This is a genomic window from Pseudomonas sp. SC3(2021) (assembly GCF_019856535.1).
GTDB classification, from domain to species: Bacteria; Pseudomonadota; Gammaproteobacteria; order Pseudomonadales; family Pseudomonadaceae; genus Aquipseudomonas; species Aquipseudomonas monsensis.
Window position 1 is genome coordinate 2674733 of sequence record NZ_CP082236.1, and the last position, 57671, is coordinate 2732403.

The window sequence follows — 57671 nt, forward strand, 5'->3', positions numbered from 1 at the left end:
AACTGACCAGCGACAGGCGATTGCGCTGGGCCTGTTGCCAGGCTTGCTGGGCGCTTGTCTCCGTCAACAGTTGCGCCTGCACCAGTTGCTTGGCCAGACCGCTCAGAGCGATGTCATTCATGGGGATCCCGCACGCTTGCCGTTCATGACTTATAGCCTAGTCAAGTGACAGCGCCAAACACGGCCGGCGCAGGTGACAAAAAGTGTCAGATAGTGCGGTTGCAGGCTGTAGGAAATGGCGTTGCAGGCGCTTCGCGTCGAATGAGCGGGGCTTTGCAGGCATTGGCATGGCCTATGCTCCGTCCCTTGCAGATCATGAGAATTCGACTCATGCATGGAGCGTGTCTATGAAAAAACAACAAGGTTTCACTCTGATCGAGTTGCTGATCGTGGTAGCGATCATCGGGATTCTGGCGACCATCGCCTTGCCGCAGTACACCAAGTATCAGGCGCGGTCGAAGGTGACGGCGGGGCTGGCGGAAATCAGTGCGTTGAAGGTGCCTTTCGAGGACACCATCAATCAGGGGACTGACCCTACACTGACACTCGTTGCGGGTGCCGCGACCGTTACGACCTCCAATTGCGCCGTCACTGCGTCGGGCACCGCGTCCACTGGTGCGGGGACAATCGTCTGCACGATCAAAAACGCGCCAGGCCCTGTGCTGGATAAAACCATCACACTCACTCGCTCCTCCGGCACCGGTGCGGGCGTATGGTCTTGCGGTACGACCGTTGCACCGGACTATTCGCCAAAAGGCTGTACTGCCAGCGGTACCTGAGTTGTCGATGGACTGCCAAATGCCCCGCAAAGCGGGGCATTTTTCTTGGTGCAGCACTTCTCAAAAGTTTCAATAATTTCAGCGTCTTAGGAACTTTTCAGAAAACCGCAACTTGCATGCGATTTATCGGTGAGTCATGCAAATTGCATGAATCCGGAAAATCGTAGAATCGGCAACTTATTGATTTATATGGCTTTTTATCATTTGCAAAAGTTGGCACAGCGTTCGCAACTACCTTGGTAACCCTGCTGACAAGACAACCAGCAGACTTTCCAGAAAAACAGGAGTTACTCGTATGAAGAAGTTCGCTATCACTGCCGCTGCTGCTACCGCGCTGACCCTGACCATGGCTTCCGGTGCATTCGCACAATCCACTCAGGCTACCCAGGCTCCAATGACTCTGGCTGCCGGTGAAGTCACCCAGGCTAAAGAAGCTACTTCTGACACTTGGATCACTACCAAAGTCAAAGCTGACCTGGTCACCGAAAAAGGCATTCCAGGTACTGACATCAAAGTAGAAACCAACAAAGGCGTTGTATCGCTGTCGTCGACTACTGCTGTCACTGAATCGCAGAAAGACGTTGCTGTTGCGATCGCCAAGAAAATCAAAGGCGTCAAAGCGGTCTCCGCTGACGGCCTGAAAGCCGAGTAAGGCATGACTTCTCGCCTGAACCGGGAGAAGACGCGACAGACGGGCCGAGTAATACGTCTGCCGCAACTTTAGAGTTCATGCGAACGGTCACACGGATGTGACCATTGCGGGCCCCGGCACTTGTGTCGGGGCCTGTTCTATTTCAGGGGCACCACAAAACAGCTGTAGGCGTGAGCAGGCTCACTCCTGCAAGGGTAATCGGTGCGGCTCAGTTACCGCGCTTGCTGTTGATCTGCCGCAGGCGATTGCCTTCAAAGCGCAGGTACTGGTACATGCCGTTGCTCGGGCCGTAGGTCCATTCTTCGACCTGAAACTCTTCGCGGCGATTGGCGCTGCGCTTGTAGCCGAGGGCATCGCGGCTGATCGGCTCGCCACACTTCTGCAGCACTTCGCTGGCGCGGTCGCCGAGGCTGACCAGCTGGCTGCCGCAGCGCAAAGTGTCGGACGCCGAGGCATGGCCCGCAGCGAACGTCAGTAGCAAAGCGGGTAGCCACTTGATGTTCATCATTCGGCATCCAGGTGCATTTGCGTCACGACCCGGCCATCGCTTTCGGCTTCGCCCAGGTTGGCGTCGATGAAGTAAACGCGGTCGTCCGCCAGTTGGCCTTTGTCAACGAGGTAATCCTTGATACTGCTGGCGCGGTCCTGGCCCAGTTGACGCAGCAGTACATCACTTGCGCCCCAGAACGTGATCAAGCCTGCACGCATCTTCGCCGTGCGTTCTTCCTTGCCCAAATCCTTCCATTCGGCAGGCGGCTGGGTTTTCAGACGCGTGCGGTAGATGCCTTCGAGCAACGGACCTTTCTCGCCGTCCGGTACTTGCAGGAGCGACGCCTGAGCCGGCACCTTGTCGCCGCGGCGCTGGAGCATCTTGTAGTAGTTGTACTGGTATTCGCGTTCCAGCCGTTGCTCGGCAAGCAGCGGGCCGTCGCTGCTTTTGGCGGCGGTGCCTTCGATTTCCAGGCGCAGGGCCGGGCGTTCCTTGAGCGCCTTGGCCAACTTCTCCAGTGCAGCTTCGGCATCCTTGCTCAGTTCACTGGAGCCCGGCGCGAAGGACACGGTGCCGAGGTCTTCGGAACTGCCACCGCTGATCAGCCCGCCAATCATCTTGAACGGCGCCGCAGCGGCTTTGACAATCAGATTGCGCAAGGTCTGCCAGACAATCGGCATCACGCTGAACTGTGGATTGTTCAGGTCGCCGGTCACCGGCAGTTCGATGGAAATCTTGCCATCGACGTCCTTGAGCAAGGCGATCGCCAGTTTCAACGGCAGGCTCACGGCATCCGGACTGTCGACTTTTTCACCCAGTTGTAGCTGTTCGACCACCACTTTGTTCTCGGCCTTGAGCTGGCCCTTGGTGATCAGGTAATGCAGGTCGAGGTTGAGCCGGCCCTTGCGGATGCGGTAGCCGGCGAACTTGCCGGAGTAGGGCGTCAGGGTGGTCAGCTCGACCCGTTTGAAGCTGGTGGCGATGTCGAGGCTGGCCATCGGGTCGAACGGGTTGACCGCCCCTTTGATGGTGACCGGTGCATAGCGGTCGACCTTGCCTTTGATGTCGACGCTGGCCGGTTTGGCCTGGCGACTGTCGATGGTGCCGATCTGGCCATTGAGCTGTTGAATCGCGGTGGCGAAATTCGGCGTCAGGCTGAAGTCGGCGAAGTTGGCTGAACCGTCATTGATGGCGATACCGCCGATGTGAATGCCCAGCGGTTTGCCGTTGCCGGCCGGTTTGGCAGCGGTGCCTTTCGTCCCGCTGTCGGGGGGCTGCGGGATCAGCAGGTCGTCGATGTTGGTCGTGCGATCGTCGTTGATCATGAACCGCGCATAGGGCTGGAACAGGTTGACCTTGTCGATCGACAGGTTGTCGCCGTGTTGATAGTTCAGGCCTTCGACCACCACTTGTTGCCACTTGAGGAAGTCGCGGGTTTTCAGAGTGTCGAGGGTGTGCAACTGATCTATCTGCGCACGTCCGGTCACGCTGAGGGCCAGCGGCTCGGTGCTCTTGAGGTTGACCTTCAGATCACTGCCGAGCATGCCGCTGCGCAGTTCGAGGCGAATGAATGGATTGATGTAGGACTGGGCGACGCGCAGGTCGATGTCCTGGGTTTTGACATTGAGCTGCGCGGTGACCGGGGCGAGATTGACGGTGCCGTCGGCCGTGATCTTGCCTTGTTTGCCCAGGCCGCTGTCGAGTTTGAGCTTGAAGGGCGAACCGTTGAGGCTGTCGAAATCCTGCAGATCGACATTCAGCGGCGTGACATCCAGGGCCACCGCCGGCTTTGCTGAACGGTCGGCGAGGTGGACCGTGTAGTTACGCAATTGCACGTCTTTGAGCAGCACTTGCCAGGGCTTGCTCGGTGCCGGTGTTGCTTTCGGCGAGTCGGCGGCTGCCGGGGTATTGGCAGGTTCCGCTGCCGCTTTGGCAGCTGGCCTGGAGGGTTGGCTGGCGAACAGTTTCTGCCAGTCCAGTTGACCGTCGGCTTCGAGCGCGGCCCAGGTTTCCAGTTTGTTGCTGCGGATTTTGCCGACCACCACTTGCTGCCTGGCCAGGTCGATCGAGGTTTCGCTGACATCGAGGCGTTCAAGTCTTGCCAGCGGGCGTCCGTCCGGTGCCTTGATCGCGAACGGCGCAATGCTCACTGTTACGTCGTTCAGCAGCAGTTCGGTTTCTTTCGACAGATTGAGTTTGTACGTGGTGCTGAGGCTGAGCACACCGTCTTCGAGCACCAGCGGTACGGCGTCACGCACATAGGGCCAGAAGGCTTTCATCTTGCCGTCGGTGATTTTCAGTGTCCCTTCGGAGGTGAACGGGATCAGGCTGAAGTTGCCCTTCCAGTCGATCTGCCCACCCGCCGGGCCGACCGCTACGAGCGTCATGTCGGCATTGTCTTCGGGCAGGGTGCTGAGGTTCTTCAGTTCGAAGTCGAGCTTGTCGTAGAGGAACTCGATCGGCTCGCTCGGCCGGGCGTCCTCGAAATGCACATTGCCGCCGGCCAGCTGGATGCGGTCGATGCGCAGCGGGAACGGCTTGGCGTTTGGGTCGGCCGGGGTCGGTTCGCTGGCGGGGAGTTTGAACAGGCCCAGCAGGTTCAGCTGACCGTCTTTGGCGAAGAGGATTTCGGTCTTGGGTTTGTCCAGTTCGATGTCGGCCAGGTGCAGCGCTTTGGTCCACAGGCTGTCGAGTTGCAGGTTGGCGTAGAGCCGCTCGAAACCAACCTGTTCCTTGCCCGGCTCACCGATGACCAGGCCCCACACTGTCACTTCAAGGCTGAACGGATTGAGTTCGATGCGCTGGATATGCGCAGGCAGCGTGGCGTAGTGGGCCAGTTGCTGGTTGGCCACGCGCAGGGCGATGCCCGGCAAAATCAGAAACCCCAGCAAGCTGTAGAGGGCCAGAGCGGTCAACAAGGCGCCAATCGCGCGAATCAATCCTTTGGGCATGTGCGGCTTCATCTGTCTGAATCGGAGTGCCTTGGAGTATGGCACGCGATTCCGGTTCCGAAGTACATCCGAGGGCGCAGGATTGTTCAGATTGTTCTGTAGGATTAAATCCCATGAAGGGAGCGAGCCTGCTCCCTCATTGGACAGTTGTTAACCGCAGGGAAGGGTTACAACTGCAGGATCAGGGTTTTCAGCGGCGGTTGCTGGTCCATTGACGGGAAGTCGGCGCCCGGGGTCATGACGCTCCATTCGCGTACCGGGCGTCCGGCTTTCTCGGCACAGCGCAGCACTTGCTCGCGCCAGTCGGCCATGCTGACTTTCGCCAGGTTGTTGCAGCAGATCAGCACGCCGTTGTCGGCGGTGGTCAACAGGGCCGGCTTGAGCAGGCTCTGATAGTCGCGCAGCAGGTCGACGGTGCCGAACGCACTCTTGGCCCACGCCGGCGGATCGAGCAGCACCAGATCGTACTGACGCTGTTCGAGGCGCTGGTAGCTCGGTAGTTTCTGTCCGCGTCGCTGGCTGACCGGCAGACCGGCGAGCTGGCGGATCGCCGGGAAGTAGTCGGACTGGATGAACTCCATCTGCGGCAACTGCGGATTGAGCAGACCGTTTTCGCGGCCGACCGCCAGATTGCCTTCGGCGAAATCCAGATTGCACACCTCACGCGCGCCACCGGCGGCGGCACTCAGGCCAACGCCGCAGGTGTAGGCGAACAGGTTGAGCACGCTTTTGCCCCTGGCGTGATCCTTGACCCAGCCGCGGGTGTTGCGCAGGTCGAGGAACAGCAGCGGGTCCTGCCCGGCATGCCGCCCGCGGACACGGTAGTTCAGGCCCCATTCGTGGCCGACCAGATCGGCCAGCGCGGCGTCGTCGGCACGATAGACCGGGTCTTCGCGATCAATCCGCGAATTGCCCCGGGAGCGGTCGTTGTAGACCAGCAGGGTTTCCAGGCCCAGGGCCTGGTTGACCAAGGCGTGCAGTTGCAGCAGGTCGTCACGTTCCAGCGTCTGGTGAAAGCTCTGCACCAGCAGTTGCGGGCCGTAGCGGTCGATGGTCAAGCCGCCGGCGCCCTCCTGGCTGCCGTGGAACAGCCGATAGCAATCGGTGCCCTGGTCATGCAGCTCAGTGAGCAAGTCTTGACGTTGGTCGAGGGCGGCGCGCAGCGCCTGATTCAAGGAAGACATGCGGGCGCCTTGCTGGAGGGAATTGGGGCGCGGGAGTTTAGCAGTTACTGGGCTTCAAGCTCCAAGCTTCAAGCCTCAAGCTCAAATCTTGCAGCTTGCAGCTCCGGGCATCAGGTCAGAATTCCCATGCGCCGCTGTGCCCGTTGTACTGAACCATTGCGCATCGCCCAGCGCAGCATCGGTGCGCTGCGTCTGACGCTGGCGCGAATCAGTTGCCGTTGCACCGAGCTCTGGCGGACGTCGAGCATGTCGCTGGCCCAGTCCGGCAGCAGGTCGATGCCGGCCTTCATCATCAGATCGCCAAAGGGCCGCGCCAACAGGCTGGGGGCCGGTGCCGCGAGCAGCAGGCGCAGCACTTCACGACTGCGCTCGTCGCACAGTAATTGTGGGCGCATGCCTTGCAGGTAATCGGCCACGGCCTGTCGGGACTTCGGTACGTCGCGGGCGCCCAGGCGTTCGGCGACTACAGCGATTTCCGCGTAATAACGATCCTGATCGGCCCACGACAGTTGCGGGTTGCGGTAACGCAAATGCGCGGCGAGGAAGTTGCTGACTTCCGCCACGTGCACCCACGTCAGCAAGTCCGGATCGCTCGCCGCGTAGGGCCGGCCGTCCGGCGCGGTGCCGACCACCTGCAGGTGGATGGTGCGCACTTTTTCGATCAGCCAGTCGGCGTCCCGACGCGAGCCGAACGTGGTGCCGGACACGAACTGACTGGTTCGGCGCAAACGCCCGAGCATGTCCTGGCGAAAGTTCGAGTGATCCCAGACGCCGGCCAGCGCCAGGGGATGCAAGGCTTGCAGCAACAGCGCGCTGATGCCGCCAATCAGCATGCTGCTGAAGTCGCCATGCACCTGCCAGCTGACTGAGTCGGGGCCGAACAGGCCGGGATCACCCTTGGGGTTTTCCAGGTCGAGCTGACCGAGAGACAGGCCGGTCAGGCTCATGAGTTGGTGTTCGATACGGCTGCGGATGAATTCCATGACCACTCTGTGCACAGGGATGAGCGCGGCCGGTTGACCGCGCCTGGCAGGTTACTGATTGAGGCGCTTGTCGATCAGGCCTTGCACCACACTCGGGTCGGCCAGGGTCGAGGTGTCGCCGAGGCTGTCGAGTTCGTTGCAGGCGATCTTGCGCAGGATGCGGCGCATGATCTTGCCTGAACGGGTTTTCGGCAAGGCCGGCGCCCACTGGATCAGATCCGGCTTGGCGAAGCTGCCGATTTCCTTGCTGACGTGGGCGAGCAGTTCTTTCTTCAGCTCATCGCTCGGCTCGGCACCATTCATTGGCGTGACGAAGGCGTAGATGCCCTGACCTTTGACGTCATGGGGATAACCGACCACCGCCGCCTCGGCGATGCTGTTGTGCAGCACCAGTGCGCTTTCGACTTCGGCGGTGCCGATGCGGTGCCCGGACACGTTGATCACATCGTCGATGCGCCCGGTGATCCAGTAATCGCCATCCTCGTCGCGGCGCGCGCCGTCACCGGTGAAGTAGTAACCGGGGTAGGGTTTGAAGTAGGTGTCGACCATGCGTTGCGGATCACCGTAGACGCTGCGGATCTGTGCGGGCCAGCTGGACTTGATCGCCAGCACGCCGCTGCCGGCACCCTTGATTTCCTTGCCGTGTTCATCGAGCAGCACCGGTTGCACGCCAAACATCGGTTGCGTGGCGCAGCCGGGTTTGATCCGTTGGGCGCTGACCAGGGGGCTGAGCATGATGCCGCCGGTTTCGGTCTGCCACCAGGTATCGACGATCGGGCAGCGCTGTTCGCCGACCACGTTGAAATACCATTCCCACGCTTCCGGGTTGATGGGCTCGCCGACGCTGCCGAGTAATCGGAGACTCTGGCGCGACGTTTCCTTCAACGGTTCGGCACCTTCGCGCATCAGGGCGCGCAGGGCGGTCGGCGCCGTGTAGAAGATGTTGACCTTGTGCTTGTCGATCACTTGCCAGAAGCGCGAGCTGTTCGGGTAGCTCGGCACACCTTCGAATATCAGCGTGGTCGCGCCATTGGACAGCGGGCCGTAAACGATGTAGCTGTGGCCGGTGACCCAGCCGACGTCAGCGGTGCACCAGAACACTTCGCCCTCGCGGTAGTCGAGCACGTACTTGAAGGTCATCGCTGCTTGCAGCAGGTAACCGCCGGTGGTGTGCAGCACGCCTTTGGGTTTGCCGGTGCTGCCCGAGGTGTAGAGGATGAACAGCGGATCTTCGGCGTCCATCGGCTCTGGCGGGCAGTCGTCGCTGACGTCACGCACGGCCTGGTGATACCAGAGGTCGCGGCCTTCGACCCAATCGACTTTGCCTTGCGTGCGCTCGACCACCACGACGGTGCTGACGTCGGGGCAATTTTGCAGGGCTTTGTCGACGTTCTGTTTCAATGGTACGAACTTGCCGCCGCGCACGCCTTCATCGGCGGTGATCACCGTGCGGCAGTCGGCATCGAGAATGCGGTCACGTAATGAATCCGGGGAAAATCCACCGAACACCACCGAGTGGATGGCGCCGATCCGCGCGCACGCGAGCATGGCGTAGGCGGCTTCGGGGATCATCGGCATGTAGATGCACACCCGGTCGCCTTTCTTCACGCCACGACTTTTCAGCACGTTGGCCAGGCGGCAGACATGGTGGTGCAGTTTCTTGTAGGTGATTTGCGCCGATTCGGCCGGGTCGTCGCCTTCCCAGAGAATCGCGGTCTGCTCGCCGCGTCGGGCGAGGTGGCGGTCGATGCAGTTGTAACTGACATTCAGCTGGCCGCCGGCAAACCAGGACGCTTCGCCGGTTTTCAGGTCATAGCGCTGAACGGTCTGCCACGGCGTGCTCCAGTCGAGGAAGCGCGTGGCCTGTTCGGCCCAGAAGGTCGTGGGGTGTTCAATGGATTCGCGGTACAGACGCTTGTAGTCGTCCTGACTCAACTGCGCAGCCCGGCGGACGGCATCGGCTTTGGGGAACGTGCTGATATCGAACATGACGGTTCCTTATTCTTGTTGTGCACAGGAATAAAGATGCGCCGAGAGGGCCAAGGGTTCAAGCCGCATCAGGAATCTGATGGCTGAAGGGGGCCAAAATAACTGTGGGAGCGAGCTTGCTCGCGAAGGCGTCACGCCAGCCAACAAAGGTGTCGACTGACAGATTGCATTCGCGAGCAAGCCCGCTCCCACAGGGAACAGCGTTGGCCCGAAGGCCTTGATCAGCCGCGGTGACGACCGCGGAAGTAATTGATCAGGCCTTGGGTGGAGGCGTCGTCAGCGGTGGTTTCATCGCTGCCGACCAGGCGGTTGTAAACGCCTTTGCCCAGTTCCTTGCCCAGTTCCACACCCCACTGGTCGAAGGCGTTGATACCCCAGACCACGCTCTGCACGAACACTTTGTGCTCATACATGGCGACCAGCGCGCCGAGACGACGCGGGCTGATGCGTTCGACCACGAGGGTGTTGCTCGGACGGTTGCCCGGGATCACCTTGTGCGGTGCGAGCTTGTGCACCTGCTCTTCGCTCATGCCCTTTTCGCGCAGTTCGGCTTCGGCTTCCGGCAGGGTCTTGCCGAGCATCAGCGCTTGGCTCTGCGACAGGCAGTTGGCGTACAGCCATTGATGGTGGTCGGACACCGGGTTGAAGCTGACGATCGGCACAATGAAGTCGGCCGGAATCAGTTGGGTGCCCTGGTGCAGCAACTGGTGGTAGGCGTGCTGACCGTTGCAGCCGACGCCGCCCCAGATCACCGGACCGGTATCGGTCGAGACCGAGGTGCCGTCCTGACGCACGCTCTTGCCGTTGGACTCCATGTCCAGCTGTTGCAAGTGCTTGGTGATGTTGCGCAGGTAGTGGTCGTACGGCAGGATCGCGTGGCTCTGCGCGCCCCAGAAGTTGCCGTACCACACGCCGAGCAGGGCCAGCAGCACCGGCATGTTCTGTTCGAACGGCGCGGTCTGGAAATGCTGGTCCATGGTGTAGGCACCGGACAGCAGTTCCTTGAAGTTGGACATGCCGATGGCCAGGGCGATCGGTAAGCCGATGGCCGACCACAGCGAGTAACGCCCGCCGACCCAGTCCCACATCGGGAAGATGTTTTCTTCACGGATGCCGAACGCGACCGCCGCGGCGTTGTTGCTTGATACCGCGATGAAGTGACGATACAGCTCGGCTTCCGAACCACCCTGCGCCAGATACCAGGCGCGTGCGGCCTGGGCGTTCTTCAGGGTCTCGAGGGTGTTGAAGGATTTCGACGAGACGATGAACAGCGTGGTTTCGGCGCGCAGCTTTTGCGTCAGCTCGTGGAACTCACTGCCGTCGATGTTCGCCAGGTAGTGGCAGCGCACGCCTTTCTGCGCGTAGGACAACAGCGCTTCGGAGACCAGCTCGGGGCCGAGGAACGAACCACCGATGCCGATGTTGACCACGTCGGTGATCGGCTTCTCGGTGTAACCACGCCACAGGCCATCGTGGATGCGGCCGACCAGATCGGTGATCTGGTTCAGCACCTTGTGCACTTCCGGCATCACGTTGACGCCGTTGACCGACAGCTTGTCGCCCACCGGGCGGCGCAGGGCGGTGTGCAGGGCGGGGCGGCCTTCGGAGGCGTTGACGATTTCGCCGTCGAACAGCGCTTTGATCGCGCCCTTCAGATCGACTTCATTGGCCAGGCCCACGAGCAGATTGCGGGTCTCGGCGTTGATCAAATTCTTCGAATAATCGAGAAACAGTCCGCAGCTGCTGAGGGTGAACTGGTTGAAACGCTGCGGATCGGCGTTGAAGGCTTCGCGCATGCTGAAATCCTGCATGGCTTGGCGGTGGTCTTTCAACGCTTGCCAGGCGGGCAGAGCGGTAACGTCATGAGGAGTGCGGTAGTACGCCATCGCTGCGGTTTTCCTTTTTACTTGAACGGCCTTTTGAACACTGAACAGACCGCCACACCCTGTTGAGGCGCGGGGTCAAACTGCGTCGACACGATTTATTGGCGCAGGGCGAATACAGTAAACCTCACGCCGCGATCTGTCTTGACTTTGTCTGACCTGTTTCCGGTACTTTTTTAACATCGGGGTTAGAAACCGTCCGACAAACGGAAGCGGTGCAGTGCCGATCAGGCGACCTGCACCGGAATGGCGTTGCTGGTGTGGCTCAGTTCATTGCCCGGCGCCATGTAGAGCATGCGCGGCTTGAAATGCACCAGTTCCGCTTCGCTGTAGTGCGCGTATGCGCAAATTATCACGCGGTCGCCGACCTTGGCCTTGTGCGCGGCAGCGCCGTTGACCGAGATCATCCGTGAACCCTCTTCGCCACGGATGGCGTAGGTGGTGAAACGCTCGCCGTTGTCGATGTTGTAAATCTGGATCTGCTCGTATTCCCGGATGCCGGACAAGTCCAGCCATTCGCCATCAATGGCGCATGAGCCTTCGTAATCGAGCACCGCGTGAGTGACTTCGGCGCGATGCAGCTTGGCCTTGAGCATGATGGCGTGCATGAGGGATTTCCCGGGTTGGAATCGAACGGCGGGCAGTGTGCCCGAAGGCTTTGGGGGCGGCAATATGGCTTGAAATGCAATTTTCAGGACGCTGAAAACACTGCAGGAGTGAGCTTGCTGGCGATAACGGACTGACATTCAACAATGATGCTGAATGTCAGGTCCTCATCGCGAGCAGGCTCACTCCTACAGGGGGGATTGCGGTGCTTTTCAGGCCGGGATATCGAGGTTCAGGTGCAGGTTGTCGATCAACCGTGTGGTGCCGAGGAACGCCGCTACCAGAATCACCAGATCGCGGTCTTCGGCCGTGGCCGGACGCAAACTCAGGGCGTGGCGGATTTCCAGGTAGTCCGGGCGCAGGCCAGCCGCTTCCAGCTGTTTCAACTGCGCGCTGATCAGCGCCGGGAAATCTCGCTCCCCCTGTTTGATCGACTCGGCCATCGTGCTCAGGGCGCGATAGACCGCCGGTGCCACGGCGCGCTGTTCTTCGCTGAGGAAACCGTTACGCGACGACAACGCCAGGCCGTCAGCGGCGCGAACGGTCGGCTCGCCGATGATCTGGATCGGCATATTCAGGTCATGCACCAAGGCGCGGATCACCGCCAGTTGCTGGTAATCCTTCTGGCCGAAAATCGCCAGATCCGGCTGGACCATGTTGAACAGCTTGCTGACCACCGTTGCCACACCTTCGAAGTGCCCCGGACGGCTGGCGCCGCACAGGCCTTCGGACAATTGCGGAACGCTGACCCGGGTCTGCCCGGCCATGCCGTCGGGGTACATCTCTTCAACGGTGGGGGCGAACAGCAGGTCGCAACCGGCCTCGAGCAGTTTTTCCTGATCCGCCGCGAGGGTGCGCGGGTATTTGTCGAGGTCTTCGCCGGCGCCGAACTGCAGCGGGTTGACAAAGATGCTCGCGACCACGAAATCCACGCGTTGGGTGGCTTTGGTGATCAGTGCGACGTGGCCGCTGTGCAGGTTGCCCATGGTCGGCACGAAGCCGATGCGCTTGCCTTCGCTGCGGGCGCGGGCCACGGCGGCGCGCAGTTCGCGTACGGTTTTTACGGTGTTCATGCAGAGAATCCGTGTTCGATGCCTGGGAACGTGACAGCTTTGACTTCGTTAACGTAAGCCTTCAATGCGGACTGGATGCTGTCCTGACCGTGCATGAAGTTCTTTACGAACTTCGGCACGCGGCCAGTGATCGACAGGCCGAGCATGTCGTGCAGCACCAGAACCTGGCCGTCGGTGGCGTTACCGGCACCGATGCCGATGACCGGGATTTTCACCGCCTGGCTGATTTCGGCGGCCAGTTCGCTTGGCACGCATTCGAGCAGCAACATCGCTGCACCTGCCTGTTCCAGCGAGATCGCGTCGGCACGCATCTGCCGCGCCTGGTTCTCGTTGCGGCCCTGCACTTTATAGCCGCCGAGAATGTTGACCGCTTGCGGGGTCAGGCCCATGTGCGCGCAAACCGGCACACCGCGTTCGGCCAGCAGGCGGATCGACTCGGCCAGCCACAACTGACCTTCGACCTTGACCATGTGCGCGCCGGCCTGCATCAGCATGGCGCTGTTGGTCAGGGTCTGTTCGACGGTGGCGTTGGCCATGAAGGGCAGGTCGGCCAGGATCAGGGCGTCGGTGTTGCCGCGTTTGACGCAGGCGGTGTGATAGGCCATTTCTGCGGTGGTCACGGGCAAAGTGCTGTCGTGACCCTGCAGAACCATGCCGAGGGAGTCGCCCACCAGCAGCACTTCGACACCGGCCTCGTTGCAGGCGTGGGCGAAGGTCGCGTCATAGCAGGTCAGCATGGTGATCTTTTCACCTTTCTGCTTGAGGCTCTGGAGCGTGGTCAGGGTGATGGCTGGCATGTAAAAAATCCTCGTTCAGGCGCTCTGGAAACTACTGCGAGTAACGCGCGTGATTCGTCATCTACTCAGGCGCACGGTCTTTTGTCGTGCTTATAAGGCCTGGCTTGCGCCCGTATGTGCCGGGTTGGCGGCAGCGGGACGCCTATAGTCGTGATGAGCCAACCGGAAGTCAATTGTGTGTGTTACCGCATTGTTACGAGGGGAGTGTTACCGGCGTTACTGATGCGATTCAGCGGCGCGGCGGGGCTGATTCGCGGGTTTTTTGTCCGACAATCAATCTGGATAGGACGAAGGCCTACAAAGGATTTGCGTCAAGCGTGGGAAAGGCGTTCCAGGCCGACGAACGGGCACGCTGCCAGCAGGTCGGGGAGGGTGCGGCCATCGGCCAGGCGCAGATTCTCAGGGGCCAGTTCGGCGAGGGGATAGAGCACGAACGCGCGTTCCTGAATCTGGTAATGCGGGACTTTGAGCCGTGGCTCGTCGATCAGTCGATCGCCGAATAACAGGATGTCCAGATCCAGTGTGCGCGGTCCCCAGCGTTCCAGGCGTTCGCGGCCCTGATCGTTCTCGATCGCTTGCAACGCATCAAGCAGTTCAATCGGCGCAAGCGTGCTGTCGAGTGCCGCGACCGCGTTGGTGTAACGCGGTTGGCCCGGCAGCAGCGAGTCACTCTGATAGAAGGCGGAAACGCCGGCAAGCGTGGTCTGCGGCAATTGCCCCAACGCCTCGACGGCGCTGCGCAATTGTTCGGCCGGGTCAGCGAGGTTGCTGCCCATGCCAATGTAGATGCGTTCCATGCCTTTACTCGCCTGTAGCACTCGAGGCGCCGGCACGTTTGCGCTTGGAGCCGCTGCTGCGGCGACGCTTGCGCGGAGCACCGCTGGCGTCATCGCCCTTGCCGCTGAGGTCGCGGATCATGTCGCGACGTTCGCTGTCGTTGGCATCCTGATAGTCAGTCCACCATTCGCCCAGACCGTCAGTTTCCTCGCCAGCGCTTTCACGTAGCAGGAGGAAGTCGTAACCGGCGCGGAAACGCGGGTTGTCCAGCAACAGGTCGGCGCGCTTGCCGCTGCGACGGGGCAGACGCTCCTGCATGTCCCAGATCTCGCGGATCGGCATGGTGAAGCGTTTTGGAATCGCAATGCGCTGGCACTGTTCGGCGATCAGCTCGTGAGCGGCTTCCTGCATCGCCGGAATCGGCGGCATGCCACGCTCTTGCAGGCGCAATACACGGGCTGGCAGGGCCGGCCACAACAATGCGGCGAACAGGAACGCCGGGGTCACCGGTTTGTTCTGCTTGATGCGCAGGTCGGTGTTGGTCAGCGCTTCGCTGATCAGCGTGTGGGTGTATTCCGGGTTGTATTCCAGTGCATCGGCACTGGCCGGGAACAGCGGGGCGAACAGTTGCAGATCGACCAGCATTTCGAAGGTGATCGCGCCGTGGCCGGAGAGGAACAGCTTGAGCACTTCCTCGAACAGACGTGCCGACGGAATCTCGCGCAGCATCGGTGCCAGTTCGCGGATCGGCTGCACGGTGTGCTTCTCGATACCGAAGTTGAGCTTGGCGGCGAAACGTACGGCCCGCAGCATGCGCACCGGGTCTTCCTGGTAACGCTGCTTGGGATCGCCGATCAGGCGGATCAGGTGATTGCGGATGTCGTGTACGCCGTTGGCGTAGTCGAGGATGCGCTCGCTGACCGGATCGTAATACAGGGCGTTGATGGTGAAGTCACGGCGTTGCGCGTCTTCTTCCAGGGTGCCGTAGACGTTGTCGCGCAGAATTCGCCCGCTCTCGTTGCGCGAAGACTGGTTGCTGTCTTCGTCGTCTTCGTTGACCGGGTGATTGGCGCGGAAGGTTGCGACTTCAATGATTTCGCGACCGAAATGGATATGCACCAGTTTGAAGCGACGGCCAATGATCCGCGCATTGCGGAATTCGGCACGCACTTGCTCGGGAGTGGCGCTGGTGGCGACGTCGAAATCCTTGGGCGTGATGCCCAGCAGCATGTCACGCACGCAACCGCCGACCAGATAGGCCTGATAACCAGCCCCTTGCAGGCGTTCGACGATATTCACCGCATAGCGGCTGAATTGCGTTTTCTGCAGCGAATGTTGGCCGCTGTTGAGCACTTCAGGGGTGCTACGGATGTGTTGCGTACGACGCACGGGAGTTCGGAATGACTGGAACAGCTTCTTCAGCATGGGATGCACTGTTTGAAGGAATGTTCGGCCATACCAAAGAATGACCGCATGATGGGCGCAGATTCTAGCATTTAGTCAGGGGATGGTGTAGGAGACAGCAGATTTGAGCTGTAAGCCGCAAGCTGCAAGGGTCGAGCAAGGGAAACTGGGAGGATTTTGCCGGAAGGGAGAAACTACAAGGGGAGCCGGAGCTCCCCAAGAAGTAGTTGCGTGCTCTTTTTATTATTGATTCGGGCTTTTTGTTTTTGTTGAGTGCCCTCGTCACGAAGGTTTTCCTTCGTGACCCTCCCAATCGGGAGCCAAGAGCAAACGGATTGCTTTGGTCGCTGAATTGCAGTGATCTCTCGATCCAACCAGTACAGGCTCTGTCTTAGGACAGTTTTTGTTGTTCTCGGCCTGGTCGTGGGGCAAGCCCCAAATACAACGCCTCTCCAAAAGAATCAGTTAGCTGCGCCTCTCGCCGTCTTGTTTTTATTGTGCGTGAGTCGATTCGTCTTATTTTTATTGTCTTGTGCATTGCTTGTTATTGTTCTTGTACCAAACATATAGCAGGTGCCGTGCCAACTTTTGCGAGGCCCAATAAAACAAGGGGTTAGGTCGATATAACCGTTTTGTCGGGGCGAAAAAAAGCCGGGGTTTCGTTACCGATAACCCCGGCTTCTGTTACGTGAAAGGACTGAGGTAACAGTTTTTTCACATCCTCAAGCGTTACCCGCACACTCGACAGGTAACGTTCAGCTCTCGCTGGCGACCCCGGTCTTGCGCCGTGGGATGCCCAGGCGCTGACGGCGTTCCCACAGACACTTGCGGCTGACGCCCAGTTTGCGCGCCAGTTCGGTCTCGGTCATGTGGTCCTGGTGCTCGAGGACGAAGTGCTGGAAATAGTCTTCCAGTGACAGGTCTTCGGTCGGCTCATGGCTGCTGTTGCTGGCGTTACCCGCCGTCTGCGGCGGCAGTCCGATGAACTCGTCGTCCTCCAGATCACTCAATTCGATGTCGATGCCCAGCAGGTCGGCTGAGATTTCCGGGCTTTCGCTGAGAATCACTGCGCGCTCGACAGCGTTTTCCAGCTCACGCACGTTACCCGGCCACGAATAATGCCGGATGGCCTGTTCGGCGTCGGCGGCAAATTTCAGGTCGGTGCGGTTGATGCGTGCACTTTGGCGAGCGAGGAACGCATTGGCGATTTCGTTGACGTCGGCGCCACGTTCGCGCAGGGCCGGCAGTTTCAGGGCGATTACGTGGAGACGGTAATAAAGGTCTTCACGGAACTGACCGATTTTTGCCAGGCTCTTGAGGTCCCGGTGGGTTGCCGCGATCAGGCGTACATCGACCTTTTGCGATTGCACCGAACCGACCCGGCGTATCTCGCCCTCCTGCAACACGCGCAGCAGACGGGCCTGGGCTTCCAGTGGCAGTTCACCAATTTCATCGAGGAACAACGTGCCGCCGTCCGCCGCTTCGACCAGACCGGCGCGCCCGGCGCTGGCGCCGGTGAACGCGCCTTTCTCGTGGCCGAACAGCTCCGACTCGATCAGGCTTTCCGGAATGGCGGCGCAGTTCACCGAGATCATCGGCGCCTTGGCGCGTTTCGACAGGTTGTGCAGGGCGCGGGCCACCAGTTCCTTACCGGTGCCGGATTCGCCCTGGATCAACACATTGGAATCGGTCGGCGCGACTTTGCGGATCTTGCTGTACAGATCCTGCATCGGTGGGCAGGAACCGATGATGCCGATTTCGCCGTTGCTGTTGTCGACGGCAGATTTGCCGCTGCCATTGGTCGATTTGTTGGCAACCACTGCACCGGCAGCCGGGGCCGACTGGCGATCGCGCAGGATCCGCGCGACTGCCTGGAGCATTTCATCGTGGTCGAAAGGCTTGGCGATGTAGTCCACCGCGCCCATCTTCATCGAGTCGACCGCCGAACGCAGGCTGGCGTAACTGGTCATGATCAGCACCGGGGTGCCTTCGCCGAGCTTGATCAGCTCGGTGCCCGGCGCGCCGGGCAGGCGCAGATCGCTGACGATCAGATCGAACGTAGGAATGGTGAAGCGTTCTTGTGCTTCCTGCACTGAACCGGCCTCGCTGACCTGGTACTGATTACGTTCCAGCAGGCGGCGCAAGGCGGAGCGGATAATTGTTTCGTCTTCGACGATCAAAATGTGCGGCATTGATTCGATACTCTCGACGGTCTCAGTTCACAGCGGACGTCGCTTCGACATGACGCGGTAAGGTCACCCGGATACGGGTGCCGCGTTGGCTTTGTACATCAGCCGGGCTGTCGATGGTGATTTGTCCATAATGCTCTTCAACGATGGAATAGACCAGTGCAAGGCCCAGACCGGTACCTTCACCCGGATCCTTGGTGGTGAAGAAAGGTTCGAACAGTCGGTCCATGATGTTCTTCGGAATACCACTGCCTTCGTCCTCCACGATCAGATCGACCGTGTGTTCGCCGGCTTCGCTCTTGACCCGCACGGCACTGCCCGCAGGCGAGGCGTCACGGGCGTTCGAGAGCAGATTGATCAAGACCTGGGCAAGTCGCTGCGGATCGCCTTCGACCCAGTGGTCCGGATCGCACAGGTTGTAGAACTGCACTTCGAAATTGCGCCGGTTCAGGGCCAGCAGGCCGATTGCATCCTGCGCGACTTCGGCCAGACAGACGGGCTCGTCACTGTGCTGATGGCTGCCGGCATGGGCAAAGCTCATCAACGACTGCACGATGCGCGAGACGCGTTTGGTCTGTTCGAGAATCTGTCCGCTGATCTCGGTCAGCTCGCCATCCTCTTCGCGTTCTTCGCGCAGGTTCTGCGCCAGACAGGCGATGCCGGTGATCGGATTGCCGATTTCATGAGCCACACCCGCCGCGAGTCGACCGATGCTCGCCAGGCGTTCGGAGTGCACCAGTTTGTCTTCGAGCATTTGGGTTTCGGTCAAATCTTCAACCAGTAACACCAGGCCGCTGTTACCCGGTGCCAATGGTTCGTCGATCGCTGCTTTGTGCAGGTTCAGCCAGCGGGTCTGGCCATCAAGCGCCAGGTGCTGTTTGTGCAAATGCTCGTCCGGCAGGTCGATGAAGCCTTGCAGCAGGCCTTTCCACGGCTCGCCGATGGTACTCAGGCGCGAGCCGACCACGCGCTGTGCGGCGATGCCCGTCAGCTCTTCCATGGCCTTGTTCCACATCAGGATCTCTTGGTCCTTGGCCAGCGAGCAAACGCCCATCGGCAATTCCTGCAAGGTCTGGCGGTGGTAACGGCGCAGGGCGTCGAGTTCGGCGGCCAGGCCGGTGAGGCGCGAGTGGTAATCCTCGAGGCGGCTTTCGATGAAGTGGATGTCTTCGGTCACATAGTTTTCGCCGCCGGCCTTGTACGGCAGGAAGGTTTCCACCATGTCCTGCGCGACGCTCGGCCCCATCAGGCCGGAGAGGTTGGCTTCGATACGGTCGCGCAAACGGCGCAGGGCATACGGACGGCGCTCGTCGAACGGCAGATAAAGATCGCGCAGCGCCTGTTCGACTTCTTTCTGCGCAGCCTTGGCGCCCAGCGGTTTGGCCAGTTGCGTGGCGAACTCCTGCGGCGAGGCGGCGTGCAGTTCGCGACGTTGTGGACGGCGGACGTTATCCACCGCACAGGCTTCGGCGGCGCTGGCTTCTTCGGGGCTGGCGTTGGTGAACAGCGAGATCAGGGTGAACATCAGCACGTTGGCCGCCAGCGACGCGATGGCCGCCATGTGCCAACTGGTATCGTCGAGCACGTAAATCATGTTCAGCAGCGGGATGTAGAAACCCTGCAGATTGCCGACCAGCGGCAGCAGCATGGTCACGACCCAGACCAGAATCCCCGCCAGCAGACCGGCGATAAAGCCACGACGATTGGCGGTCGGCCAGTACAGCACCGACAACACCCCAGGCAGGAATTGCAGGGTTGCGACAAACGCGACGATGCCGAGGTTGGCCAGATCCTGTTCGGCGCCGAGCATCAGGTAAAAGCCGAAACCGGCCATGATGATTGCGACGATCAGCGCGCGGCGTGTCCATTTCAGCCAGCGGTAGATATTGCCTTCGGCTGGTGGCTGGTAGAGCGGCAGCACCAAGTGGTTCAGCGCCATGCCCGATAGCGCCAGCGTCGTGACAATGATCAGGCCGCTGGCCGCCGACAGCCCGCCGACATAGGCGAGTAGCGCCAGCGGTTTGCTGTTGGCGGCGATGCCGACGCCGAGGGTGAAGTATTCCGGATTGGTGGTGGCGCCGAGCTTGAGCCCGGCCCACAGAATCAGCGGCACCGCCAGGCTCATGAGCAGCAGGAACAGTGGCAGGCCCCAACTGGCGCTGACCAGCGAGCGCGGGTTGAGGTTTTCGGTAAAGGTCATGTGATACATGTGCGGCATCACAATCGCCGAGGCGAAGAACACCAGCAGCAGCGTGCGCCACGGGCCTTCCTGCAACGGCGTGTGCAGGGCGGCGAGGGCGGTCTGGTTCTGCAGCAGCCACAGTTCCAGCTGTTGCGGGCCGTCGAATACGCCGTACAGCGCATAGAGGCCGACGCCACCGAGGGCCACCAGTTTAATCACCGATTCGAAGGCGATCGCGAACACCAGACCTTCGTGTTTTTCGCGGGTCGCGATATGCCGCGAGCCGAAGAAAATCGTGAACAGAATGATCAGCGCGCAAAACGCCAGCGCCACGCGGCTCTGGACCGGTTCGCCGGTCAGGATGCCAATGGAGTCGGCCACCGCCTGAATCTGCAGCGCCAGCAGCGGCAGCACGCCGATCAGCATGAAGATCGTGGTCAGCGCGCCGGCCCAGGTGCTGCGAAAGCGGAAGGCAAACAGATCCGCCAGCGACGACAGTTGATAGGTGCGGGTGATTTTCAGGATCGGATAAAGCAGCACCGGCGCCAGCAGAAACGCGCCGGACACCCCGAGATAGCTGGAGAGAAAACCGTAGCCGTACTGATAGGCCAGACCGACCGTGCCGTAAAACGCCCACGCACTGGCGTAGACCCCCAGCGACAGGGTGTACGTCAGCGGGTGGCGAATGATCGCCCGCGGGATCATGCCCCGTTCACTGATCCAGGCCACGCCGAACAGCACCGCCAGGTACGCGGCGCTGATCAGGATCATCTGGGTCAGGCTAAAGCTCATCGGCATCTTTTTGGCTCTGCAGGATGAAGGTCACGACAATCAGGATCAGCCAGAGCAGATAAGGGCGATACCAGGCGCCCGTAGCGTCGATCCACCAATCCATGATGGCGGGAGAAAACAGATAGATCCCGACGACCAAAAGCAGGACCAAGCGATAGATGTACATCCCGGCCTCTCTTTTTTATGCGCGTGCCCGAAAACGTGCGGCGATGGTAACGGATGGCGGCGCGACTGCAAGTGTCGTCATGACAGTTGCGCTTCGGGCAACGTCAGTGTGCGCGGGATCTTCGCGGCATCCCAGTGGGCGCGGCCCCAGTCGAGCAATTCCCGTGGCGTGGCATAGGCCAGTTCGGCGCCGGGGGTTTGCCCGAGTGCGCGCAGGGCGCGCAACAGTAACGGCGTGGCTTGATCGGCCTCAAGCGGCGGCGAGCGGTAGGACTTACCGAGCTTGTTGCCGTCCGGTTGGGTGATCAGGGGCAAGTGCAGGTAACGCGGCTGGCGCAGGCCAAGCAGTTCTTGCAGGTACAACTGACGCGGCGTCGAGTCGAGCAGGTCGGCGCCCCGGACGATGTCGGTGATGCCTTGCCACGCATCATCCAGCACCACGGCCAGTTGATAAGCGTAGAGGCCGTCACGGCGGCGGATCACGAAATCGCCGACGTCGCGGCCCAGATGCTGGCGGTATTCGCCTTGCACGCGGTCAATGAAGTGGTATTCCAGCTCCGGCACGCGCAGGCGGATCGCCGCGTCTTGCTGATCGTGACCGGCATTGCGGCACAGGCCCGGATAAATGCCGTTGTACGCTTCGAGCTGTTTGCGCGAGCAGGTGCAGGCGTAAGCGAGGCCGTGATTGAACAGGCTGTTGAGGACCTCCGCGTAGGCCTCGTGGCGATCGCTCTGGCGCACCATGTCGCCGTCCCATTCAAAGCCATAACTTTCCAGCGCTTTGAGGATCGCCGCCTGCGCACCGGGTTCTTCCCGGGGCGGGTCGAGATCTTCCATGCGCACCAGCCAGCGGCCATTGACCGAGCGTGCATCGAGAAAAGACGCGAGCGCGGCGACCAGCGAGCCGAAGTGCAGGTGGCCACTGGGGGTGGGGGCGAAGCGGCCGATGTAGGCGGGGGCGTTTTTGGCAGTCATGGAAACGAAGCTACTTATCAGGCTATACGCAGGTCAACCTACAAAAGCAAAAGAAAAGGCAGAAACAAAAACGGAGCGTTCGCACGCTCCGTTTTTCATTCAGGTCGGGATTATTTGCCGACCTGCTTTTCCTTGATTTCCGCCAGGGTCTTGCAGTCGATGCACAGATCCGCAGTAGGACGGGCTTCGAGGCGCTTGACGCCGATCTCGATGCCGCAGGACTCGCACCAGCCGTATTCTTCGTCCTGGATCAGTTCAAGCGTCTTGTCGATCTTCTTGATCAACTTGCGCTCGCGGTCGCGGGCGCGCAGCTCGAGGGCGAATTCTTCTTCCTGGCTGGCACGGTCGGCCGGGTCAGGGAAGTTGGCCGCTTCGTCTTTCATGTGATCAACAGTACGGTCGACTTCCTGCATCAAGTCCTGTTTCCACTTGTTCAGGATCTTGGTGAAGTGCGCGCGCATCGGGGCGCCCATGTACTCTTCGCCTGCCTTCGGAACATAAGGTTCGAAGCCGCTGATCGTCGCTTGCTGCTGTTGCTTTGCTTGGGTGGGCATGAAATGGACCGCCTCTACTCTTGTAATCCATTGCGCAGGATTGCTCCATCACCGACACCTGCCGGCCCTGCGGCTGCAAGCGGGCGAACTTACCAGATCAATTCGGCCTGCGCTACTCCCGGATGTCGAGGCCCCGGCGGGTGGCGCTTGCAAATGTTTGGCAAGCCGTGTCTGGTGGTGGTGAAGACCTGTTCAATCACTGATTTTAGTCAATCCTGGAGCGTACGCGCATATCGTTACAGTCCAGCGTTCTTGAGGCTGTGACCGCTACGGGTTCTCGCTCGTTCCGGCAGATGGGTAGAATCGTCTCTTTTTCCCCGTCGAAGGAAAACCAATGGCTCAGCCTTACAGTGCCCGCAGTCGTGCGATCGAACCGTTCCATGTCATGGCGCTGCTGGCGCGGGCCAACGAATTGCAGGCTGACGGCCACGATGTGATTCACCTGGAAATCGGCGAGCCCGACTTCACCACGGCCGAACCGATCATCCGCGCGGGGCAGGCGGCGCTGACGGCGGGCAAGACGCGTTACACCGCCGCCCGGGGCATTCCCGAGTTGCGCGAGGCGATCTCCGGTTTCTACCAGACACGCTATGGACTGAATATTGATCCACGGCGGATCCTGATCACGCCGGGCGGCTCCGGTGCGTTGCTGCTGGCCAGCGCGTTGCTGGTCGATCCCGGTAAACACTGGCTGCTGGCGGACCCCGGTTATCCGTGCAACCGGCACTTCCTGCGTCTGGTCGAAGGGGCGGCGCAGCTGGTGCCTGTCGGTCCCGATGTGCGTTACCAACTGACCCCGGATCTGGTCGAGCGGCATTGGGACCATGACAGTGTTGGCGCGCTGGTTGCCTCGCCGGCCAACCCCACCGGCACGATCCTGACCCGTGATGAACTGGCCGGGTTATCCACAGCCCTCAAGGCGCGGCACGGGCATCTGGTGGTGGACGAGATCTATCACGGCCTGACCTATGGCACTGATGCGGCCAGCGTGCTGGAAGTCGATGACGACGCGTTTGTCCTCAATAGTTTCTCCAAGTACTTCGGCATGACTGGCTGGCGCCTCGGCTGGCTGGTGGCGCCCGATGCGGCGGTCAGTGAACTGGAGAAACTTGCGCAGAACCTCTACATCAGCGCCCCGAGCATGGCCCAGCACGCCGCCTTGGCCTGTTTCGAGCCGGACACCATTGCCATTCTCGAAGAGCGCCGCGCTGAATTTGGCCGCCGCCGGGACTTCCTCCTGCCGGCGTTGCGCGAGCTGGGTTTCAACATCGCTGTTGAGCCCGAAGGTGCGTTCTATCTGTATGCCGATATCAGCCAGTTCGGCGGCGATGCCTTCGCGTTCTGCCGGCATTTTCTCGAAACCGAGCACGTTGCCTTTACCCCGGGCCTGGATTTCGGCCGGTATCAGGCCAGCCACCACGTACGTTTTGCCTACACGCAAAACCTCCCGCGCCTACAGGAAGCGGTTGAACGGATTGCCCGTGGCTTGAAGAGCTGGCAAGCCTGATGCGCTTTTATCCAGCGCTGGAAGAGGCGCGACTGATCCGTCGTTACAAGCGTTTTCTCGCCGATATCGAAACCGTTGGCGGCGAGTTGCTGACCATTCACTGCCCGAACACTGGCTCGATGCTCAATTGCCAGGTCGAGGGCGGACAGGTCTGGTTCAGTCGCTCCAACGATCCGAAGCGCAAACTGCCGGGCACCTGGGAAATCGGTGAAACTCCGCAGGGGCGGCTGTTCTGCGTGAATACGGCGCGGGCCAACGGTCTGGTCGAGGAAGCGTTGCAGGCCGGGGTGATTACCGAGCTGAACGGGTTTACCGCGTTGAAGCGTGAAGTTGCCTATGGCCAGGAAAACAGCCGCATCGATTTTCGTCTCGAATACCCGGGCGGCCCGGCTTACGTGGAAGTGAAGAGTGTCACCCTGGGCTTCGATGGCACCCGTGTGGCGGCGTTTCCCGACGCCGTGACCCAGCGCGGCGCCAAGCATTTGCGGGAGCTGGCGCATCTGGCCCGGGACGGGATTCGGGCGGTGCAGTTGTATTGCGTGAATCTCACCGCAATTGACGCGGTGCGACCGGCCGCAGAGATCGACGCTGCCTATGCCGACGCGCTGCGCGAGGCCGTGGCCTGTGGCGTTGAAGTGCTGGCCTATGGTGTGCGGTTGACCCCTGAAGAGATGATCATTGACCGGCGCCTCGACGTGTTGCTCAACGGTTAGACATCAATCCACAACCCTTGCGCGTCTTCACGGCAAGGGATCGCCGTCAGTGATTGCCCGGCGCAGGGGCCGGCGACGCATTCGCCATCCTCGATCAGAAACAGTGCGCCGTGGGTGGCGCACTGAATCAGGCTGTTGCTCGGGTCGAGAAAGCGGTCTGGCTGCCATTCCAGCCCGACGCCGCGGTGCGGGCAGCGGTTGAGGTAGACATAGGCCTGACCGCCACGGCGTACGGCGAACAGCCTTGTTCCGTCGAGATCGAAACCGCGGCTGCCGGCCTCGGCCAGTTCGGCGCCCGCGCAGAGAAACTTCATGGCTATCCTCTAAGGTCGGCTCGTGACTGGATATGTCCGAGCTTGACGTTTAAATGCAAACAATTATCAAATGGCCGCCTTCACCCGCGGGATGGCCGGCCGGTATCGAGGATACTTGGCCTGTCATCCGGATGCCCGGGAAAAACTTCGTTCAAGGAAGCTGTGTATGCGCCTGAATACCCGCGTTGCTGTGTTGTGTATGGGTCTTTTCCTCGGCCATCCGGCAGCGGCGGCCGATCTCCCACAACGCTGGGTCAGCGCTGGCGGGGCGTTGTCGGAATGGGTCAGCGCGCTCGGCGCTGAAGCGAAACTGGTCGGTGTCGACACCACCAGTCAGCATCCCGAAGCCTTGAAGGCGCTGCCGAGCATTGGCTATCAGCGCAGTCTTTCCGCCGAAGGCATTCTCAGCCTGCGCCCGGATATCCTGATCGGCACCGAAGAAATGGGCCCACCGCCGGTGCTGGCGCAGGTGAAAGCCGCCAAGGTGCAGGTGGAGTTGTTTTCAGCTCAGCCAGATCTGCCGACGCTGGAAAAGAACGTCACACATCTGGGCCGCTTGCTCGGCGCTGAACGCCAGGCGACGCAACTGCTGCAAGGTTATCAACAGCAACTCGAGACGCAGAAAGTGCGCGTGATGCAAGCGCAGGCGAAACAGAAAGCGCCCGGCGTGCTGTTGCTGCTCGGCCATGCCGGTGGCAAACCGTTGATAGCCGGCCAAGACACCGCTGCCGACTGGCTGCTGCAACAGGCCGGTGGACATAATCTGGCGACCCATTCCGGCTACAAGCCGTTTTCCGTGGAATCGCTCGCCGGTCTCGATCCTGAAGTCCTGGTGTTTGCCGACCGGGCGCTCACCGGTGAGGCGGCAAAAGCCGCGCTGTTCAAGGAAAACCCGATCCTCAATGCCAGTCGTGCGGCCAGGGCCGGGCGTGTTCTGGAGCTCGATCCAACGCTCTTGGTGGGTGGGCTCGGGCCGCGTCTGCCGGCGGCATTGCAAACCTTGTCTGACGCTTTCTACCCGGCCAAGAGCGGCCAATGACCACACTGGTCAAGCCCCGCGGCCTGTTCATTGGCCTGACGCTCCTGTGTTTGCTGGCGATCTGGCTGTCACTGGCGCTTGGCCCGGTCAGCCTGCCGCTGTTCGATACGCTGCGGGCAGCGCTGCGTTTGATTGGCGTGCCATTGGCGCCGGACGGCCTGGAGCAGGCTGAGTTGATTCTCGGGCAGATTCGTCTGCCGCGTACCTTGCTGGGACTGGCAGTGGGGGGCGTGCTGGCGCTGTCCGGTGTGGCCATGCAAGGCCTGTTTCGCAATCCGCTGGCGGACCCGGGGCTGGTCGGCGTTTCCAGTGGCGCGGCGTTGGGCGCGGCGATCGCCATTGTCGGCGGTTCTTTGTTGGGCGGCTTGCCGGAATGGTTCGGGCCGTACCTGTTGTCGGCGTGCGCATTTCTTGGCGGACTCGGGGTGACGGCGCTGGTTTACCGACTCGGTCGGCGCAACGGCCAGACCCACGTCGCGACCATGTTGCTGGCGGGTATCGCGCTGACGGCACTGGCCAGTTCGGCGGTCGGCCTGTTCACCTATCTGGCGGACGATGCGACCTTGCGTACGCTGACCTTCTGGAACCTCGGCAGCCTCAATGGCGCCAGTTATGCACGGCTCTGGCCATTGCTGATCATCACGGCCGGCGTCGCGCTGTGGCTGCCGCGTCGGGCACGGGCGCTGAATGCCTTGCTGCTGGGTGAATCCGAGGCCGGGCACTTGGGGATTGATGTCGAGCGCCTCAAGCGTGAGCTGGTGTTTTGCACGGCGCTGGGTGTCGGCGCGGCGGTGGCAGCGGCCGGGATGATCGGTTTCGTCGGGCTGGTGGTGCCGCATCTGGTGCGCTTGCTGGCGGGGCCGGATCATCGCGTGCTGTTGCCAGCCTCGGTACTGGCCGGGGCCAGCCTGCTGTTGCTGGCCGATCTGGTCGCACGGCTGGCGCTGGCGCCGGCGGAACTGCCGATCGGCATCGTCACGGCGTTTATCGGGGCACCGTTCTTCCTTTATCTGCTGCTGCGAGGACGCACCTGATGCTGCGTGCACACAATCTGCACATCCAGCGCGGCCGCCAGACCGTGCTAAGCGGCGTCACGGTGCAACTTGAACCGGGTGAAGTGCTGGGTGTGCTGGGGCCGAACGGTGCCGGTAAAAGTACCTTGCTCGGCGCCTTGTGCGGGGAGCTGAGTGCCAGCGAGGGTGAGGTTTGCCTCGACGGTGAGGCGTTGAGCAACTGGAGCGGCACGCTACGCGCGCGACGCCTGGCGGTGTTGCCGCAAGTCTCAACCCTGGATTTTGCCTTTCGTGTGGAGGAAGTGGTGGGGATGGGGCGTTTGCCCTATCAAACCGGGCGAGTGCGCGATGACGAGATTGTCGCCGCAGCGCTGGCGGCTGCGGATGCCGGGCATTTGAGCGGGCGCAGTTATCTGGCGTTGTCCGGTGGCGAGCGTCAACGCGTGCATCTGGCGCGGGTCCTGGCGCAACTCTGGCCGGGGCAGGCCGGGCAAACCTTGTTGCTGGATGAACCGACGTCGATGCTCGATCCGTTGCATCAGCACACCACGCTGCAAGCGGTACGCGACTTCGCCGATCGCGGCGCGGCGGTGCTGGTGATTCTGCATGATCTGAATCTGGCGGCGCGCTATTGTGATCGGGTGTTGTTGCTTGAAGGTGGCCGTCCAGTCGCGCTGAATACGCCGGAGCAAGTGTTGCGCCCGGATACCCTGAAAGCCGTGTTCGGTCTTGAAGTTCTGGTGCAACCGCACCCGGAGCGCGGGCATCCGCTGATCATCGCCCGCTGAGATTCTCGTCGAGGTGATTGCATGCGTGGGATGTGGTTATTGGCGCTGGTGTGGCTTGCGGGGTGTCAGCATGTTGTTGCACCGCCACCCGTCGCCGGTGACATCCGCGATCTGCACAGCGGTCAGGTGCTGACGGCGGAGCAATTGTTGGCGCGTCTTTCCAGGCCTGAGCGGGTGCTGATCGGCGAACAGCATGACAATGCCGATCATCATGCTGTGCAGTTGTGGCTGTTGCAGACGCTGGCCGAGCAGCGCCCCCAAGGCAGTCTGCTGATGGAAATGCTCACCCCGGAGCAGCAGCCCCGAATCGATCAAGTGCATCACGCGCAGAAACTGCCTGCCGATCTCCCCGGTGCATTGGCCTGGGAGGAGGGCTGGGACTGGAATCTCTATGGTCCGATCGTCCGCTTTGCTCTGACTCAACCCTCGCCACTGTTGGCGGCGAATCTTGAGCGCAGTGAAATCCACACGTTCTATCGCAACCCGCCAGTTTTGCGCGGTGAGCGCAGCAATGCTCAGCCTGTGAAAAGTGTTTTGTTGGGCCAGATCGGCGATTCCCACTGCGGCCTGCTGCCTGAATCGCAGATCCCGGCGATGCTGGCGGTGCAGCAACAGCGTGACCGGCGCATGGCCGAGCGTCTGCTGGCGGCGCCGACACCGTCATTATTGTTGGCGGGGGCGTGGCATGCGCGAAAAGATCTGGGCGTGCCGTTACATGTGCTGGACCTGGGCGCGACTCAGTCACCGACGGTGCTGATGCTGGCAGAGCAGGGCGATGACGTGACTGCGGCAATGGCCGATTTCGTCTGGTACACCCCGCCCACTGCGAAGCAGGATTACTGCGCGCAGATGCGCAAACAGTTCGGTAAATGACATTTCCACGGGCAAAAAAAGACCCGGTAAAAACCGGGTCAAATAACCGTGATTAGCCTGATGAGGAGATAATCTGAGAGTCCGAACCAAGGGCTTTTCAGAATATCGACCGATCTCGCGATCAGTTGTGATAATCATAGCGATTCTCATTACCGAGTCAACCACTGTTTCTGCATTTATTTTATTCAGCCCCAAAAATGGCCGGAATGTCCCGCAAAAGCAGGGCTTCAGCGCTAACCTTTGCTCGGTGTCAGTTGCGTGATCTGGCGATTCAACTGGCCGATGCGCCGCGCCATGCTCTCGATCAGGCTGTGGGCGATCTTCGGATTGGTGTGGCACATGCTCAAAAACTGATCACCGGGAATCAGCATCACCGTGCTCGGTTCTCGCGCAATGACCGACGCATTGCGCGGCTCGCCGGTGAACACGGCCATGGCGCCGAAGATCTCGTCCTTGGGCACTTCGCCGACTTTATGCCCGTCAACGAATGCCTCGGCGTGGCCATCTATGATCACAAACACATGATCGGCCGCATCGCCCTGGTGAATCAGCGTTTCACCGGCCTCGACCCGTTTGAAACCATTGGTGCTGCGAAACTCGCGCGGTTTCAGCTCGGCTACGGCATGGGCGAGCAGGGCCATTTGCCCCAGCAGATATTCCAGAAACTGTTCTGAACGAATGGGCTCGGCAAACAGATGCAGGAAAACATCGCTGCGCCGATAGGGCATCAAGCGCAATGGCCCGTCCGCGCACAAACGGCAATCGGCCCAGGCGTCGCCCTGCTGAAGGCCGATCAGATCACCTTCCTGCCAGTAAAACAGCAGCCGTGCGCCGACGCCGCCGTTGATCACGCCTTCGCTCAGTAGAAATACCTGATCGCCAGGTAACTGCGCCATCAGGTCAGCGGTCGCGTCTATCTGCAGAACCGGCCCGCACGGCGCCAGACCCTCCAGCCACTTCGCGGGCAAATTCTGCAAGCGATTGATCAGTGCATCGGCGTACGCCGATTGTTCCCCTAGCAGGTACATGGCGGTCAGCGCCCGTTCAGTTCTTGTGGCGCGAGGAAATCGCTTCTAGCTGTTTGTTCAAGGCATCCTTGCGTTCGGCGGGGATGTCGTTCCAGTGCACATCCATCAATGCCCCCTCGATCGCATACAACAACACCTTCGATGCGCGAAACCCACGGGTACGCACGGCCCGGTAGGCGTCCACCGCACCCAGGCGACGCAAGTCCGAGGCGCTGTGGATGCCCACGGCATGCAGCCATTGCGCCGACGTCTTGCCAAGATTTTTCAGGTGTTGCAGTTCATCATTCATCAAGCCTCCTTGCGACGGCCGAATGGTGCGTGGGCGAGCTTCTCAGGAGTGTAGCCATCAGTAGGAAAAGCGTGGTTGTTTGGTCGGATTCAACGCAAACGCTTCTAAGAAAGGGCGCTTGAACGGCCTGCGAACGCAGAAGGGGGGGAACACAATTGAATGTAGGAGTGAGCCTGCTCGCGATCGCGGACTGGCAGGCACACATGTGTTGAATGTTAGACCGCTATCGCGAGCAGGCTCACTCCTACAGGGAAGGCGTTGTGTCAGGGAATAATGAGGCGATCAGCGAGTGCGATAGCGCAACCGCGTACCGAAATTCATCGACATCAGGATTTCATCGGCACTCAGTTCCGGCGGGAAGTACGCTCCGGAAATCTGAGCGTGGGCCAGGCTTGCGCCTTCGAGCGATGAGTTGCGGAAATCGATGCCGCGCAGGTCGGCGGAACGGAAGTACGCGTCCCGGAAATCCACGCCATCGGCATTCAGTTCGCGCAGGTCGAGGCCGCGGAAGTCGCCGCCCACCATGTCGATCGGGCCGTCGTTGGGACGCTCCTTGTTAAAACCGGTGATGTCATCCTTGTGCAGCAGGGCATAAAGCGGGGTGTCGAGAAGTTTCGGCTGGCTCATGTCATATCACCTGTTGGTTTTATGACGCCAGTATAGTGCCACTATTTGACGGCCGTGAAGCGAGCGAGGGCTTCACGGCCGAAATAGTTTCTTACAGGCCTGGCAGGCGCTGACGGATCTGCGCGACCACGGTATCCAGCGTGCCGGATTCGTTGGTCTGCACGCGCTTGCTACGCAGAATCTCTTCCGGTGTCAGCGCTTCGCGGTTGGCCTGTTGGGCTTCGATCACGGCGAGGGTGGCGTCGGAAGGATCTTTTTGATCCGCCTGACGAATCGCCAGCCAGCTCTCGATCACCGCCTGCGGCGCATTGCAGTCGAGGATAAGGAACGGCGTGCCAGTGGCCTCGGCGATTTTCGCGGCGCTGTCGCGTTGTTCACGCTTGAGGTAAGTCGCGTCGATTACCACCGGGAAACCGGCGTGCAGGATGACCTCTGCGATCTCATGCAGCCGCGCGTAGGTCGCGACACTGGCATCGGCACTATAAATGCCGGCCTGCACGTCATTGGCCACGGTTTGCTCACCGAACAGACGCTTGCGCTCGACATCGGAGCGCAGACGGATCGCGCCCAGCGCTTCGACCAGACGCATGGCCACGTGGCTCTTGCCGACGGCGGAAACACCGTGGGTGATGGCCATGAAGCGCGACGGAATGGTGCTGTAGCTTTCTGCCAGGTTGGCGTAGTTGCGATACTGGCGCAGGGTGGTCGCGCGCTGCACCGGCGTGGCGTCCGCCGGCATGCTGAACAGCGCAACCTTGGCGCGAACCAGAGCGCGGTAGGCTTTGTAGAAGTTCAGCACTTCCAGGCCCTGATAGTCACCGGTCAGCTCCAGGTACTGGCTGATGAAGCGACGGGCCAGGGATTTCAGGCCGCGGTCTTCCAGGTCCATCGCCAGGAAACCGGTGTCGGCCCAGACGTCGGTGAAGCGAAACGGTTCGTTGAACTCGATGCAGTCGAAGATCACCACTTTGCCGTCGATGACTGTGGCGTTGCCCAGGTGGATGTCACCGTGGCATTCGCGGGTGAAGCCCTCGGTCTTGCGCTGCGCGAACAATGGCTTGAGGCGTTCGAAGCTGCTTTCGGCCCAGGCTTTCAGCGCTTCGAGTTGCAGCAGATCGCTTTTATCGCTGAGGAACGGCAGGATCTGTTCGAAGTTTTGCGAAACCGGTGCCATCACCGCGTCCGGGGTGCCAGCTTCATGTTCGGCCGGCACTTTTGGTGCGCTGAGGTGGAAGTGAGCAATCTGCTCGGCCATTTCGTCGATGTGCCGAGTGGTCAGCTCGCCGTTGGCCTGCAGGGTGCTGAGCAAACCGGTCTGCGGGAATTGACGCATCTTCAGCACATATTCGATGGCCGGACCGTCACCGTCCAGTTGCGGTGCTTCGGCGCTGCCAGTGACCGGTAACACGTCCAGATACAGATCGTCGGTCAGGCGCTGGTTCAGACGCAGTTCTTCAGCGCAGAAATGCGCGCGTGACTCCAGGCTGGTGAAGTCGAGAAAGCCGAAATTCACCGGCTTCTTCACTTTGTAGGCAAAGGGACCGGTGAGGATCACCCACGAAATGTGGGTTTCGATGACCTGGAACCCTTCGACGGGGTGCGGGTAGAGGGCCGGGTTTTGCAGGGCAGCGATCAGTGACTGGCTCACGGGCGATCCTTCAGAGACTGGGGGAAATTCGAGGTCGCCATTATGGCCGCTCGCCAGCCCGACGCAAACCTCGGAGCGCTCCTGTTGAGTATGAATAAAGTGCGTATAATCCGCCGCCATGACTCGATCTCGATCCCCCCGTACCAAGAAAAAACCACCTGCCAAGGGCCTGAGCCCGTGGCTGGGCTGGGCCATTAAACTCAGTCTGGTCGGCCTTGTGGTGCTGGCCGGCTTTGCCGTTTACCTCGATGCCGTGGTGCAGGAGAAGTTCTCCGGCAAGCGTTGGACGATCCCGGCCAAGGTGTACGCACGCCCGCTTGAGCTGTTCGTCGGACAAAAGCTCAGCAAGGACGACTTCCTCACCGAACTCGATGCCCTCGGCTATCGTCGCGAAGCCGTGAGCAACGGCCCCGGTGCCGCAGCGGTCAATGGCAACACAGTCGACCTGAATACCCGCGGTTTCCAGTTCTATGAAGGCCTGGAGAAACCACAGCCGGTGCGCGTGCGTTTCTCCGGCGACTACGTGGCGGAGCTGTCGGCGATCAATGGTTCGAAACTGTCGGTCGTGCGTCTCGAACCGTTGATGATCGGTGGCATTTACCCGAAAAACCTTGAAGACCGCATCCTGATCAAGCTCGATCAGGTGCCGCCGTACCTGCTGGAAACCCTGGTTGCGGTTGAAGATCGCGACTATTACAGCCACTGGGGCGTGTCGCCGAAGTCGATTGCCCGAGCCATCTGGGTCAACACCTCTGGCGGCAAAATGACTCAGGGCGGCAGCACGCTGACCCAGCAGTTGGTGAAGAACTTCTACCTGACCAATGAACGTAGCCTGACCCGCAAGCTCACCGAAGCGATGATGGCGATGTTGCTGGAGCTGCATTACGACAAGAAAGAGATTCTTGAGGCGTACCTCAACGAAGTCTTCGTCGGTCAGGACGGTCAGCGTGCGGTGCACGGTTTCGGTCTGGCGAGTCAGTTCTTCTTCGGTCAACCGTTGTCCGAGTTGAAGTTGCACCAGGTTGCATTGCTGGTCGGCATGGTCAAAGGTCCGTCTTATTACAACCCGCGTCGCAACCCGGAGCGTGCGCTGGAGCGGCGTAACCTGGTGCTCGACGTGCTTGAGCAACAAGGCGTGGCAACCGCGGAGCAGGTCGAGGCCGCGAAGAAAATGCCACTGGGCGTGACGACGCGCGGCAAGCTCGCCGACAGCTCGTTCCCGGGCTTTATTGATCTGGTCAAACGCCAGTTGCGTGAAGACTATCGCGACGAAGACTTGACCGAAGAAGGTCTGCGGATCTTCACCAGTTTCGACCCGATTCTGCAGATGAAGGCCGAGGCGTCGGTCAACGATACCTTTAAACGTCTGGCCGGGCGCAAGGGCTCTGACGACGTCGAAGCGGCCATGGTCGTGACCAACCCGGAAACCGGCGAAGTGCAGGCGATGATCGGCAGCCGTCAGGCCAGTTACGCCGGGTTCAACCGTGCACTGGACGCGGTACGACCAATCGGTTCGTTGATAAAGCCTGCGGTTTATCTGACAGCGCTGGAAAAGCCGAGCCAGTACACGTTGACCAGTTGGCTGTCGGACGACCCGTTGTCGGTCAAAGGCGCCAACGGTCAGGTGTGGAAGCCGCAGAACTATGACCGCCGCTCCCACGGCACCGTATTTCTTTATCAGGGCCTGGCGCACTCCTACAACCTGTCGACTTCGCGTCTGGGTCTGGAAGTGGGCGTACCGAATGTGCTCAAGACCCTTGCGCGTCTGGGGGTGACCCGTGAATTCCCGGCGTTCCCGTCGATGTTGCTGGGTGCTGGCGGCATGACCCCGATCGAAGTGGCGACCATGTACCAGACCCTCGCCAATGGTGGTTTCAATACGCCGATGCGCGGGATTCGCAGCGTACTGACCGCCGAGGGCGAGCCGCTCAAGCGTTATCCGTTCCAGATCGAGCAGCGTTTCGATCCGGCGTCGATCTACCTGATCCAGAACGCCATGCAGCGGGTGATGCGTGAAGGTACCGGCAGTTCGGTTTATAACGTGCTGCCGAAGACGCTGACCCTGGCCGGCAAGACCGGTACCAGTAACGATTCGCGTGACAGCTGGTTCGCCGGTTTCAGTCAGGATCTGCTGGCGGTGGTCTGGCTGGGGCGCGATGACAACGGCAAGACACCGTTCACCGGGGCTACCGGTGCGCTGCAGGTCTGGACCAGTTTCATGCGCAAGGCCGATCCGCTGCCGCTGGACATGCCGCAGCCGGACAACATCGTCCAGGCGTGGGTCGATTCGCGGACCGGGCAGGGCTCCGATGCTAACTGCCCGGGGGCGGTGCAGATGCCGTATATTCGCGGCAGCGAACCGCCACCCGGCGCCGCGTGTGCAAGCGAAACGCCTGCTTCGCCGGAATCGGTGATGGATTGGGTCAAGGGCTGGATGAATTAAGCAAAGAGGGTTTCAAGTGAACAAGTGGTTGATTCCAGCGGTGACCGCCGTGGCTTTGCTCAGCGGCTGTTCTACCGTACAGCGTGGTTCGATCCCGGTGGTCGATTCCGGTACCGCCGTGTCCAACAGCGAGCGTATTTCGGCCAATGGCGGCTTCCGTCAAACGACCGTCAAGCGCCCTGTGCAGGGCCAGACTCAGGCGATCCCGCAAGGCGATACCGGCGTGGTAGTGATGGTGCCGGGCGGCGGCGCGACAACATCCGCGCCGATCAGCACTTCGCCAATCGTGCCGGGACCGGCGTCCGGCGGAATTACCCCGGGACCGTACAACCCGTCGCCGGTTGAATCGGCGCCCGTCAACACTGGCAGCTACAGCATGCCGTCGACGCCGAGCGGCATTCCTTCGGCCAGCAGCGGCGGCGGTCTGTCGGCCGACGAACAACTGGACGGCCCGGTGCTCGCGTTGCTGACCACTGCGCAACAGCAACAGGCCGGTGGCGACCTCAATGGCGCGTCGTCGAGCCTAGAGCGTGCCCAGCGTGTTGCCCCGCGTGAGCCGCAAGTGCTTTACCGTCTGGCGCAAGTGCGCATGGCGCAGGGTGACGCCCCGCAAGCCGAGCAATTTGCCCGTCGTGCATTGACCATGGCCAACGGTCGTCCTGATCTGCAAGCCAATCTGTGGGAAATCATCGCGCAGTCCCGTGAAAAACAAGGTGACGCTGCCGGTGCCGCGCAGGCCCGTCAGAAGGCCAGGGTTTCGCTGTGATGGATGTTCGTTTCCCGAAAATCGCCGATCAGCTGTTGCTGATCGAGCGTGAGTTGCGCACTCAGGGCTGGTGGGACGAGGTCTCGCCGTCGGCTGAAGCCCTGAGCAGTGTCGAGCCGTTTTCGGTCGACACACTGGACTTCGAGCAGTGGCTGCAATGGATCTTCCTGCCACGGATGAAAATGATCCTCGAGCAGGATCTGCCGTTGCCCAATGCCTCGGGGATTCAGGAAATGGCTGAAATGGTCTTCGCCCAGCGCAATCTGCAGGGCAAGGATCGCCAGTTGCAGGTGCTGCTCAAAGAGTTCGACCTGCTGATCACCGCTTCCCGTTAATACCGATTCCGTGCAGGAACTGCCGCAGGCCGCGATCTTTTGATCTTGTCTTTAACGATCGCAGCCTGCTGCTGCGCCTAGAGGTCTCTATTCACAGTTTTGCGTAATCTGTTTCTGCGCTTCGATAATGCGCTCCTGCCGTTGTGCAGCGTCCAGGCGCCGTAATTCTCCCTCTACTTCTTCTCTCAAACGTGGATTGTTCTGCAATTGCGCAAGGTTCGTCCGTGCCTGTTCGCAAAACTGTTTGAGCTGTGCCTGCTGGTCGGCGACCTGTTTCTTGACCTTGGCGTCGATCACCTTCTGATCCCCCAGTGCACCGCTGCCCGGCATTGGCGCAGCTTTGGGCGGTGGCGAGGAGGGCGTTTGTACGGTACTGGACGGCTGGCCTTGCGGCGGCTGCGCATCGAAGTGCGTGACACCTTGAGCGTCGACCCATGTGTAAATTTGAGCGGCCATGCACCACGGGCTGAGGCCGATCAGCAGAGTGAGGAGTAGCGTTCGCATGCTGATTCCTTGGCAAAATTGCGCAATTGACGCTAACAGAGTAGCGGTTTTCAGGTTTTTTCTTGCGTTCTCATGTGCTTACCCACAATTAAGCACATAGACGGCTTGACTTGGAGAGGGCGAAACAGAAGAATCCAAAGTCCGCTGTAGAGGGACTGCCAGAAGCAGACCCACTCGGTAGATCATGAGGCGCACATCCGCGCCGACCTGTTACACCCGCAACGCGTTACCTCGCGCTGGGTGGGAAAGGCCCGCAACACTTGGGACGATCCCAATACTTGCTCAGTCAGTGCTGACGTAGTCGGCGACCACCGTCGCTCATGCTCTGCCGAGAAGTAAACCTATTAAGACCCGCCCCTTTTTTGTGGACGGTATTCTGGCGTTTTAGAGGTGAACAACGTGGAGCTTTTATCTGGCGGTGAGATGCTCGTCCGCTTCTTGCGTGACGAAGGCGTCAAATATATCTACGGGTACCCGGGTGGTGCTCTCCTGCATGTTTACGATGCCCTGTTCAAAGAACCGGAAGTGACCCACATCCTGGTTCGTCACGAACAAGCGGCGACCCATATGGCTGACGGCTACGCCCGTGCCACCGGTAAAGCCGGCGTGGTATTGGTGACTTCCGGTCCAGGCGCCACAAACGCCATCACCGGTATCGCCACGGCCTATATGGACTCGATTCCAATGGTGATTATTTCCGGTCAGGTGCCAAGCACCATGGTCGGCACCGACGCGTTCCAGGAAACCGACATGATCGGTATCTCCCGGCCGATCGTGAAGCACAGCTTCATGATCAAGCACGCCTCGGAAATCCCGGAAGTCATGAAGAAGGCCTTCTACCTGGCGCAATCCGGTCGTCCGGGCCCGGTCGTGGTCGATATCCCGAAAGACATGACCAATCCGGCCGAGAAGTTCGAATACGTCTTCCCGAAAAAAGCCAAGCTGCGCTCCTACAGCCCGGCCGTTCGCGGTCACTCGGGGCAAATCCGCAAGGCGGCAGAAATGCTCCTCGCGGCCAAGCGCCCAGTGCTGTACTCCGGCGGCGGCGTGATTCTGGGCAATGGTTCCGCACCGCTGACCGAACTGGCGAGGATGCTCAACCTGCCAGTGACCAACACCTTGATGGGCCTGGGTGGTTACCCTGGTACCGATCGGCAGTTCATCGGCATGCTCGGCATGCACGGCAGCTACACCGCCAACCTGGCGATGCACCACGCTGACGTGATCCTGGCGGTCGGCGCGCGTTTCGACGATCGCGTGATCAACGGCGCGGCGAAGTTCTGCCCGAACGCCAAGATCATCCACATCGACATCGACCCGGCTTCGATCTCCAAGACCATCAAGGCCGACGTGCCAATTGTTGGCCCGGTAGAGAGCGTCCTGACCGAAATGGTCACGATCCTCAAGGAAATCGGCGAGACCCCGAACAAGGAGTCGGTTGCCAGCTGGTGGAAGCAAGTCGATGAATGGCGCGGTGATCGCGGCCTGTTCCCTTACGACAAGGGCGATGGCAGCAAGATCAAGCCGCAGACCGTGATCGAGACCCTGTGCGAAGTGACCAAGGGCGATGCCTTCATCACTTCCGACGTGGGCCAGCACCAGATGTTCGCGGCGCAGTACTACACGTTCAACAAGCCTAATCGCTGGATCAACTCCGGTGGCCTGGGCACCATGGGCTTCGGTTTCCCGGCGGCCATGGGCATCAAGTTGAGCTTTCCGGATGATGACGTCGCCTGCGTGACCGGCGAAGGCAGCATCCAGATGAACATCCAGGAGCTGTCGACCTGCCTGCAATATGGTCTGCCGGTGAAAATCGTCATCCTCAACAACGGTGTTCTGGGGATGGTTCGTCAGTGGCAGGACATGAGCTACGGCAGCCGTCACTCGCACTCCTACATGGAATCGCTGCCTGACTTCGTCAAGTTGGCTGAAGCCTACGGCCACGTTGGCGTACGCATCACCGAATCGAAAGATTTGAAGTCGAAGATGGCAGAAGCGTTCGCCATGAAGGATCGCCTGGTCGTGATCGACATTTCGGTCGACACCAGCGAGCACGTCTATCCGATGCAGATCAAAGACGGCTCGATGCGCGATATGTGGCTGAGCAAGACGGAGCGTACTTAATCATGCGGCACATTATTTCCTTGCTTCTGGAAAACGAACCCGGCGCTTTGTCTCGCGTAGTCGGCCTGTTCTCGCAGCGCAACTACAACATCGAAAGCCTGACCGTGGCCCCGACCGAAGACCCGACCCTGTCGCGTCTGACGCTGACCACCGTGGGCCACGATGAAATCATCGAGCAGATCACCAAAAACCTGAACAAGCTGATCGAAGTGGTCAAGCTGGTGGACCTGTCGGAAAGCGCTCACATCGAGCGCGAGCTGATGCTGGTCAAGGTCAAGGCCACTGGCGCCCAGCGCGCCGAGATCAAACGCACCACCGATATTTACCGTGGACAGATCGTCGACGTCAGCGCCAGCGTGTATACCGTTCAATTGACCGGTACCAGCGACAAGCTCGACAGCTTCATTCAGTCCATCGGCACCGCATCAATTCTGGAAACCGTCCGTAGCGGCGTGACCGGCATTGCCCGCGGCGACAAAGTACTCAGCATCTAAACCAAATTAGCGAATGGCCTGAACGGCCTGGATATATAGGGGAAATTCATGAAAGTTTTCTACGATAAAGACTGCGACCTGTCGATCATCCAGGGCAAGAAAGTTGCCATCATCGGTTACGGTTCCCAGGGCCACGCCCAAGCGTGCAACCTGAAAGATTCCGGTGTCGACGTTACCGTTGGTCTGCGTAAAGGTTCGGCCACCGTTGCCAAAGCTGAAGCTCACGGCCTGAAAGTGACCGACGTGGCTGCCGCTGTTGCCGGCGCCGACCTGGTCATGATCCTGACCCCGGACGAGTTCCAGTCCCAGCTGTACAAGAACGAAATCGAGCCGAACATCAAGAAGGGCGCCACCCTGGCCTTCTCCCACGGCTTCGCGATTCACTACAATCAGGTTGTTCCGCGTGCCGACCTCGACGTGATCATGATCGCGCCGAAAGCCCCGGGCCACACCGTACGTTCCGAGTTCGTCAAAGGCGGCGGTATCCCTGACCTGATCGCGATCTACCAGGACGCTTCGGGCAACGCCAAAAACGTTGCACTGTCCTACGCTGCTGGCGTTGGTGGCGGTCGTACCGGCATCATCGAAACCACGTTCAAGGACGAGACCGAAACCGACCTGTTCGGCGAACAAGCCGTTCTGTGCGGCGGTACCGTTGAGCTGGTAAAAGCCGGTTTTGAAACTCTGGTTGAAGCTGGCTACGCGCCGGAAATGGCTTACTTCGAGTGCTTGCACGAACTGAAGCTGATCGTTGACCTCATGTACGAAGGCGGTATCGCCAACATGAACTACTCGATCTCCAACAACGCCGAGTACGGCGAGTACGTGACCGGTCCGGAAGTGATCAACGCCGAATCCCGTCAGGCCATGCGCAATGCCCTGAAACGCATTCAGGACGGCGAATACGCCAAAATGTTCATCAGCGAAGGCGCAACCGGCTACCCTTCGATGACCGCCAAGCGTCGTAACAACGCCGCTCACGGTATCGAAATCATCGGCGAGCAACTGCGCTCCATGATGCCGTGGATCGGTGCCAACAAGATCGTCGACAAAGCCAAAAACTAAGTCGTCACCCTTGTACGAAAAACGCGGCCTCGGCCGCGTTTTTTCGTTTGAGGCGGTGGTTCTGGTATAAAGCTGCATCGTTTGTGGCCGAACTGTCGTCCTCAAGCATCTGTCGAATTTTCTCCAAACCGTTGCAAGGTAATGTCCATGAGCGAACGTCCCGAAGAGCCGAACAAGGCTTCTGACGCCGAAAGCCTGCTGCCCATCGATGAACACATCGAAGAAGGGCACGACGCAGAAGGTCGTAAAGTCCGGCATCGTGGTATCTATCTGCTGCCGAACCTGTTCACCACGGCGAACCTGTTTGCCGGGTTCTATTCCATCATCAACTCGATGAGCGCCCAGGCGGCCCTGAGCGCTGGCGATTCGGCGAATGCGAGCAAGTATTTCGCCTTCGCTGCGATCGCGATCTTCGTTGCCATGGTGCTCGACGGTCTCGACGGCCGGGTTGCGCGCATGACCAACACGCAAAGCGCATTCGGCGCCGAGTACGACTCGCTGTCGGACATGGTCGCGTTTGGTGTCGCGCCGGCGCTGCTGGCTTTCGGCTGGGCGTTGGGTGACATGGGCAAGGTCGGCTGGATGGTTGCCTTCATCTATGTAGCGGGCGCGGCGTTGCGTCTGGCACGTTTCAACACACAGGTTGGCACCGCAGACAAACGTTACTTCATCGGTCTGGCCAGTCCGGCAGCCGCCGGTGTGGTGGCCGGTATCGTCTGGGCATTCAGCGATTACGGCATCCAGGGTTCGAAAATGTCGTTCCTGGTCGCGTTGATGGTCGCGGCTGCCGGCATGCTGATGGTCAGCAACATCAAGTACAACAGCTTTAAAGAGCTGGACTTGAAAGGGCGGGTGCCGTTCGTGGCAATCCTTGCAGTGGTGCTGGTGTTCGCCGTGGTCTTCAGTGATCCACCGCGCATTCTGCTGCTGGTGTTCCTCGCTTACGCTGCTTCCGGTCCGGTGCAATACCTGTTGCATCTTCGTCGGCACAAAAAAGCCGAGTGATGTAATTTCCCGCATACTCCGCAGTCTATCGGTGCATCTGTCCTCCAAAGCTGCGGAGTTGCCATGCTGATCAAAGTCCCCAAAGCGTCTGACTGCCATGAGTCGGATGTCACGCCTGAATCCATTTATCTCTCCCGCCGCCAGTTGCTGGGGGCCACTGCTGCCGGTATCGCCGTCAGTAGCCTGCCACGCTGGGCCAATGCCGATGATGCGGCGCGTTATCCCGATGTCGAGCCGGGCAAGGCGCCAGCCTGGTTTGCCGAAAAGCTTCCCTCTACTAAATGGGGGGCGGTCAACGTCAAGGATGAGGCGATCACGCCTTATAAAGATGCGACGCACTACAATAACTTCTATGAGTTCGGGACCGACAAGGGGGATCCGGCGGCGAATGCCGGCGCGTTGAAAACCGAACCGTGGACGGTGGTGGTAGACGGAGAGGTGGGTAAGCCGGGGCGCTATGCGCTGGAAGACTTCATGAAACCGTATCAGTTGGAAGAGCGCATCTATCGACTGCGTTGTGTCGAGGCCTGGTCGATGGTCATTCCATGGATCGGTTTTCCGATCTCGGCGCTGCTCAAGCAGGTCGAGCCCACCTCCAAAGCCAAGTACATTCGCTTTGAAACCTTGCAGGATCCCAAGAGCATGCCCGGGCAGCGCTCGGGATTCGCTTTGATCGACTGGCCTTATGTAGAGGGTCTGCGCCTGGATGAGGCGATGAATCCTCTGGCGATTCTTGCGGTGGGTATGTATGGCCGCGAACTCCCGAATCAGAACGGTGCGCCGCTGCGTCTGGTGGTGCCGTGGAAGTATGGCTTCAAGAGCGTCAAATCCATTGTGCGGATCAGTCTTGTCAGCGAGCAGCCAAAGACGACATGGCAGAGCATTGCGGCAGATGAGTACGGCTTTTACGCGAACGTGAATCCGACGGTCGATCACCCGCGCTGGACCCAGGCGCGGGAGCGGCGTCTGCCGAACAGTCTGTTCAAGCCGAATGTGCGTGATACGCAGATGTTCAACGGCTATTCGGATGAAGTCGCTTCTTTATATACAGGGCTCGATCTGCGGAAGAACTACTGATGCGATTCCCGTACTGGCGTATAGGCGTTTTCATTGCGGCGGCAGTCTGGCCGATGCTTTGGTTGTATCAGGCTCTCGGGGATTTGCTCGGGCCTGATCCTGGCAAAGTGCTGGTGGATCGGCTGGGGCTGGGGACGTTGGTGTTGTTGTTGATTACCCTGAGCATGACACCGATGCAAAAGCTAACCGGGTGGGCAGGGTGGATTGCTGTTCGTCGGCAGTTGGGGCTTTGGTGTTTTGCCTATGTGGTTTTGCACCTGGGCAGCTATATGGCGTTCATTCTGGGGTTCGATTGGTCGCAGCTGGCGGTCGAACTGCGTAAGCGGCCTTACATAATAGTAGGGGCGTTGGCTTTCCTTGGACTGTTGGCGTTGGCGGTGACCTCCAATCGCTACAGTCAGCGTCGTTTAGGTGTGCGTTGGAAGAAGTTACATCGTCTGGTGTACGTGATTCTTGGCCTGGGTTTGCTGCATATGCTGTGGATTGTGCGTGCTGATCTCGAAGAGTGGGCGATCTATGCCTTTATAGGTGCTGTGCTTCTGCTGCTGCGTATTCCGCCAGTGACGCGGCGGATCCCGCGTTTGCTGGCTAAAAAGCAGGTTTTGCAAGAAAAGCGAAATTAACGGTTGACGGCGAATTCTAGAAGTCTATAATTTGCCCCACTTCCGGCGCAGTCGAAACGGAAAACTCCTTGAGATTCAATGAGTTAGGCGGTTTTCGACAGTGGCTTGCTTCAGATCATCGAAGCCTGGAAGGAGTTGGAAATGCCGGTTGATCTGGCGCTTTCAACGGTTCGATCTTCTCGGTCGAAAGCGGAGAAAAAGAGGTGTTGACAACAGCGAGTAACGCTGTAGAATTCGCCTCCCGCTAACGAGAGATCGGAAGCGCAAGTGGTTGAAGTTGTTGAGGAAATCTTCGAAAACTTCTGAAAATAATCACTTGACAGCAAATGAGGCTGCTGTAGAATGCGCGCCTCGGTTGAGACGAAAGATCTTAACCAACCGCTCTTTAACAACTGAATCAAGCAATTCGTGTGGGTGCTTGTGGAGTCAGACTGATAGTCAACAAGATTATCAGCATCACAAGTTACTCCGCGAGAAATCAAAGATGTAACCAACGATTGCTGAGCCAAGTTTAGGGTTTCTTAAAAACCCAAAGATGTTTGAACTGAAGAGTTTGATCATGGCTCAGATTGAACGCTGGCGGCAGGCCTAACACATGCAAGTCGAGCGGATGAAGTGAGCTTGCTCATGGATTCAGCGGCGGACGGGTGAGTAATGCCTAGGAATCTGCCTGGTAGTGGGGGACAACGTTTCGAAAGGAACGCTAATACCGCATACGTCCTACGGGAGAAAGCAGGGGACCTTCGGGCCTTGCGCTATCAGATGAGCCTAGGTCGGATTAGCTAGTTGGTGAGGTAATGGCTCACCAAGGCTACGATCCGTAACTGGTCTGAGAGGATGATCAGTCACACTGGAACTGAGACACGGTCCAGACTCCTACGGGAGGCAGCAGTGGGGAATATTGGACAATGGGCGAAAGCCTGATCCAGCCATGCCGCGTGTGTGAAGAAGGTCTTCGGATTGTAAAGCACTTTAAGTTGGGAGGAAGGGTTGTAGATTAATACTCTGCAATTTTGACGTTACCGACAGAATAAGCACCGGCTAACTCTGTGCCAGCAGCCGCGGTAATACAGAGGGTGCAAGCGTTAATCGGAATTACTGGGCGTAAAGCGCGCGTAGGTGGTTCGTTAAGTTGGATGTGAAATCCCCGGGCTCAACCTGGGAACTGCATCCAAAACTGGCGAGCTAGAGTATGGTAGAGGGTGGTGGAATTTCCTGTGTAGCGGTGAAATGCGTAGATATAGGAAGGAACACCAGTGGCGAAGGCGACCACCTGGACTGATACTGACACTGAGGTGCGAAAGCGTGGGGAGCAAACAGGATTAGATACCCTGGTAGTCCACGCCGTAAACGATGTCAACTAGCCGTTGGGAGCCTTGAGCTCTTAGTGGCGCAGCTAACGCATTAAGTTGACCGCCTGGGAGTACGGCCGCAAGGTTAAAACTCAAATGAATTGACGGGGGCCCGCACAAGCGGTGGAGCATGTGGTTTAATTCGAAGCAACGCGAAGAACCTTACCAGGCCTTGACATCCAATGAACTTTCCAGAGATGGATTGGTGCCTTCGGGAACATTGAGACAGGTGCTGCATGGCTGTCGTCAGCTCGTGTCGTGAGATGTTGGGTTAAGTCCCGTAACGAGCGCAACCCTTGTCCTTAGTTACCAGCACGTAATGGTGGGCACTCTAAGGAGACTGCCGGTGACAAACCGGAGGAAGGTGGGGATGACGTCAAGTCATCATGGCCCTTACGGCCTGGGCTACACACGTGCTACAATGGTCGGTACAAAGGGTTGCCAAGCCGCGAGGTGGAGCTAATCCCATAAAACCGATCGTAGTCCGGATCGCAGTCTGCAACTCGACTGCGTGAAGTCGGAATCGCTAGTAATCGCGAATCAGAATGTCGCGGTGAATACGTTCCCGGGCCTTGTACACACCGCCCGTCACACCATGGGAGTGGGTTGCACCAGAAGTAGCTAGTCTAACCTTCGGGAGGACGGTTACCACGGTGTGATTCATGACTGGGGTGAAGTCGTAACAAGGTAGCCGTAGGGGAACCTGCGGCTGGATCACCTCCTTAATCGACGACATCAGCTGCTCCATAAGTTCCCACACGAATTGCTTGATTCATTGAAGAAGACGATAGAAGCAGCCCGAAATTGGGTCTGTAGCTCAGTTGGTTAGAGCGCACCCCTGATAAGGGTGAGGTCGGCAGTTCGAATCTGCCCAGACCCACCAATTTTGTGTGGGAAACGCCTGTAGAAATACGGGGCCATAGCTCAGCTGGGAGAGCGCCTGCCTTGCACGCAGGAGGTCAGCGGTTCGATCCCGCTTGGCTCCACCACTACTGCTTCTGAAGTTTGAAAGCTTAGAAATGAGCATTCCATCAGTGTGATGATGAATGTTGATTTCTAGTCTTTGACTAGTTCGTTCTTTAAAAATTTGGGTATGTGATAGAAAGATAGACTGAACGTTACTTTCACTGGTAACGGATCAGGCTAAGGTAAAATTTGTGAGTGACTCTTAAGAGTTTTGCGAATTTTCGGCGAATGTCGTCTTCACAGTATAACCAGATTGCTTGGGGTTATATGGTCAAGTGAAGAAGCGCATACGGTGGATGCCTTGGCAGTCAGAGGCGATGAAAGACGTGGTAGCCTGCGAAAAGCTTCGGGAGTCGGCAAACAGACTTTGATCCGGAGATGTCTGAATGGGGAACCCAGCCATCATAAGATGGTTATCTTGTACTGAATACATAGGTGCAAGAGGCGAACCAGGGAACTGAAACATCTAAGTACCCTGAGGAAAAGAAATCAACCGAGATTCCCTTAGTAGTGGCGAGCGAACGGGGACTAGCCCTTAAGTGGCTTTGAGATTAGCGGAACGCTCTGGAAAGTGCGGCCATAGTGGGTGATAGCCCTGTACGCGAAAATCTCTTAGTCATGAAATCGAGTAGGACGGAGCACGAGAAACTTTGTCTGAATATGGGGGGACCATCCTCCAAGGCTAAATACTACTGACTGACCGATAGTGAACTAGTACCGTGAGGGAAAGGCGAAAAGAACCCCGGAGAGGGAGTGAAATAGATCCTGAAACCGTATGCGTACAAGCAGTGGGAGCAGACTTTGTTCTGTGACTGCGTACCTTTTGTATAATGGGTCAGCGACTTATTTTCAGTGGCGAGCTTAACCGAATAGGGGAGGCGTAGCGAAAGCGAGTCTTAATAGGGCGTCTAGTCGCTGGGAATAGACCCGAAACCGGGCGATCTATCCATGGGCAGGTTGAAGGTTAGGTAACACTGACTGGAGGACCGAACCGACTACCGTTGAAAAGTTAGCGGATGACCTGTGGATCGGAGTGAAAGGCTAATCAAGCTCGGAGATAGCTGGTTCTCCTCGAAAGCTATTTAGGTAGCGCCTCATGTATCACTGTAGGGGGTAGAGCACTGTTTCGGCTAGGGGGTCATCCCGACTTACCAAACCGATGCAAACTCCGAATACCTACAAGTGCCGAGCATGGGAGACACACGGCGGGTGCTAACGTCCGTCGTGAAAAGGGAAACAACCCAGACCGTCAGCTAAGGTCCCAAAGTTATGGTTAAGTGGGAAACGATGTGGGAAGGCTTAGACAGCTAGGAGGTTGGCTTAGAAGCAGCCACCCTTTAAAGAAAGCGTAATAGCTCACTAGTCGAGTCGGCCTGCGCGGAAGATGTAACGGGGCTCAAACCATACACCGAAGCTACGGGTATCACCTTCGGGTGATGCGGTAGAGGAGCGTTCTGTAAGCCTGTGAAGGTGAGTTGAGAAGCTTGCTGGAGGTATCAGAAGTGCGAATGCTGACATGAGTAACGACAATGGGTGTGAAAAACACCCACGCCGAAAGACCAAGGTTTCCTGCGCAACGTTAATCGACGCAGGGTTAGTCGGTCCCTAAGGCGAGGCTGAAAAGCGTAGTCGATGGAAAACAGGTTAATATTCCTGTACTTCTGGTTATTGCGATGGAGGGACGGAGAAGGCTAGGCCAGCTTGGCGTTGGTTGTCCAAGTTTAAGGTGGTAGGCTGGAATCTTAGGTAAATCCGGGATTCTAAGGCCGAGAGCTGATGACGAGTTACCTTTCAGGTGACGAAGTGGTTGATGCCATGCTTCCAAGAAAAGCTTCTAAGCTTCAGATAACCAGGAACCGTACCCCAAACCGACACAGGTGGTTGGGTAGAGAATACCAAGGCGCTTGAGAGAACTCGGGTGAAGGAACTAGGCAAAATGGCACCGTAACTTCGGGAGAAGGTGCGCCGGTGAGGGTGAAGGACTTGCTCCGTAAGCTCATGCCGGTCGAAGATACCAGGCCGCTGCGACTGTTTATTAAAAACACAGCACTCTGCAAACACGAAAGTGGACGTATAGGGTGTGACGCCTGCCCGGTGCCGGAAGGTTAATTGATGGGGTTAGCTAACGCGAAGCTCTTGATCGAAGCCCCGGTAAACGGCGGCCGTAACTATAACGGTCCTAAGGTAGCGAAATTCCTTGTCGGGTAAGTTCCGACCTGCACGAATGGCGTAACGATGGCGGCGCTGTCTCCACCCGAGACTCAGTGAAATTGAAATCGCTGTGAAGATGCAGTGTATCCGCGGCTAGACGGAAAGACCCCGTGAACCTTTACTATAGCTTTGCACTGGACTTTGAATTTGCTTGTGTAGGATAGGTGGGAGGCTTTGAAGCGTGGACGCCAGTTCGCGTGGAGCCATCCTTGAAATACCACCCTGGCAACTTTGAGGTTCTAACTCAGGTCCGTTATCCGGATCGAGGACAGTGTATGGTGGGTAGTTTGACTGGGGCGGTCTCCTCCTAAAGAGTAACGGAGGAGTACGAAGGTGCGCTCAGACCGGTCGGAAATCGGTCGTAGAGTATAAAGGCAAAAGCGCGCTTGACTGCGAGACAGACACGTCGAGCAGGTACGAAAGTAGGTCTTAGTGATCCGGTGGTTCTGTATGGAAGGGCCATCGCTCAACGGATAAAAGGTACTCCGGGGATAACAGGCTGATACCGCCCAAGAGTTCATATCGACGGCGGTGTTTGGCACCTCGATGTCGGCTCATCACATCCTGGGGCTGAAGCCGGTCCCAAGGGTATGGCTGTTCGCCATTTAAAGTGGTACGCGAGCTGGGTTTAGAACGTCGTGAGACAGTTCGGTCCCTATCTGCCGTGGACGTTTGAGATTTGAGAGGGGCTGCTCCTAGTACGAGAGGACCGGAGTGGACGAACCTCTGGTGTTCCGGTTGTCACGCCAGTGGCATTGCCGGGTAGCTATGTTCGGGAAAGATAACCGCTGAAAGCATCTAAGCGGGAAACTTGCCTCAAGATGAGATCTCACTGGAACCTTGAGTTCCCTGAAGGGCCGTCGAAGACTACGACGTTGATAGGTTGGGTGTGTAAGCGCTGTGAGGCGTTGAGCTAACCAATACTAATTGCCCGTGAGGCTTGACCATATAACACCCAAGCAATTTGCGTCGAAGAGACCAGATTGCGGTGTGTGAAGACGAAATGAACCGAAAGTTCGCGCAACTCACAAGACACCTGTATCACATACCCGATTTGCTGAAGCGAGGCCAGATGGTCACGAGTCAGTACCCGAATTTCTTGACGACCATAGAGCGTTGGAACCACCTGATCCCATCCCGAACTCAGAAGTGAAACGATGCATCGCCGATGGTAGTGTGGGGTTTCCCCATGTGAGAGTAGGTCATCGTCAAGATTAAATTCCGAAACCCCAATTGCGAAAGCAGTTGGGGTTTTGTTTTGTCCGTAGAAAAAATATTGCTTAGTCAGCGAACAAATTTGCACAGTTATTTTCGAATCAGAACACTAGAATAGCCCCATCTTTTTCGGAGCCAGAGCCTGTATGTCAGAGTCGGTTGACGCCCGCGGGCTGTCAGAATTACCGCTGGAAGACCTGGTGGCCTGTCACGAGTGCGACCTGCTGATGCGCAAGCCACAACTTGCTCACGGCGAAAAAGCCATCTGCCCGCGCTGCGGTTACGAACTGTATGCCCATCGCCATAACGTGGTGCAGCGCAGCCTTGCCTTGGTGATCGCGGCATTGCTGTTGTACATCCCGGCAAACTTTTTGCCCATCATGCAACTCAATATCCTCGGGCAATCTTCGCAGGATACGGTCTGGAGTGGCGTGCTCGGCCTGTTCAACACCGACATGCAGGGCGTTTCAATCGTCGTCTTCCTGTGCAGCATGGCCATACCGTTGCTCAAGTTGCTGTGCCAGTTGTTCGTGTTGCTGACGATTCGCTTCGATGCCGGTCGCAGCTACGGCTTGTTGCTGTACCGCATTTACCACCACCTCAAAGACTGGGGAATGCTCGAGGTTTACCTCATGGGCGTTCTGGTGGCGATCGTCAAACTGGCGGACATGGCCGCGATCACCGTTGGTCTGGGCCTGGTGTGTTTCATTGGATTGTTGTTGGTTCAGGTCTGGCTGGAAGTGGTGATGTCACCGCATCAGATCTGGCAGGCGTTATCAGGAGAGGATGCTCATGCGGGCGATTGATGCGGGCATTCTGATTTGTACCGAATGCCACGAATTGAACAGGCAGGAAGCGGACACCGATGAGCAAAGCTGCACTCGCTGCGGCGCGCTGGTCCACGCTCGCCGCCCCAATAGCTTGGCCCGGACCTGGGCGCTGTTGATTACAGCGGCGATTATCTACATTCCGGCCAACGTGCTGCCCATCATGACTGTCAGTTCTTTGGGGCAGGGTGATCCGAGCACGATCATGTCCGGCGTGATCCAGTTGGTGCAGCACGGCATGATCCCGATTGCCGCCGTGGTATTCATCGCCAGTATTCTGGTGCCGACCTTCAAGCTGGTGGGCATTGCCTTGCTGCTGTTTTCGGTGCAACGACGTCAGCCATTGTCTGCACGGCAACGTATCTGGATGTACCGCTTCATCGAGTTCATCGGTCGCTGGTCGATGCTCGATATTTTTGTGATCGCCATTCTGGTGGCGGTCGTCAACTTCGGCCGGCTTGCCAGTGTCGAAGCCAACCTTGGCGCCATCGCCTTCGCCAGTGTGGTGATACTGACGATGCTCGCCGCAGTAACTTTCGATCCCCGACTGATTTGGGATAACACGGAGTCGGACGACGACCATGACTGATTTGCCTGTAGCGAAAACCCGACCGGCCTCGAACTGGTCCGCCATTTGGGTGCTGCCCTTGATCGCGCTGATCATCGGAGGCTGGCTTGGCTGGCGTGCCTATACGGAAACCGGTGTTGAAATCCAGGTTCGCTTCGAAAGCGGCGAAGGCATTCAGGCCAACAAGACCGAGGTCATGTACAAGGGCATGCCGGTCGGTAAGGTCAAGGCGCTCAAACTCGATGACGAAGGCAACTCCAAGGGCGTGATCGCCACCGTCGAGATGAACAAGGACGTCGAGCAATACCTCAAGACCAGCACGCGCTTCTGGCTGGTGAAACCGAGTGTGACCCTGGCCGGTATCACCGGCCTGGAAACCCTGGTGTCCGGTAATTACGTCGCGATCAGTCCCGGTGAGGGCGAGCCCGCCCGCAAGTTCAAGGCCTTGGCCGAAGAGCCGCCGCTGTCGGACTCCAAGCCCGGCCTGCACCTGACCATCAAGGCCGATCGCCTCGGTTCGCTGAACCGCGGCAGTCCGGTGTTCTACAAGCAGATCAAGGTCGGTCAGATCAAAAGCTACGTGCTGTCTGAAGACCAGAGCACCGTTGAACTCAAAGTCTTCATCGAGCCAACCTACGCCAAACTGGTGCGCAAACACACGCGGTTCTGGAACGCCAGCGGCATCAGCATCGACGCCAACCTGTCCGGCGTGAAAGTGCGCAGCGAATCCCTGGCGAGCATCGTCGCCGGTGGTATCGCTTTCGCCACACCGGAGAATCGCAAGGACAGTCCTCCGACTGACCCGAGTCTGCCGTTCCGTCTTTACGAAGACTTCGACGCCGCCGCTGCCGGCATTCGGGTCAAGGTCAAACTCAGTGACTTCGAAGGCCTGCAGGCCGGTCGAACGCCGGTGATGTACAAGGGCATTCAGGTCGGCAACCTGAAAGCGTTGAAAGTTGATCCGGATCTGAACAGCGCCACCGCCGAGCTGACGCTTGATCCTCTGGCTGAGGATTATCTGGTCGACGGCACGCAATTCTGGGTAGTTAAACCATCGATTTCCCTGGCCGGTATCACCGGCCTGGAAGCGTTGGTGAAAGGCAACTACATCGCCGTGCGTCCGGGTGATAAAGGGGCAGCACCGAAACGTGAATTCGAGGCACGCCCCAAAGCGCCGCCGCTGGATCTGCGTTCCCCGGGGCTGCACCTGGTGCTGTTCACTGACGTCCTCGGTTCCATCGATGTCGGCAGCCCGATTCTGTACAAACAGGTCAAGGTCGGGTCGGTGCAGAGCTATCAGTTCTCCAAGACCCGCAAGCAACTGGTCATCGGTGTGCACATCGAGAAGGAGTACGAAAACCTGGTCAACGCATCGACCCGCTTCTGGAATGTCAGCGGTATCACCCTGACCGGTGGTCTGACAGGCGGGATTCAGGTGAAGAGTGAGTCGCTGCAGACCCTGATGGCCGGCGGTATTGCTTTCGAAACGCCGCAAGCCAAAGCGCCGTTGCAGAAGCGCATTCCGCGTTTCCGTCTGTTCGCCAATCATGACGAGGCCAATCAGAAAGGCGCGGTGGTGACGATCAAGGTTGATCGCGCCGATGGTTTGCGCAGCGGCACCCCGGTTCGCTTCAAGGGGCTGGATGTCGGCAAGATCGAAAGCGTTGATCTGACCGACGACCTGCAGTCGGTCATCCTCACCGCGCGCATCACTGAAGTGCCGGAAAAGATTGCCCGGGTGGGCAGTCAGTTCTGGGTGGTCAAACCGGAGTTGGGTCTGATCAAGACCCAGAATCTGGAAACCCTGGTCACTGGGCAGTACATCGAAGTGCAGCCGGCGGCGAAGAACCTCGGCCCGCAGAAGAACTTTGTTGCCTTGGCCAATGCGCCGGAAGTGACCAAGCAAGAGGCGGGTCTGAGTCTGGTCTTGAGTGCGGCCCGTCGTGGTTCGCTGAAACCGGGAGTGCCGGTGACTTACCGTGAAATTACCGTGGGTAAAGTCACCGGTTATGAACTGGGGCAGACCGCTGATCGAGTGTTGGTGCATATTCTGATCGAGCCAAAATACGCGCCGTTGGTGCGTAGCGGTAGCCGGTTCTGGAACACCAGTGGGGTCGGTTTTGATATCGGCTTGTTCAACGGGCTGACGGTGCGAACGGAATCGCTGGAGACGGCGATTCAGGGGGGGATTGCTTTCGCTACGCCGGACGGTGAGCGCATGGGCAATCCGGCGCGGGCTGAGCAGACGTTCCCGCTGTTCGACAAGTTCGAGGATGAGTGGCTGACGTGGGCGCCAAAAATTTCGCTCGGTAAGTAACCTCAAGCTCATCAGGCGTCTGGAAGTACGCCATCGCTGGCAAGCCAGCTCCCACAGTGGTCGGCGGTGTACTCACAATTTGTACATGACAAAAAACCCGTGGGAGCTGGCTTGCCAGCGATGAGGCCCTGAAAATCAGCACAAACCCCAGGCCATAAAAAAGGGCCGCGATCCGATGGGATCGCGGCCCTTTTTATTGCCGTCAGTTAACGCCGATCAAACCGCATCCAGCTCCGGTTCGTCTGCTTCAACGTTCAGCGTCGCCTTCACCACATCATGACGACGGATGTACTTCCAGTCCGCCTCGTCGATGTAGATGCCCGCCGGGCCGCTGCCGCCTTCCAGGTCGATGGCGACACTGGCGCAGACCTGTGGTTTCACACTCGCCAGAATCGGCACGAAGCCCAGCTGCAGGCTGGTTTCCAGCAGGGCAGCCTGGTTCTTCTCGTCGATGTCCGCCGCCTCGTCGAGGTAGTACGGCAGACGCACGCGACCGGCGAGGTCACGGTCCATCAAGTGCAGCAACAAGTACATGTTGGTCAACGCCTTGATGGTCATGGTCGTACCGTTGGACGCCGCGCCGTCGATGTCGGTGTGAATCACCGGCTGACCGTTGACCTTGGTGATCTCGAACGCCAGTTCGAACAAGTCCTTGAGACCGAGCTGGTTGTGGTTCGCCGCCACCAGCCGCGCCAGGTATTCCTTGGCTTCTTCGTTCTTGTTGTCCTGCTCCGCGCTCTGGCTCAGGTCGAACACCGACAGGGTTTCGCCTTCTTCGTACTGGCCGGCGCTGTGGATGATCTGGTCGATGTGCTTGAGCGCTTCCTTGTTCGGCGCGAGGACGATGCGGAAGCTCTGCAGGTTGGACACCTGACGCTTGTTGATCTCGCGGTTGAACAGCGCCAGTTGATGCTCGAGGCTGTCGTAGTCGCTGCGGATGTTGCGCAGGGTCCGGGCGATGTCGGTGACCGCCGCGCGACGGGCCTTGCCCAGCGTCAGGGCTTCATCGGTACGGTGCGCGTAAGCGTTGATCAGCAGCGACAGACGGCGCTCCATGTCGTCTTCGCTGTCGAACTTGGCCACGCCTTTCAGGCGTACCTGCGCGTACAGCGCTTCGATCTGACCGTCGGCGCGCAGCAGGCCCTGCCAACTGTCCTGATAATCGTTGAGCAGCGGCAGCAGGTTGTCCATCGAGTCGTCGACCGGGTCCATGAACGGCGTGCCGAACGGCAGATCTGCCGGCAGCAACTGACGACGGCGCAGCGCGTCGTCGAGGGTGCGCTGCTTGGCTTCCATGTCGGCGATCTGGCGGCCGACCAGTTGCAGCTTGGCCGACAGTTGCTGGACGCGCTCGGTGAACGCATCGCTGGAGCGCTTGAGTTCGTCCTGCGCGGCTTCCATCTGCGCCAGTTGCTCGAGCTTGTCGCCTTCTTCGGCGCTCAGGGTCTGGGTGCGACGGAAGTCTTCCAGGGCCTTCTGCGCGTCGAGCACTTGCTGGTACAGCGCTTCGGTCTGGGTCTTGCTCGCGGCGCGGTCGGAGGCTACAGCTTGTTGAGTCTTGAGTTGCTTGAGCTCTTTTTCCAGACGCTCTTTCTGGTCGCGCAGCGCGGCACGGTCGGCCAGTGCTTGCAGGGCCGGCGGCTCGATGTGCGAGATGTCGATCGACAGGCCCGGTACTTCGAAACGCTCGCCCTTGAAACCATCAAGAATCAGCTCAACCGATTTCACCCACTCGCCATCCTCGTCAAGGGTGATGCCGTGTTCGCCCAGCGGCAGGCTGAACAGCGCGCTGTTGAACAGGCGCATCAAGCGCTCGACGTCCTGCTGCGAGAACTCTTCGCGCAGGCGGGCGTAACTGTTGTTGTCGGCGTGATCGAGTTGCTGCTTCACCGACTTCAGGCGTTTTTCCAGATCGCGCAGACGCTCTTCCAGATCCTCGGCGCTGAACTGACGGGACTGCGCCAGCGCACCGGCCAGTTCGTCGTGAGCGTCCTTGGCCGCGAGCAATTGTTGCTCCAGGACTTTGACGTCATCGACCAGCGCGAAGCGGTTCTTCAGCACCGACAACTCGCCGAGCCAGCGCTGGATGCCGGAGATTTCCCGTTCCAGGCGCATCAGCTCCTGCGTGCCGCCACGTTGGTCGTTTTGCAGATCGTCCTGCTCGCGACGGTAGTGCTCGGCCTGGATGGTCAGTTCTTCCTTGCGCGCATTGGCGTAGTCCGACCAGGTGCCGAGCAACGAGTCGAGCAGTGGCGACAGGCGATGCAGTTTGCCGCGCAGCACGTCACGCTGTTTCACGCCGTTGGCCAAGGCTTCGACCAACGGGCCGGCGGCGACCAGCGAGTTGTAGTCCTGCTCCATGCGGCGCACATCGCGGAAGGCTTCTTCACACGCGGCGATGTAGTCGACGCTGCCGGAACGCAGGCTGTGCTCGAAGGCATCGAGGAACAGCTGCTTCAACTTGGCCGCGGTGATTTCGCGCATGTGCAGCAGGTTGATGAACAGTGCGCGGAAAGTCTTCAGGCTCTGCTCGCTGGTGGAGCGCAGCGGGATCAGGGTCAGGTCCAGCGGGATCGAAGTATGCCCGCCAACCAGCAAGCGACGCAGTTCATCAGGCTTGAGTTCGTAGGCTTTCAGGCCTTCTTTCTCAAGGTTGCTGAACAGTTCTTTCTGGCGCAGGCAGGTGTCGTTCTTCTGGTAATGCGCCAGGTCGAGCTTGCCGGCGTAGGCAAAGAACTGGTGACCGAAGCCACCGCCCGGGCCGCGACCGACCACGCCGATCACGTGTGGGCCGTGGGGCAGGTTCACTTCGACGAGGATGTAGCTGGTGTCGGAGGCGAAGTAGAAACGCCGCGATTGTTCCAGGCTGTACTTGCCGAAACTCATGTCCGACATGCGCGCCAGAATCGGGAATTGCAGGGCGTTGATCGACGCCGATTTACCGAGGTTGTTCGCACCGTAGACCGACAGCGGCTCTTCCAGCGGGAACAGGCCGAGGCTGTAACCGGCGGTGTTCAAAAGGGCAAAGCGGCGGATGCCGTAGCGTTCCTGGCTCATGCGTCGGACTCCTGTTCTTCGGCAATGGCTCTAGCCAGTGCGTCTTCTTCGCTTTCTTCGTCAAATTCGGACAGATCCAGTGGATCGTCAGTCTCGAGGAATTTAGCTTCGGCGGCTTCGTCGATCAGCACCGGTGCCGGCAGCGGCAGAACGCTGTGCACGCTGGCCGCCAGATCGCGGTCTTGTTGCACCGACAGGCACACATCGAGGAAACGGTGCATCGGCGGCAGGAAACGGTACACGCCGTTTTCTTCGCCGGCGAAACCGAGCTGGGTCATGCGGCGCATGATTTTTTCTTCGAGTTCTTCGACGGTCTGCACTTCGGCCTGAATGAACAGGTCGCGGTATTTATCCAGCAGCGACGGCAGTTCTTCACGCCCGAGGCTGCCGCCGTCGAGCACGGCGATCGGGTCGCGGCCCTGATCGGCCAGGTGCTCGACGAGGATGAAGGTGAACAGCGCCAGACGCTGAGCCGTCTTGTTCACCGCCGCTGCCGCCATGTCCGGCACAAAGTAGTAGAAACCACGGGTGTCGCAGACCAGTTCAAAGCCCAGCGCCTTGAACAGCGTGCGGTACTGGTCCTGGAAGTTCGACAGTTGCGCGTACAGCTCCGGGTCGCGGCGGCTGACGTGGTAACCCTTGAACAGCTCGCGGAAGATCGGCGCGAGTTGCGACAGTTCGGAAAGATCAAGATGCATTGGATGTGCTCGCGGAATTCTCGGCGGCGGTGTCGCTGGCCGAGAGCAGGGCGAAGGAGCGCAGGCTGACCTGGTGCTCGTGAGTGTGATATTCGCGGCGTTCCAGACGCTCGCGCTTGAAGCGTTTTTCCCGCGACAGGCGCGAGAACCAGTAGAGCAATTCGTCGGTGGCACCGTCCGGTTCCTGCTCCAGCAGCCAGGTCATCAGATCCGGCATCGGCAGGGACTCTTCGCAACGCTCGACCATCTCGCGCACGGTGCGCGGTGCACGTGGGGCATCGCCGGCTTTCTGCGTCTTGTGTGCCTTGGGGAAGCGCGCCGGTTTCGGCTCGAAACGCGCCAGGGCGTAGACGTAGGCTTCGACCTGACTGGCACTGCCGAGGAAGGTGCTTTGCGGGCGGGTGAACAGCGGCATCGCCGCTTGCGGCACGGCGTCGATGCCTTTACGGCGGATCGCCGCCAGCGCCAGGGCCGCGCCACGGGTCACGGCGTTGTGCCGGCGCGCTTCTTCACGCAGCGGCAGCAGCAGTTCACGGGCGTGGCGCAGTGTCAGCTGGGCGCTGGTCTGCATTTCGAGGATGCGCGCGTGGGTGCGCAGCAGCATGTCGTCATCGACCAGATGGCCAAGGCGCTGCTGTTCGCTGAGCATCTTCAGCAGCACGGTTTCGACTTTGCGCACACCTTGCTCGAAAGCGCCGTCGGCGTTCACCAGATCAATCATCGGCTCGACGTATTCGTCCCAGGTCGCCAGTACTTCGGCGTAACGCTGACGCAGCGGGATCTGCCGGTCGCTGGTCTTGGCGCGTTCGGCCACGGCCACCAGCGCCTGCTCGTCGTTATCGAGCTTTTTCAGCACGTCACGCACGCGCATGTCGAGCAGGCGCAGCTGGCGGGCGAGGTCGTTGCCGTCGCGGACGTCGAACGCATCCTGAATGTAGCCGGCCAGACGTTCGAGGTGACGCAGGTAGGCTTCGATCTCCAGGCACAGGCCCAGCCGGTGTTCACGGCGCAGGTAGGCGAGGAAGTCGTGGATCTGCGCGTTGAGCTCGAAACGGTTCGGGCTTTTCGCCACGGGCACCAGAATGTCGAGGCGAATCCACACGTCGAGCAGGCTGGTGATGTCCTGCGGCGTGCTGTCCAGTTGTTGGGCGGCCAGTTGCGTGCGCAGTTCGTTGAGGCTCAGGGTGCCCTGGTCGAAGTGCTCGCACAGTGGCTCCAGAAGTGCCCAGTGTTCAGCGAGGGCGCGCAAGACGCGCTTGGGTTCGATCATCGGAATGGCCGGCTGGTTGGCGATTAAAAGCCGCGATTGTACTGCATCAGCGACGATGCGATTCACTCTCGGGACGGGCTGTCGAATTTTCAGGGTAGAGAGCTTTGCTCAAGGCTATCGATCAACAGCAAGCGATCTTGAGCGAAGGGCGGTAGAATCAGCGCACTTTCAGTTATCCACAAGTGGCCGACCTTTGCTTATCGAGTCCCGCCGCCGCGCCTATTTGAACGCCATGCAGGTGGTCAACTGGCTGCCGCGCACCGAATTGCCTTTCGCCGCCCCGTCGCGGCCCGAGCTGCTGGACATGCCCGAGCCTGAGCCGGAGGTCGTGGTGATGCCGGTTGTGCAGGCCGAAGCAGCGGTGCAACCGGCCGCCCGTCCGGTCGAACGGCCGAAAATCGAAGTGCCGCGCCCCTCGCTCGCCAGTACGCGCAATGGCGCCAAACCGGTGGAAGAGGTCGACGACACGCCGGTGGTCGCCAAACCGGCA

General features: G+C 59.4%; 47 protein-coding genes, 2 tRNA genes and 3 rRNA genes (2 of these 52 running past the window's edge). 26 read left to right on the forward strand and 26 right to left on the reverse strand.

The window, feature by feature from the left end:
• Positions 1 to 121: the beginning of a type IV-A pilus assembly ATPase PilB gene (gene pilB / locus K5Y35_RS11945; RefSeq protein ID WP_222834283.1), read on the reverse strand. It extends 1580 nt beyond the left edge of the window; the window shows 121 of its 1701 coding nt (coding positions 1–121); its start codon is at positions 119 to 121; its stop codon lies beyond the left edge, outside the window.
• A 226-nt stretch (positions 122 to 347) separates the two neighbouring features.
• On the opposite strand from pilB, the gene K5Y35_RS11950 reads away from it, so the two are divergent.
• On the forward strand, positions 348 to 779 hold the full coding sequence (locus K5Y35_RS11950) for a pilin (protein WP_123464076.1): 432 nt from the start codon (positions 348 to 350) through the stop codon (positions 777 to 779).
• Between the two features lie 295 nt (positions 780 to 1074).
• The gene (locus K5Y35_RS11955; RefSeq protein WP_047600285.1) at positions 1075 to 1431 is read left to right on the forward strand and encodes a BON domain-containing protein; all 357 of its coding nucleotides are present in this window, start codon (positions 1075 to 1077) and stop codon (positions 1429 to 1431) included.
• A gap of 208 nt (positions 1432 to 1639) precedes the next feature.
• Here the strand turns inward: K5Y35_RS11955 and K5Y35_RS11960 are convergent, their stop codons facing one another.
• The 16 genes from K5Y35_RS11960 to dksA form a co-directional block, all read right to left on the reverse strand.
• Complete coding sequence (locus K5Y35_RS11960) at positions 1640 to 1936, reverse strand: DUF2845 domain-containing protein (RefSeq protein WP_123464078.1); 297 nt, start codon at positions 1934 to 1936, stop codon at positions 1640 to 1642.
• On the reverse strand, positions 1936 to 4884 hold the full coding sequence (locus tag K5Y35_RS11965) for a DUF748 domain-containing protein (protein WP_222834284.1): 2949 nt from the start codon (positions 4882 to 4884) through the stop codon (positions 1936 to 1938). The genes K5Y35_RS11960 and K5Y35_RS11965 overlap by 1 nt, the downstream gene beginning before the upstream one ends.
• Positions 4885 to 5039: 155 nt before the next feature.
• Positions 5040 to 6056, reverse strand: a complete 1017-nt coding sequence (locus K5Y35_RS11970; protein WP_222834285.1) for a class I SAM-dependent rRNA methyltransferase — start codon at positions 6054 to 6056, stop codon at positions 5040 to 5042.
• Between the two features lie 110 nt (positions 6057 to 6166).
• Complete coding sequence (locus tag K5Y35_RS11975) at positions 6167 to 7039, reverse strand: oxygenase MpaB family protein (protein ID WP_186747907.1); 873 nt, start codon at positions 7037 to 7039, stop codon at positions 6167 to 6169.
• A gap of 51 nt (positions 7040 to 7090) precedes the next feature.
• Positions 7091 to 9028 (reverse strand): acetate--CoA ligase, encoded by a 1938-nt coding sequence (gene acs / locus K5Y35_RS11980; protein ID WP_222834286.1) that lies wholly within the window; start codon positions 9026 to 9028, stop codon positions 7091 to 7093.
• A 221-nt stretch (positions 9029 to 9249) separates the two neighbouring features.
• On the reverse strand, positions 9250 to 10914 hold the full coding sequence (gene pgi, locus K5Y35_RS11985; RefSeq protein WP_123464087.1) for a glucose-6-phosphate isomerase: 1665 nt from the start codon (positions 10912 to 10914) through the stop codon (positions 9250 to 9252).
• A gap of 224 nt (positions 10915 to 11138) precedes the next feature.
• Positions 11139 to 11519: an aspartate 1-decarboxylase gene (gene panD / locus K5Y35_RS11990; protein WP_123464089.1), complete on the reverse strand. Its 381-nt coding sequence runs from the start codon at positions 11517 to 11519 to the stop codon at positions 11139 to 11141.
• A 210-nt stretch (positions 11520 to 11729) separates the two neighbouring features.
• Entirely contained in the window at positions 11730 to 12590 is an 861-nt protein-coding gene (gene panC / locus K5Y35_RS11995) for a pantoate--beta-alanine ligase (protein WP_123464091.1), read from the reverse strand.
• The gene (panB, locus tag K5Y35_RS12000) at positions 12587 to 13387 is read right to left on the reverse strand and encodes a 3-methyl-2-oxobutanoate hydroxymethyltransferase (protein ID WP_222834287.1); all 801 of its coding nucleotides are present in this window, start codon (positions 13385 to 13387) and stop codon (positions 12587 to 12589) included. Before panB ends, panC begins: the two co-directional genes overlap by 4 nt.
• 311 nt (positions 13388 to 13698) lie before the next feature.
• Complete coding sequence (folK, locus tag K5Y35_RS12005; protein WP_222834288.1) at positions 13699 to 14184, reverse strand: 2-amino-4-hydroxy-6-hydroxymethyldihydropteridine diphosphokinase; 486 nt, start codon at positions 14182 to 14184, stop codon at positions 13699 to 13701.
• A gap of 4 nt (positions 14185 to 14188) precedes the next feature.
• On the reverse strand, positions 14189 to 15589 hold the full coding sequence (locus tag K5Y35_RS12010; RefSeq protein ID WP_123464097.1) for a polynucleotide adenylyltransferase PcnB: 1401 nt from the start codon (positions 15587 to 15589) through the stop codon (positions 14189 to 14191).
• A 734-nt stretch (positions 15590 to 16323) separates the two neighbouring features.
• Positions 16324 to 17760 (reverse strand): sigma-54-dependent transcriptional regulator, encoded by a 1437-nt coding sequence (locus tag K5Y35_RS12015; RefSeq protein WP_123464101.1) that lies wholly within the window; start codon positions 17758 to 17760, stop codon positions 16324 to 16326.
• A 22-nt stretch (positions 17761 to 17782) separates the two neighbouring features.
• Positions 17783 to 20737 carry a sensor histidine kinase gene (locus tag K5Y35_RS12020; RefSeq protein WP_177490416.1) on the reverse strand — a complete coding sequence of 985 codons (2955 nt, stop codon included), beginning with the start codon at positions 20735 to 20737 and terminating at the stop codon, positions 17783 to 17785.
• Positions 20721 to 20897, reverse strand: coding sequence for a hypothetical protein (locus K5Y35_RS12025; protein ID WP_003176118.1), 177 nt, complete (start codon positions 20895 to 20897; stop codon positions 20721 to 20723). The genes K5Y35_RS12020 and K5Y35_RS12025 overlap by 17 nt, the downstream gene beginning before the upstream one ends.
• 77 nt (positions 20898 to 20974) lie before the next feature.
• Positions 20975 to 21871, reverse strand: a complete 897-nt coding sequence (gene gluQRS / locus K5Y35_RS12030) for a tRNA glutamyl-Q(34) synthetase GluQRS (protein ID WP_222834289.1) — start codon at positions 21869 to 21871, stop codon at positions 20975 to 20977.
• 110 nt (positions 21872 to 21981) lie between these two features.
• Positions 21982 to 22425 carry an RNA polymerase-binding protein DksA gene (gene dksA, locus K5Y35_RS12035; protein WP_003228250.1) on the reverse strand — a complete coding sequence of 148 codons (444 nt, stop codon included), beginning with the start codon at positions 22423 to 22425 and terminating at the stop codon, positions 21982 to 21984.
• 334 nt (positions 22426 to 22759) lie between these two features.
• Between dksA and K5Y35_RS12040 the strand changes: the two genes are divergently transcribed.
• Both K5Y35_RS12040 and sfsA read left to right on the forward strand, forming a co-directional pair.
• A complete protein-coding gene (locus tag K5Y35_RS12040; RefSeq protein WP_186747917.1) occupies positions 22760 to 23932 on the forward strand; it encodes a pyridoxal phosphate-dependent aminotransferase in 1173 nt (390 codons plus the stop codon).
• Entirely contained in the window at positions 23932 to 24645 is a 714-nt protein-coding gene (gene sfsA, locus K5Y35_RS12045) for a DNA/RNA nuclease SfsA (RefSeq protein WP_186747919.1), read from the forward strand. Before K5Y35_RS12040 ends, sfsA begins: the two co-directional genes overlap by 1 nt.
• Here the strand turns inward: sfsA and K5Y35_RS12050 are convergent.
• Positions 24642 to 24959, reverse strand: coding sequence for a Rieske (2Fe-2S) protein (locus K5Y35_RS12050; RefSeq protein WP_123464111.1), 318 nt, complete (start codon positions 24957 to 24959; stop codon positions 24642 to 24644). The two genes, sfsA and K5Y35_RS12050, sit on opposite strands and share 4 nt — an antisense overlap.
• A gap of 166 nt (positions 24960 to 25125) precedes the next feature.
• Between K5Y35_RS12050 and K5Y35_RS12055 the strand changes: the two genes are divergently transcribed.
• The 4 genes from K5Y35_RS12055 to K5Y35_RS12070 are packed head-to-tail and all read left to right on the forward strand — an operon-like array spanning position 25126 to position 28672.
• Entirely contained in the window at positions 25126 to 25998 is an 873-nt protein-coding gene (locus tag K5Y35_RS12055; protein ID WP_186747922.1) for a hemin ABC transporter substrate-binding protein, read from the forward strand.
• A gap of 50 nt (positions 25999 to 26048) precedes the next feature.
• Positions 26049 to 27032 (forward strand): FecCD family ABC transporter permease, encoded by a 984-nt coding sequence (locus K5Y35_RS12060; protein WP_177490570.1) that lies wholly within the window; start codon positions 26049 to 26051, stop codon positions 27030 to 27032.
• Positions 27032 to 27799 carry a heme ABC transporter ATP-binding protein gene (locus K5Y35_RS12065; protein WP_222834290.1) on the forward strand — a complete coding sequence of 256 codons (768 nt, stop codon included), beginning with the start codon at positions 27032 to 27034 and terminating at the stop codon, positions 27797 to 27799. Before K5Y35_RS12060 ends, K5Y35_RS12065 begins: the two co-directional genes overlap by 1 nt.
• A 21-nt stretch (positions 27800 to 27820) precedes the next feature.
• The gene (locus K5Y35_RS12070; RefSeq protein ID WP_222834291.1) at positions 27821 to 28672 is read left to right on the forward strand and encodes a ChaN family lipoprotein; all 852 of its coding nucleotides are present in this window, start codon (positions 27821 to 27823) and stop codon (positions 28670 to 28672) included.
• Between the two features lie 233 nt (positions 28673 to 28905).
• Here K5Y35_RS12070 and K5Y35_RS12075 read toward each other — a convergent pair whose 3' ends face one another.
• The 4 genes from K5Y35_RS12075 to K5Y35_RS12090 form a co-directional block, all read right to left on the reverse strand.
• Positions 28906 to 29700 (reverse strand): Crp/Fnr family transcriptional regulator, encoded by a 795-nt coding sequence (locus K5Y35_RS12075; RefSeq protein WP_222834292.1) that lies wholly within the window; start codon positions 29698 to 29700, stop codon positions 28906 to 28908.
• Positions 29701 to 29716: 16 nt separating this feature from the next.
• Positions 29717 to 29989: a TfoX/Sxy family protein gene (locus K5Y35_RS12080; protein ID WP_003228231.1), complete on the reverse strand. Its 273-nt coding sequence runs from the start codon at positions 29987 to 29989 to the stop codon at positions 29717 to 29719.
• 282 nt (positions 29990 to 30271) lie between these two features.
• Entirely contained in the window at positions 30272 to 30616 is a 345-nt protein-coding gene (locus K5Y35_RS12085; protein WP_123464123.1) for a pentapeptide repeat-containing protein, read from the reverse strand.
• Between the two features lie 91 nt (positions 30617 to 30707).
• Complete coding sequence (locus tag K5Y35_RS12090; protein WP_123464125.1) at positions 30708 to 32264, reverse strand: AAA family ATPase; 1557 nt, start codon at positions 32262 to 32264, stop codon at positions 30708 to 30710.
• 118 nt (positions 32265 to 32382) lie between these two features.
• Between K5Y35_RS12090 and mrcB the strand changes: the two genes are divergently transcribed.
• The 3 genes from mrcB to K5Y35_RS12105 are packed head-to-tail and all read left to right on the forward strand — an operon-like array spanning position 32383 to position 35808.
• Complete coding sequence (gene mrcB, locus K5Y35_RS12095; protein WP_123464127.1) at positions 32383 to 34707, forward strand: penicillin-binding protein 1B; 2325 nt, start codon at positions 32383 to 32385, stop codon at positions 34705 to 34707.
• 16 nt (positions 34708 to 34723) lie between these two features.
• Positions 34724 to 35473, forward strand: coding sequence for a hypothetical protein (locus tag K5Y35_RS12100; protein ID WP_222834293.1), 750 nt, complete (start codon positions 34724 to 34726; stop codon positions 35471 to 35473).
• Complete coding sequence (locus tag K5Y35_RS12105; RefSeq protein ID WP_123464131.1) at positions 35473 to 35808, forward strand: YqcC family protein; 336 nt, start codon at positions 35473 to 35475, stop codon at positions 35806 to 35808. The genes K5Y35_RS12100 and K5Y35_RS12105 overlap by 1 nt, the downstream gene beginning before the upstream one ends.
• Before the next feature lie 87 nt (positions 35809 to 35895).
• On the opposite strand, the gene K5Y35_RS12110 is transcribed toward K5Y35_RS12105, so the two are convergent.
• The gene (locus K5Y35_RS12110) at positions 35896 to 36312 is read right to left on the reverse strand and encodes a DUF4124 domain-containing protein (protein ID WP_222834294.1); all 417 of its coding nucleotides are present in this window, start codon (positions 36310 to 36312) and stop codon (positions 35896 to 35898) included.
• 399 nt (positions 36313 to 36711) lie between these two features.
• Here K5Y35_RS12110 and K5Y35_RS12115 point away from each other — a divergent pair, with 399 nt between their 5' ends.
• From K5Y35_RS12115 to K5Y35_RS12180, 14 genes are all read left to right on the forward strand, one after another.
• Positions 36712 to 38436, forward strand: coding sequence for an acetolactate synthase 3 large subunit (locus tag K5Y35_RS12115; RefSeq protein WP_222834295.1), 1725 nt, complete (start codon positions 36712 to 36714; stop codon positions 38434 to 38436).
• A gap of 2 nt (positions 38437 to 38438) precedes the next feature.
• A complete protein-coding gene (ilvN, locus tag K5Y35_RS12120; RefSeq protein ID WP_003205610.1) occupies positions 38439 to 38930 on the forward strand; it encodes an acetolactate synthase small subunit in 492 nt (163 codons plus the stop codon).
• 48 nt (positions 38931 to 38978) lie between these two features.
• Entirely contained in the window at positions 38979 to 39995 is a 1017-nt protein-coding gene (gene ilvC / locus K5Y35_RS12125; RefSeq protein WP_007959661.1) for a ketol-acid reductoisomerase, read from the forward strand.
• Positions 39996 to 40142: 147 nt separating this feature from the next.
• Positions 40143 to 41000: a CDP-diacylglycerol--serine O-phosphatidyltransferase gene (pssA, locus tag K5Y35_RS12130; protein ID WP_016983477.1), complete on the forward strand. Its 858-nt coding sequence runs from the start codon at positions 40143 to 40145 to the stop codon at positions 40998 to 41000.
• A gap of 63 nt (positions 41001 to 41063) precedes the next feature.
• A complete protein-coding gene (msrP, locus tag K5Y35_RS12135; RefSeq protein WP_123464135.1) occupies positions 41064 to 42077 on the forward strand; it encodes a protein-methionine-sulfoxide reductase catalytic subunit MsrP in 1014 nt (337 codons plus the stop codon).
• A complete protein-coding gene (gene msrQ / locus K5Y35_RS12140; RefSeq protein ID WP_123464137.1) occupies positions 42077 to 42700 on the forward strand; it encodes a protein-methionine-sulfoxide reductase heme-binding subunit MsrQ in 624 nt (207 codons plus the stop codon). The genes msrP and msrQ overlap by 1 nt, the downstream gene beginning before the upstream one ends.
• A gap of 541 nt (positions 42701 to 43241) precedes the next feature.
• Positions 43242 to 44777 (forward strand): 16S ribosomal RNA (locus tag K5Y35_RS12145).
• A gap of 81 nt (positions 44778 to 44858) precedes the next feature.
• Positions 44859 to 44935, forward strand: a tRNA-Ile gene (locus tag K5Y35_RS12150).
• Positions 44936 to 44965: 30 nt separating this feature from the next.
• A tRNA-Ala gene (locus tag K5Y35_RS12155) sits at positions 44966 to 45041 on the forward strand.
• A 246-nt stretch (positions 45042 to 45287) separates the two neighbouring features.
• Positions 45288 to 48177 (forward strand): 23S ribosomal RNA (locus tag K5Y35_RS12160).
• 150 nt (positions 48178 to 48327) lie between these two features.
• Positions 48328 to 48443, forward strand: a 5S ribosomal RNA gene (gene rrf, locus K5Y35_RS12165).
• The 16S, 23S and 5S rRNA genes sit together here with 2 tRNA genes alongside, the layout of an rRNA operon.
• 147 nt (positions 48444 to 48590) lie before the next feature.
• Entirely contained in the window at positions 48591 to 49250 is a 660-nt protein-coding gene (locus tag K5Y35_RS12170) for a paraquat-inducible protein A (protein WP_123462980.1), read from the forward strand.
• Positions 49237 to 49860, forward strand: coding sequence for a paraquat-inducible protein A (locus tag K5Y35_RS12175; protein WP_123462982.1), 624 nt, complete (start codon positions 49237 to 49239; stop codon positions 49858 to 49860). Before K5Y35_RS12170 ends, K5Y35_RS12175 begins: the two co-directional genes overlap by 14 nt.
• Entirely contained in the window at positions 49853 to 52156 is a 2304-nt protein-coding gene (locus tag K5Y35_RS12180; RefSeq protein WP_123462984.1) for a PqiB family protein, read from the forward strand. Before K5Y35_RS12175 ends, K5Y35_RS12180 begins: the two co-directional genes overlap by 8 nt.
• A 216-nt stretch (positions 52157 to 52372) precedes the next feature.
• Here the strand turns inward: K5Y35_RS12180 and mksF are convergent, their stop codons facing one another.
• The 3 genes from mksF to mksB are packed head-to-tail and all read right to left on the reverse strand — an operon-like array spanning position 52373 to position 57181.
• Positions 52373 to 55213 (reverse strand): Mks condensin complex protein MksF, encoded by a 2841-nt coding sequence (mksF, locus tag K5Y35_RS12185; protein WP_222834296.1) that lies wholly within the window; start codon positions 55211 to 55213, stop codon positions 52373 to 52375.
• On the reverse strand, positions 55210 to 55911 hold the full coding sequence (mksE, locus tag K5Y35_RS12190) for an Mks condensin complex protein MksE (RefSeq protein WP_095136783.1): 702 nt from the start codon (positions 55909 to 55911) through the stop codon (positions 55210 to 55212). Before mksE ends, mksF begins: the two co-directional genes overlap by 4 nt.
• On the reverse strand, positions 55901 to 57181 hold the full coding sequence (mksB, locus tag K5Y35_RS12195) for an Mks condensin complex protein MksB (protein WP_185015768.1): 1281 nt from the start codon (positions 57179 to 57181) through the stop codon (positions 55901 to 55903). Before mksB ends, mksE begins: the two co-directional genes overlap by 11 nt.
• Positions 57182 to 57413: 232 nt before the next feature.
• Here mksB and K5Y35_RS12200 point away from each other — a divergent pair, with 232 nt between their 5' ends.
• A protein-coding gene (locus K5Y35_RS12200) for an energy transducer TonB (protein ID WP_222834454.1) crosses the window boundary here: on the forward strand, positions 57414 to 57671 show its beginning. Its footprint extends 489 nt past the window's final position; only the first 258 of its 747 coding nucleotides appear in the window; the start codon lies at positions 57414 to 57416; its stop codon lies beyond the right edge, outside the window.

What these genes read in the sequence shown, in the direction of transcription:
- K5Y35_RS11950 (WP_123464076.1), top strand. Translation starts at nt 348, where the DNA reads ATGAAAAAACAACAAGGTTTCACTCTGATCGAGTTGCTGATCGTGGTA.
- K5Y35_RS11955 (WP_047600285.1), top strand. Translation starts at nt 1,075, where the DNA reads ATGAAGAAGTTCGCTATCACTGCCGCTGCTGCTACCGCGCTGACCCTG.
- K5Y35_RS11960 (WP_123464078.1), bottom strand. Translation starts at nt 1,936, where the DNA reads ATGAACATCAAGTGGCTACCCGCTTTGCTACTGACGTTCGCTGCGGGC.
- K5Y35_RS11965 (WP_222834284.1), bottom strand. Translation starts at nt 4,884, where the DNA reads ATGAAGCCGCACATGCCCAAAGGATTGATTCGCGCGATTGGCGCCTTG.
- K5Y35_RS11970 (WP_222834285.1), bottom strand. Translation starts at nt 6,056, where the DNA reads ATGTCTTCCTTGAATCAGGCGCTGCGCGCCGCCCTCGACCAACGTCAA.
- K5Y35_RS11975 (WP_186747907.1), bottom strand. Translation starts at nt 7,039, where the DNA reads ATGGAATTCATCCGCAGCCGTATCGAACACCAACTCATGAGCCTGACC.
- acs (WP_222834286.1), bottom strand. Translation starts at nt 9,028, where the DNA reads ATGTTCGATATCAGCACGTTCCCCAAAGCCGATGCCGTCCGCCGGGCT.
- pgi (WP_123464087.1), bottom strand. Translation starts at nt 10,914, where the DNA reads ATGGCGTACTACCGCACTCCTCATGACGTTACCGCTCTGCCCGCCTGG.
- panD (WP_123464089.1), bottom strand. Translation starts at nt 11,519, where the DNA reads ATGCACGCCATCATGCTCAAGGCCAAGCTGCATCGCGCCGAAGTCACT.
- panC (WP_123464091.1), bottom strand. Translation starts at nt 12,590, where the DNA reads ATGAACACCGTAAAAACCGTACGCGAACTGCGCGCCGCCGTGGCCCGC.
- panB (WP_222834287.1), bottom strand. Translation starts at nt 13,387, where the DNA reads ATGCCAGCCATCACCCTGACCACGCTCCAGAGCCTCAAGCAGAAAGGT.
- folK (WP_222834288.1), bottom strand. Translation starts at nt 14,184, where the DNA reads ATGGAACGCATCTACATTGGCATGGGCAGCAACCTCGCTGACCCGGCC.
- K5Y35_RS12010 (WP_123464097.1), bottom strand. Translation starts at nt 15,589, where the DNA reads ATGCTGAAGAAGCTGTTCCAGTCATTCCGAACTCCCGTGCGTCGTACG.
- K5Y35_RS12015 (WP_123464101.1), bottom strand. Translation starts at nt 17,760, where the DNA reads ATGCCGCACATTTTGATCGTCGAAGACGAAACAATTATCCGCTCCGCC.
- K5Y35_RS12020 (WP_177490416.1), bottom strand. Translation starts at nt 20,737, where the DNA reads ATGCCGATGAGCTTTAGCCTGACCCAGATGATCCTGATCAGCGCCGCG.
- K5Y35_RS12025 (WP_003176118.1), bottom strand. Translation starts at nt 20,897, where the DNA reads ATGTACATCTATCGCTTGGTCCTGCTTTTGGTCGTCGGGATCTATCTG.
- gluQRS (WP_222834289.1), bottom strand. Translation starts at nt 21,871, where the DNA reads ATGACTGCCAAAAACGCCCCCGCCTACATCGGCCGCTTCGCCCCCACC.
- dksA (WP_003228250.1), bottom strand. Translation starts at nt 22,425, where the DNA reads ATGCCCACCCAAGCAAAGCAACAGCAGCAAGCGACGATCAGCGGCTTC.
- K5Y35_RS12040 (WP_186747917.1), top strand. Translation starts at nt 22,760, where the DNA reads ATGGCTCAGCCTTACAGTGCCCGCAGTCGTGCGATCGAACCGTTCCAT.
- sfsA (WP_186747919.1), top strand. Translation starts at nt 23,932, where the DNA reads ATGCGCTTTTATCCAGCGCTGGAAGAGGCGCGACTGATCCGTCGTTAC.
- K5Y35_RS12050 (WP_123464111.1), bottom strand. Translation starts at nt 24,959, where the DNA reads ATGAAGTTTCTCTGCGCGGGCGCCGAACTGGCCGAGGCCGGCAGCCGC.
- K5Y35_RS12055 (WP_186747922.1), top strand. Translation starts at nt 25,126, where the DNA reads ATGCGCCTGAATACCCGCGTTGCTGTGTTGTGTATGGGTCTTTTCCTC.
- K5Y35_RS12065 (WP_222834290.1), top strand. Translation starts at nt 27,032, where the DNA reads ATGCTGCGTGCACACAATCTGCACATCCAGCGCGGCCGCCAGACCGTG.
- K5Y35_RS12070 (WP_222834291.1), top strand. Translation starts at nt 27,821, where the DNA reads ATGCGTGGGATGTGGTTATTGGCGCTGGTGTGGCTTGCGGGGTGTCAG.
- K5Y35_RS12075 (WP_222834292.1), bottom strand. Translation starts at nt 29,700, where the DNA reads ATGTACCTGCTAGGGGAACAATCGGCGTACGCCGATGCACTGATCAAT.
- K5Y35_RS12080 (WP_003228231.1), bottom strand. Translation starts at nt 29,989, where the DNA reads ATGAATGATGAACTGCAACACCTGAAAAATCTTGGCAAGACGTCGGCG.
- K5Y35_RS12085 (WP_123464123.1), bottom strand. Translation starts at nt 30,616, where the DNA reads ATGAGCCAGCCGAAACTTCTCGACACCCCGCTTTATGCCCTGCTGCAC.
- mrcB (WP_123464127.1), top strand. Translation starts at nt 32,383, where the DNA reads ATGACTCGATCTCGATCCCCCCGTACCAAGAAAAAACCACCTGCCAAG.
- K5Y35_RS12105 (WP_123464131.1), top strand. Translation starts at nt 35,473, where the DNA reads ATGGATGTTCGTTTCCCGAAAATCGCCGATCAGCTGTTGCTGATCGAG.
- K5Y35_RS12110 (WP_222834294.1), bottom strand. Translation starts at nt 36,312, where the DNA reads ATGCGAACGCTACTCCTCACTCTGCTGATCGGCCTCAGCCCGTGGTGC.
- ilvN (WP_003205610.1), top strand. Translation starts at nt 38,439, where the DNA reads ATGCGGCACATTATTTCCTTGCTTCTGGAAAACGAACCCGGCGCTTTG.
- ilvC (WP_007959661.1), top strand. Translation starts at nt 38,979, where the DNA reads ATGAAAGTTTTCTACGATAAAGACTGCGACCTGTCGATCATCCAGGGC.
- pssA (WP_016983477.1), top strand. Translation starts at nt 40,143, where the DNA reads ATGAGCGAACGTCCCGAAGAGCCGAACAAGGCTTCTGACGCCGAAAGC.
- msrP (WP_123464135.1), top strand. Translation starts at nt 41,064, where the DNA reads ATGCTGATCAAAGTCCCCAAAGCGTCTGACTGCCATGAGTCGGATGTC.
- msrQ (WP_123464137.1), top strand. Translation starts at nt 42,077, where the DNA reads ATGCGATTCCCGTACTGGCGTATAGGCGTTTTCATTGCGGCGGCAGTC.
- K5Y35_RS12170 (WP_123462980.1), top strand. Translation starts at nt 48,591, where the DNA reads ATGTCAGAGTCGGTTGACGCCCGCGGGCTGTCAGAATTACCGCTGGAA.
- K5Y35_RS12175 (WP_123462982.1), top strand. Translation starts at nt 49,237, where the DNA reads ATGCGGGCGATTGATGCGGGCATTCTGATTTGTACCGAATGCCACGAA.
- K5Y35_RS12180 (WP_123462984.1), top strand. Translation starts at nt 49,853, where the DNA reads ATGACTGATTTGCCTGTAGCGAAAACCCGACCGGCCTCGAACTGGTCC.
- mksF (WP_222834296.1), bottom strand. Translation starts at nt 55,213, where the DNA reads ATGAGCCAGGAACGCTACGGCATCCGCCGCTTTGCCCTTTTGAACACC.
- mksE (WP_095136783.1), bottom strand. Translation starts at nt 55,911, where the DNA reads ATGCATCTTGATCTTTCCGAACTGTCGCAACTCGCGCCGATCTTCCGC.
- mksB (WP_185015768.1), bottom strand. Translation starts at nt 57,181, where the DNA reads ATGATCGAACCCAAGCGCGTCTTGCGCGCCCTCGCTGAACACTGGGCA.